Source organism: Flavobacterium lacus (assembly GCF_003268815.1).
In the GTDB taxonomy this organism is placed as follows: Bacteria; Bacteroidota; Bacteroidia; order Flavobacteriales; family Flavobacteriaceae; genus Flavobacterium; species Flavobacterium lacus.
In genome coordinates this window covers 1-57,671 of the sequence record NZ_QLSV01000011.1, presented here as the reverse complement: position 1 = coordinate 57,671, position 57,671 = coordinate 1, and the positions used below count along the sequence as shown (strand labels likewise).

Annotated in this window: 48 protein-coding genes, 3 tRNA genes and 1 riboswitch (1 of these 52 running past the window's edge); of the genes, 18 read left to right on the top strand and 33 right to left on the bottom strand. The window is 34.8% G+C overall.

What is annotated here, in order from left to right; genetic code table 11:
* Positions 1–432, bottom strand: the 5' portion of a protein-coding gene (locus B0I10_RS11380) for an RNA polymerase sigma factor (protein ID WP_112086634.1). Its footprint begins 78 nt before the window's first position; only the first 432 of its 510 coding nucleotides appear in the window; the start codon lies at positions 430–432; its stop codon lies beyond the left edge, outside the window.
* A 117-nt stretch (positions 433–549) separates the two neighbouring features.
* Between B0I10_RS11380 and B0I10_RS11375 the strand changes: the two genes are divergently transcribed.
* The gene (locus B0I10_RS11375) at positions 550–2,007 is read left to right on the top strand and encodes a S41 family peptidase (RefSeq protein ID WP_112086698.1); all 1,458 of its coding nucleotides are present in this window, start codon (positions 550–552) and stop codon (positions 2,005–2,007) included.
* 50 nt (positions 2,008–2,057) lie between these two features.
* Here the strand turns inward: B0I10_RS11375 and B0I10_RS11370 are convergent, their stop codons facing one another.
* Entirely contained in the window at positions 2,058–3,134 is a 1,077-nt protein-coding gene (locus B0I10_RS11370) for a YncE family protein (protein ID WP_112086633.1), read from the bottom strand.
* 4 nt (positions 3,135–3,138) lie between these two features.
* On the bottom strand, positions 3,139–4,968 hold the full coding sequence (locus tag B0I10_RS11365; protein WP_112086632.1) for a TonB-dependent receptor: 1,830 nt from the start codon (positions 4,966–4,968) through the stop codon (positions 3,139–3,141).
* A 32-nt stretch (positions 4,969–5,000) separates the two neighbouring features.
* A riboswitch (cobalamin riboswitch) is annotated at positions 5,001–5,252 on the bottom strand.
* Between the two features lie 403 nt (positions 5,253–5,655).
* Between B0I10_RS11365 and B0I10_RS11360 the strand changes: the two genes are divergently transcribed.
* The 8 genes from B0I10_RS11360 (at position 5,656) to B0I10_RS11325 (ending at position 15,341) form a co-directional block, all read left to right on the top strand.
* On the top strand, positions 5,656–6,786 hold the full coding sequence (locus B0I10_RS11360) for an ABC transporter substrate-binding protein (RefSeq protein ID WP_112086631.1): 1,131 nt from the start codon (positions 5,656–5,658) through the stop codon (positions 6,784–6,786).
* A gap of 111 nt (positions 6,787–6,897) precedes the next feature.
* Positions 6,898–7,881: an iron ABC transporter permease gene (locus B0I10_RS11355; RefSeq protein ID WP_245942988.1), complete on the top strand. Its 984-nt coding sequence runs from the start codon at positions 6,898–6,900 to the stop codon at positions 7,879–7,881.
* Between the two features lie 47 nt (positions 7,882–7,928).
* The gene (locus B0I10_RS11350) at positions 7,929–8,699 is read left to right on the top strand and encodes an ABC transporter ATP-binding protein (protein ID WP_112086629.1); all 771 of its coding nucleotides are present in this window, start codon (positions 7,929–7,931) and stop codon (positions 8,697–8,699) included.
* Positions 8,700–8,780: 81 nt separating this feature from the next.
* A complete protein-coding gene (locus tag B0I10_RS11345) occupies positions 8,781–9,023 on the top strand; it encodes a hypothetical protein (protein ID WP_112086628.1) in 243 nt (80 codons plus the stop codon).
* A 71-nt stretch (positions 9,024–9,094) separates the two neighbouring features.
* The gene (gene rmuC, locus B0I10_RS11340) at positions 9,095–10,459 is read left to right on the top strand and encodes a DNA recombination protein RmuC (RefSeq protein WP_112086627.1); all 1,365 of its coding nucleotides are present in this window, start codon (positions 9,095–9,097) and stop codon (positions 10,457–10,459) included.
* A gap of 118 nt (positions 10,460–10,577) precedes the next feature.
* Positions 10,578–11,993, top strand: coding sequence for an Ig-like domain-containing protein (locus tag B0I10_RS11335; protein WP_112086626.1), 1,416 nt, complete (start codon positions 10,578–10,580; stop codon positions 11,991–11,993).
* A gap of 29 nt (positions 11,994–12,022) precedes the next feature.
* Positions 12,023–14,077, top strand: a complete 2,055-nt coding sequence (locus B0I10_RS11330; protein ID WP_112086625.1) for an FG-GAP-like repeat-containing protein — start codon at positions 12,023–12,025, stop codon at positions 14,075–14,077.
* Positions 14,078–14,165: 88 nt separating this feature from the next.
* The gene (locus B0I10_RS11325) at positions 14,166–15,341 is read left to right on the top strand and encodes a GlmU family protein (RefSeq protein WP_112086624.1); all 1,176 of its coding nucleotides are present in this window, start codon (positions 14,166–14,168) and stop codon (positions 15,339–15,341) included.
* Positions 15,342–15,444: 103 nt separating this feature from the next.
* On the opposite strand, the gene B0I10_RS11320 is transcribed toward B0I10_RS11325, so the two are convergent.
* From B0I10_RS11320 to B0I10_RS11310, 3 genes are all read right to left on the bottom strand, one after another.
* On the bottom strand, positions 15,445–15,747 hold the full coding sequence (locus B0I10_RS11320; RefSeq protein ID WP_146740349.1) for a hypothetical protein: 303 nt from the start codon (positions 15,745–15,747) through the stop codon (positions 15,445–15,447).
* 108 nt (positions 15,748–15,855) lie between these two features.
* Positions 15,856–17,454: an ABC transporter substrate-binding protein gene (locus tag B0I10_RS11315; RefSeq protein ID WP_112086622.1), complete on the bottom strand. Its 1,599-nt coding sequence runs from the start codon at positions 17,452–17,454 to the stop codon at positions 15,856–15,858.
* A 97-nt stretch (positions 17,455–17,551) separates the two neighbouring features.
* Positions 17,552–18,061: a pyridoxamine 5'-phosphate oxidase family protein gene (locus tag B0I10_RS11310; protein ID WP_112086621.1), complete on the bottom strand. Its 510-nt coding sequence runs from the start codon at positions 18,059–18,061 to the stop codon at positions 17,552–17,554.
* 211 nt (positions 18,062–18,272) lie between these two features.
* On the opposite strand from B0I10_RS11310, the gene mtaB reads away from it, so the two are divergent.
* Positions 18,273–19,607 carry a tRNA (N(6)-L-threonylcarbamoyladenosine(37)-C(2))-methylthiotransferase MtaB gene (mtaB, locus tag B0I10_RS11305; RefSeq protein ID WP_112086620.1) on the top strand — a complete coding sequence of 445 codons (1,335 nt, stop codon included), beginning with the start codon at positions 18,273–18,275 and terminating at the stop codon, positions 19,605–19,607.
* A 6-nt stretch (positions 19,608–19,613) separates the two neighbouring features.
* Here mtaB and B0I10_RS11300 read toward each other — a convergent pair whose 3' ends face one another.
* Both B0I10_RS11300 and B0I10_RS11295 read right to left on the bottom strand, forming a co-directional pair.
* Positions 19,614–20,240: a class I SAM-dependent methyltransferase gene (locus tag B0I10_RS11300; RefSeq protein ID WP_112086619.1), complete on the bottom strand. Its 627-nt coding sequence runs from the start codon at positions 20,238–20,240 to the stop codon at positions 19,614–19,616.
* Complete coding sequence (locus B0I10_RS11295) at positions 20,237–20,518, bottom strand: GNAT family N-acetyltransferase (protein ID WP_112086618.1); 282 nt, start codon at positions 20,516–20,518, stop codon at positions 20,237–20,239. Before B0I10_RS11295 ends, B0I10_RS11300 begins: the two co-directional genes overlap by 4 nt.
* 175 nt (positions 20,519–20,693) lie before the next feature.
* On the opposite strand from B0I10_RS11295, the gene B0I10_RS11290 reads away from it, so the two are divergent.
* From B0I10_RS11290 to B0I10_RS11280, 3 genes are read left to right on the top strand one after another with little or no spacing between them, the layout of a single operon-like run.
* A complete protein-coding gene (locus B0I10_RS11290; protein ID WP_112086617.1) occupies positions 20,694–21,356 on the top strand; it encodes an alpha/beta fold hydrolase in 663 nt (220 codons plus the stop codon).
* A gap of 50 nt (positions 21,357–21,406) precedes the next feature.
* Entirely contained in the window at positions 21,407–22,294 is an 888-nt protein-coding gene (locus tag B0I10_RS11285) for a lytic transglycosylase domain-containing protein (RefSeq protein WP_112086697.1), read from the top strand.
* A 12-nt stretch (positions 22,295–22,306) separates the two neighbouring features.
* A complete protein-coding gene (locus tag B0I10_RS11280) occupies positions 22,307–22,672 on the top strand; it encodes a sulfite exporter TauE/SafE family protein (protein WP_112086696.1) in 366 nt (121 codons plus the stop codon).
* Here B0I10_RS11280 and B0I10_RS11275 read toward each other — a convergent pair whose 3' ends face one another.
* The 12 genes from B0I10_RS11275 to B0I10_RS11220 all read right to left on the bottom strand — a co-directional run bounded on the left by B0I10_RS11275 (position 22,673) and on the right by B0I10_RS11220 (position 42,690).
* A complete protein-coding gene (locus tag B0I10_RS11275; RefSeq protein WP_112086616.1) occupies positions 22,673–23,374 on the bottom strand; it encodes a TlpA family protein disulfide reductase in 702 nt (233 codons plus the stop codon).
* Between the two features lie 121 nt (positions 23,375–23,495).
* Positions 23,496–25,193: a family 16 glycosylhydrolase gene (locus B0I10_RS11270; RefSeq protein ID WP_245942987.1), complete on the bottom strand. Its 1,698-nt coding sequence runs from the start codon at positions 25,191–25,193 to the stop codon at positions 23,496–23,498.
* A gap of 174 nt (positions 25,194–25,367) precedes the next feature.
* Positions 25,368–26,303, bottom strand: coding sequence for a glycoside hydrolase family 17 protein (locus tag B0I10_RS11265; protein WP_112086614.1), 936 nt, complete (start codon positions 26,301–26,303; stop codon positions 25,368–25,370).
* An 18-nt stretch (positions 26,304–26,321) separates the two neighbouring features.
* Positions 26,322–27,905 carry an MFS transporter gene (locus B0I10_RS11260; RefSeq protein WP_112086613.1) on the bottom strand — a complete coding sequence of 528 codons (1,584 nt, stop codon included), beginning with the start codon at positions 27,903–27,905 and terminating at the stop codon, positions 26,322–26,324.
* 10 nt (positions 27,906–27,915) lie between these two features.
* On the bottom strand, positions 27,916–29,331 hold the full coding sequence (locus tag B0I10_RS11255) for a glycoside hydrolase family 30 protein (protein WP_112086612.1): 1,416 nt from the start codon (positions 29,329–29,331) through the stop codon (positions 27,916–27,918).
* A 91-nt stretch (positions 29,332–29,422) separates the two neighbouring features.
* Entirely contained in the window at positions 29,423–30,715 is a 1,293-nt protein-coding gene (locus B0I10_RS11250) for a glycosyl hydrolase family 17 protein (protein WP_112086611.1), read from the bottom strand.
* 2 nt (positions 30,716–30,717) lie between these two features.
* Complete coding sequence (locus tag B0I10_RS11245) at positions 30,718–34,122, bottom strand: hypothetical protein (protein ID WP_245942986.1); 3,405 nt, start codon at positions 34,120–34,122, stop codon at positions 30,718–30,720.
* A 79-nt stretch (positions 34,123–34,201) separates the two neighbouring features.
* Positions 34,202–35,017 carry a glycoside hydrolase family 16 protein gene (locus tag B0I10_RS11240; protein ID WP_112086609.1) on the bottom strand — a complete coding sequence of 272 codons (816 nt, stop codon included), beginning with the start codon at positions 35,015–35,017 and terminating at the stop codon, positions 34,202–34,204.
* A 35-nt stretch (positions 35,018–35,052) separates the two neighbouring features.
* Positions 35,053–36,468, bottom strand: coding sequence for an Ig-like domain-containing protein (locus B0I10_RS11235; protein ID WP_112086695.1), 1,416 nt, complete (start codon positions 36,466–36,468; stop codon positions 35,053–35,055).
* 19 nt (positions 36,469–36,487) lie between these two features.
* Positions 36,488–39,613 carry a glycoside hydrolase 5 family protein gene (locus B0I10_RS11230; RefSeq protein WP_112086608.1) on the bottom strand — a complete coding sequence of 1,042 codons (3,126 nt, stop codon included), beginning with the start codon at positions 39,611–39,613 and terminating at the stop codon, positions 36,488–36,490.
* Between the two features lie 744 nt (positions 39,614–40,357).
* Positions 40,358–41,743: a T9SS type A sorting domain-containing protein gene (locus B0I10_RS11225; RefSeq protein WP_112086607.1), complete on the bottom strand. Its 1,386-nt coding sequence runs from the start codon at positions 41,741–41,743 to the stop codon at positions 40,358–40,360.
* A 431-nt stretch (positions 41,744–42,174) separates the two neighbouring features.
* The gene (locus B0I10_RS11220) at positions 42,175–42,690 is read right to left on the bottom strand and encodes a DUF2892 domain-containing protein (protein ID WP_112086606.1); all 516 of its coding nucleotides are present in this window, start codon (positions 42,688–42,690) and stop codon (positions 42,175–42,177) included.
* A 159-nt stretch (positions 42,691–42,849) separates the two neighbouring features.
* Between B0I10_RS11220 and rpmH the strand changes: the two genes are divergently transcribed.
* From rpmH to B0I10_RS11200, 4 genes are all read left to right on the top strand, one after another.
* A complete protein-coding gene (gene rpmH, locus B0I10_RS11215; protein ID WP_026710894.1) occupies positions 42,850–43,011 on the top strand; it encodes a 50S ribosomal protein L34 in 162 nt (53 codons plus the stop codon).
* Between the two features lie 102 nt (positions 43,012–43,113).
* Positions 43,114–45,966 carry a carbamoyl-phosphate synthase large subunit gene (carB, locus tag B0I10_RS11210; protein WP_112086605.1) on the top strand — a complete coding sequence of 951 codons (2,853 nt, stop codon included), beginning with the start codon at positions 43,114–43,116 and terminating at the stop codon, positions 45,964–45,966.
* Between the two features lie 65 nt (positions 45,967–46,031).
* Positions 46,032–46,544 (top strand): ankyrin repeat domain-containing protein, encoded by a 513-nt coding sequence (locus tag B0I10_RS11205; protein WP_112086604.1) that lies wholly within the window; start codon positions 46,032–46,034, stop codon positions 46,542–46,544.
* Between the two features lie 6 nt (positions 46,545–46,550).
* Entirely contained in the window at positions 46,551–47,327 is a 777-nt protein-coding gene (locus B0I10_RS11200) for a T9SS type A sorting domain-containing protein (protein WP_112086603.1), read from the top strand.
* A 53-nt stretch (positions 47,328–47,380) separates the two neighbouring features.
* Here B0I10_RS11200 and B0I10_RS11195 read toward each other — a convergent pair whose 3' ends face one another.
* The 7 genes from B0I10_RS11195 to B0I10_RS11165 form a co-directional block, all read right to left on the bottom strand.
* A complete protein-coding gene (locus tag B0I10_RS11195) occupies positions 47,381–47,830 on the bottom strand; it encodes a sterol desaturase family protein (protein WP_181456943.1) in 450 nt (149 codons plus the stop codon).
* Positions 47,831–47,832: 2 nt separating this feature from the next.
* Complete coding sequence (locus B0I10_RS11190) at positions 47,833–48,672, bottom strand: phytoene/squalene synthase family protein (RefSeq protein WP_112086602.1); 840 nt, start codon at positions 48,670–48,672, stop codon at positions 47,833–47,835.
* An 11-nt stretch (positions 48,673–48,683) separates the two neighbouring features.
* Positions 48,684–50,153, bottom strand: a complete 1,470-nt coding sequence (locus B0I10_RS11185; RefSeq protein WP_112086601.1) for a phytoene desaturase family protein — start codon at positions 50,151–50,153, stop codon at positions 48,684–48,686.
* 15 nt (positions 50,154–50,168) lie between these two features.
* Positions 50,169–51,065, bottom strand: a complete 897-nt coding sequence (locus B0I10_RS11180) for a MerR family transcriptional regulator (protein ID WP_112086600.1) — start codon at positions 51,063–51,065, stop codon at positions 50,169–50,171.
* 181 nt (positions 51,066–51,246) lie between these two features.
* Positions 51,247–51,328: transfer RNA gene (locus B0I10_RS11175), tRNA-Leu, on the bottom strand.
* A 37-nt stretch (positions 51,329–51,365) separates the two neighbouring features.
* Positions 51,366–51,438, bottom strand: a tRNA-Lys gene (locus B0I10_RS11170).
* 25 nt (positions 51,439–51,463) lie between these two features.
* Positions 51,464–51,536 (bottom strand) — tRNA-Lys (locus B0I10_RS11165).
* A 125-nt stretch (positions 51,537–51,661) separates the two neighbouring features.
* Between B0I10_RS11165 and B0I10_RS11160 the strand changes: the two genes are divergently transcribed.
* On the top strand, positions 51,662–52,183 hold the full coding sequence (locus B0I10_RS11160) for a shikimate kinase (RefSeq protein ID WP_112086599.1): 522 nt from the start codon (positions 51,662–51,664) through the stop codon (positions 52,181–52,183).
* Here B0I10_RS11160 and B0I10_RS11155 read toward each other — a convergent pair.
* The 6 genes from B0I10_RS11155 to thrS form a co-directional block, all read right to left on the bottom strand.
* The gene (locus B0I10_RS11155; protein ID WP_112086598.1) at positions 52,172–52,672 is read right to left on the bottom strand and encodes a phosphoribosyltransferase domain-containing protein; all 501 of its coding nucleotides are present in this window, start codon (positions 52,670–52,672) and stop codon (positions 52,172–52,174) included. The genes B0I10_RS11160 and B0I10_RS11155 overlap by 12 nt on opposite strands.
* A gap of 119 nt (positions 52,673–52,791) precedes the next feature.
* Positions 52,792–53,364, bottom strand: coding sequence for a hypothetical protein (locus B0I10_RS11150; RefSeq protein ID WP_112086597.1), 573 nt, complete (start codon positions 53,362–53,364; stop codon positions 52,792–52,794).
* Between the two features lie 110 nt (positions 53,365–53,474).
* Entirely contained in the window at positions 53,475–53,819 is a 345-nt protein-coding gene (gene rplT / locus B0I10_RS11145) for a 50S ribosomal protein L20 (RefSeq protein WP_112086596.1), read from the bottom strand.
* Positions 53,820–53,990: 171 nt separating this feature from the next.
* Positions 53,991–54,188, bottom strand: coding sequence for a 50S ribosomal protein L35 (gene rpmI, locus B0I10_RS11140; protein ID WP_091398482.1), 198 nt, complete (start codon positions 54,186–54,188; stop codon positions 53,991–53,993).
* Positions 54,189–54,306: 118 nt separating this feature from the next.
* Positions 54,307–54,855: a translation initiation factor IF-3 gene (infC, locus tag B0I10_RS11135; protein WP_262510653.1), complete on the bottom strand. Its 549-nt coding sequence runs from the start codon at positions 54,853–54,855 to the stop codon at positions 54,307–54,309.
* Positions 54,856–54,878: 23 nt separating this feature from the next.
* Positions 54,879–56,825, bottom strand: coding sequence for a threonine--tRNA ligase (gene thrS / locus B0I10_RS11130; RefSeq protein ID WP_112086594.1), 1,947 nt, complete (start codon positions 56,823–56,825; stop codon positions 54,879–54,881).
* Between the last annotated feature and the right edge of the window lie 846 nt (positions 56,826–57,671).

The following is a 57,671-nucleotide window of genomic DNA, read 5'->3' as shown; positions in this document are numbered from 1 at the left end:
CGCTGTTTCATTCATATCAAGTATTTTGGCAATTTCTTCGAATTCGTATTGCTCGATGTCACGCATTTGAATGATTAATTTTTGTTGTTCAGGCAATTCGTTAATCATTTTTTCCACCCAATTTAAACTATCTTGATCTTCGATTTTTTGGTCTACTCGAGTTTCATTACTTGCAAAATTAGTATGCACAATTTTTAAATTCGAAGCTCTTTTCGACTTTAGTTGATCCAAACAATAATTTTTGGTCATTGTCATCGCAAATGCTTCTACACTAGCATAATTTTCTAAACCGTTTTTTTTGTCCCACAATTTTACCAAAATATCTTGAGTGGCATCTTGTGCTTCTTCGTTACTCACTAACAAACGCTTAGCAAGCCGAAAGACTTTATCTTTAAAAGGAGCAATGAGATGGATGAACTCATTCTGATTCATTGGTTAGACTTTCAGTTAGGTTATAAAATCAAGACGATTCATCATCTTTTTTGTTACAAAGAAATCAATAATAAAACTAAAGTTACTAAATTTACGTTTTTAAAGATAAAACCTGCTATGAAAAAAATTTTAAAATTTGGTATGATGATATGCTTCACCGCATTAATTTTTCAATCGTGTGAAGATTATGATGACAATCCTGTTCCTTCTGCTCTAGAAGTCAAAGATTTCGTTTGGAAAGGATTAAATTTATATTATTTGTGGCAAGCAGACCAACCAAAATTAGCGGATGATTTATTTGAAACACAAAGAGATTTGAATATTTTTTTGGATGAGTATGAAAGTCCCGAAGCTTTGTTCGCCGATTTAAAAGTGGCACCAGCAATTGATCGATTTAGTGTAATATTCAGCGATTACACCGTGTTAGAAAATGCGTTGCAAGGTGGATTTAGAACGAATGGTATAGAATTCAGCTTACGTTTTAAAGATGAAACACAAACGGATATTTTTGGTTATGTGCGGTATGTTTTACCCAATACGAGTGCTGCTAACCAAGGGATTACACGTGGAATGATTTTTTATTCCATCAATAATATTCCTTTATCCGTATCAAATGAATCCATTTGGCGTGCCGCTTTTAGAGAAGATACTTATACATTACAATTTGCGGATTATGATGGTGGAACTATTACGCCAAACGGAATTTCGTTAAGTTTCACCAAAGTTCAATACACCGAAAACCCTGTTTATATAACCAATGTGATTGAAGTGGAAGATAAACGAATTGGCTATTTAATGTACAACGGATTTTTCTCCAATTTTGAAACCCAACTCAACCAAGCTTTTGGTGAATTGAAAGCGTCAAATGTCACGCACTTGGTACTGGATTTACGTTATAATTCAGGTGGGTCGGTAGATACTGCCACCCGATTAGCGAGTATGATTACCGGTCAGTTTAACGGACAAGTGTTTGCCAGACAAGTTTGGAACCAAAAAGTGATGAATTTCTTTAATCAAACAAATCCAGAACAATTAATAAATCGTTTCACGAATCAAATTGCAAATGGGAATACACTCAATAGCTTAAATTTAAACAAAGTATATGTTTTAACAACAGGTTTGACCGCTTCTGCCAGTGAATTAATAATTAACAGTTTGAAACCCTATATCGATGTGGTTCAAATTGGCACCACCACTGTTGGCAAAAATGATGGGTCCATTACTTTATATGATTCGCCCACGTTTGGTTCAAATAACAGAAATCCAAATCATCGCTACGCCATGCAACCGTTGGTATTGAAAATAGCCGATAAAAACGGGAATGGAGAATATCAAGCCGGAATAGATCCCGCTCTAGAGCAATTTGAAAATGTAGCCAATTTAGGTGTTTTAGGCGACCAAAACGAACCTTATTTCAATACAGCTATCAACGATATTTTAGCTAACGGAAGAGTTGGCAATCGATACATTGAATCCAAAGATTTATATGTGGAAGACAGCAAATCGCTGCGCATACTAAGCAACGAAATGTATGTTGAAAAAATTCCGGAAGGATTATTCAGAATGTTACATTAAAAAAAAGGATGTTCGCCATGAACATCCTTTTTTTTTAATTTTTTTAAAAATTAATCATTAAAATAAAATCCTGCCGGAATAACACCAACAGTTTCTTGTTGCAATAAATCACCTGTTAACGAATACACATACACTTTTCCGTTTGAATTATAATCAACGGCATCACCCACATAAATTTTATTGTTTTCAACAGCAAAGCTATATACTCCATAAACACCTTGTGCCGTTGTGCTGAAAAGTGGAGTAGAGGGCAAGCTTGTAGCTGTTAGAGATGCTTTATAAACAGCAGAATCAATAGTATAATATAGTTGTCCGCTTTCTTCAACTAAATTAGACGGATGTTCAGCATCTTCAAAATCAAACGTACTGATGACGGTATTGTTGGTTAAATTGATTTTTGTCAACGTACCAATTGTTTCATCATTAGTCCAAGATGGTTTTCCTCCTGCCAACACATATAACGTGTTATTTTCAATAAACAATGAATTAGGAACATCCCCTACCGGAATTGCAGCCGTAACGGTATTGCTTGCTGAGCTAATCACAGAAACAGTTTCTCCGTAACCAAATCCGCCTTGGTGAGCAACATACAGGTTCCCGTTTTTTTCGATGATGCGTTCCGGTCCTTCTGTAACAGGAATTGTTGTTGAAATTGTATAATTTGTCAAATTCAAAACGGCTATATAATCATCTTCTTCATTTCCGCCGTCTCCCCAATTAGTTACATATCCTTTCCCGTTTGCGAAGGCAATGTATCTTGGGTTATTTAAACCGGTTGAAAAAGTTGTAATGTGTTCTAAAGTATAGCGATTTATCACTTGAATCGAATTCGATAAATTCAACACCACAAACGCTTTATCTTGATAAAAACCAATATCTTGGCCTGTATCGCCTAACGTAACCGTTGGATTAACCACGGCGAAAGCATTGTTTTGAAAGACACCAAAATCATCAGACAAATAGGAAATCGAGCTATTTCCACCGCCAAAATTTCCTTGATTTAAAATCAACACACCATTTTCATAATCCCCTAATGGCAAATTGATAATTGCATCGTCATCATCGCTACAAGAAGTAAAGAATAGACCAGCGGTCAAAGCTAAAAGTAAAAGTTTTTTGAAGTTCATTTTATTATAAATTTAAAGTTAGATACACTTGAAAATGTCTTCCCGGCATCGGACGAGAAGCAACGTTTTGATAATTTGTGTTTTCGAGATTCAAAACCTGAAAACCGAGTCGATAGGTAGTTGTTTTTCCAAAATCATAGTCGGCTCCAATATTTGAATAGTTGTAGGAATCCAAACGATAGAAATTATCTGAAGAAGTAAACACTTCGCCATTCAACAGCGTTTGAAAATAGGCTGTGAGTTTTTGATAAGAATAGGAAACAGAACCGTTTGCTTTATGAATAGGAACATAAATCAATTGCTTTTCTAAATCATCTCGCTTTGAAATCGTGTACGCATACGAAGCATTCAAAGCAAAATGATGATTCCCAAAATTCAATTTATTTTCCAGTACTGCTTCCAAACCATAAATGGTCACCTTGTCGGTGTTTTGCGGTTGCCAAAGTCCGGATGAGTTGGGAATCCACCGCAACATATCACGCAATTTACTGTAAAAACCAATGAAAGACAGTTTAGTATTTTGATAGTTGAATTCCTGACCAATTTCAGCTTGAATGGCGTGTTCAGGCTTTAAATCAGGATTGCCGCTTCCTTGCCAATACAAATCATTGTAAGTTGGAATACGGTAATTTTTAGAAGCATTTAATTTGATTGTATAAAAGTCTGTCACATTCAATCGCGTTCCAGCCGAAAAAAGTAAGGGACTCTCATAACGATCTGAAATTTCATTTCGAACCCCTAATTCATAATCAAATTTATCAGTTAGTTGATGTTTCCAAATAATGCTACCGCTACCAATTGTTCGTTTTTTTGGTAAAATATCCGAACCTTCGCCATCGTTTCGACTAACTTCAAAAACAGCCAAAATTTCTTTTTTTTCTGTAATTTTATAACTCGTTTCATACCTTCCTAGAAAGGTTTTTACCTTTCCAAACGTATAAAAATCAGCATCTTTGTTTTCAAAATAACGATATGATTCGGTTAAATAGGCCAATTTAACTTTAGTAGTCAATCGATTGTTGAAATTCACCCATTCCAACATATTTCGCGAATTAAAATCTTGGTATTTATTTTTAGAAAGCACGGTTATGGTGCCCGAAAAATACCGTTCACTATCAAACCAATGGCTATAAAATTTCAAAAAATTGTTTTCATTGATTTTATATCCTGATGAAAAATTTAGACTTTGATTATAAAAATTACCATTTTCATTTTTCTGCTTTCTACCAATGTATTCATAATCATTATCCGAACTATTTCTTGAACTACTCGCTTGATACGCCCATTTTTCCGAACCGCCTTCCAAGCCATAATTCAAACCAAGCGAATTAAAGCTACCATAATTGGCTCTCAGTTGATGTTTAGTTTTAGCATTAAATGCCAACAAATTCGTCAAATGAATACTTCCGCCAACTGCTCCGCTGCCATACAAAACGCTTCCACCACCGGAACGAATGCCAATCGAGTTAAAGTCTGCTGCATTGATTGTATTAAAATCCGTCTGTCCGTTTAGTTGCGAATTGATATTGATGCCATTCCAAATCACTGCTGTTTGCTGAGCCGTAGTTCCGCGAAACGAAGGCGACGAAACCATTCCGGCACCGTTTTCTTTAAAATATATAGGAGAATTAAAAAGGAGTAAATTAGTAAACGAACCCCTGTTCTTCTGCAACACGCTATCATTCAAAACCCGGATTTGTTGCGCATTCGAGAACTTTTGCAACTTTGCGTCAGAAACTACGACTTCGTTGAGTTGCACCATCGAATCGTTCTGCCCCAAAACCAATTGAAACAGCAATAAAGCCACACCGCAAAAGAGAAATTTCCAAGTCATAGTCATCAAAAACCTTTCTTCCCGAAGGTTCGATAATTGTTAAGCACTTGGCAGGTCTCCTGGCTTGCGTCTTGTTGTTGAACCTTCCCGGAGTGTAATTTCCAGTGGTATAATAAAGAATAACAACAAGCTTAATAGCTCACAGTTGCGGGAACAGCTCAGGATTTAAATTGAAGTAACTCATTTTCTGCTGACTGAAAACTGCTACTGTCTACTTTTTAACCTGATTCCCTTTTAATGCTCGGCCTAAAAACGGCGTTGCAACCAAAATACGAAGCAAAAGTAAACATTTTAAAGTAAACAATTCATAATTTTTTTCAGAAGCTATTCCGGCTTTTCGTTCCAAGTCCTCACAAAAAAACTATTTTTCTAAACCAAAAAGGAGCTCCCTTTGGTCGCTCTTTTTCGCTAAGAAAAATTAGTTTTTTTAGTTCCGGGCTTTCCACTGCAATCCGGGCTAGGGGAGCGTGCTTTACAGAAAATAAATTTAATTATTGTCATTTTTCTTATTCATCTTCATCCACAACCAAATAAATCCCACCACAAAGTGAAGTATAATAATACCGGCAACGATATACATAAACGTATTTGAATCTCGCATTTTATTTTTTGTGTAAAGTTAGAACGTCAACACCCTACGAAAGATAACATTTGTTACAAAGCACTACCTTTGCTAAAAATCTTTCGATGAAAAAAAATGTTTTGCTTTTTATTTTCGCTTTTTTATTTAGTGCATGTCAACAAAAGCAAGTGCCTCAGACCAAAAATAATTATTCAGCCAATTATATTCGTTACGCCGCCGGACTTTCCATTCAAAAGCACACCGATTATTCCATCGTAACCGTTTCCAATCCGTGGCCAACAGCTGATAAAAACTACACCTATATTTTACACAAACAATCAGCTAAAATCCCCGATAGCCTACAAAAATTTGTTGCCATTCAAGTTCCGATACAATCCATCGTAGTCACTTCTACCACGCACATTCCCGCTTTGGAATTATTAGAAGTAGAAAATAAATTAGTTGGTTTTCCCAATACAAATTACGTTTCTTCCGAAAAAACCAGGACGTTAATCGAAACCGGCAAAGTTCGCGAAATCGGAACTAATCAAAGCTTAAACACCGAGGTTTTACTCGATATGCAACCCGATGTAATCATCGGTTTTGGTGTAGATGGCGAAAAGAAAACCTATGACAATTTGCAACAAAATGGTTTAAAAATCCTTTACAACGGTGATTGGACAGAACAGCATCCACTTGGTCGTTCCGAATGGATTCAACTTTTTGGTGTTTTATTCGGATTAGAAGAAAAAGCAGATTCAGTTTTCAAAACCATCGAAAAAGACTATTTAGAAGCCATCGATTTAGCCAAAAAAGCGACTTCAAAACCCACTATTTTGAGTGGAGCCATTTACCAAGATCAGTGGTATTTGCCACAAGGAAAAAGTTGGGCAGCTCAATTTTTGGATAATGCCGGTGGTAATTATCTTTGGGCAGCATCCAAAGGAACCGGCAGTTTATCACTTTCCTTTGAAACCGTTTTAGAAAAAGCACAAAATGCTGATTTTTGGATTGGTCCAGGGCAATTCACTTCCTTTGAAGAACTCGAAAAAGCGAATCCAAACTACAAACATTTTAAAGCGGTTCAAAATAAAAATGTGTATTCGTTTAGTTCCAAAAAAGGTAAAACCGGTGGCGTAATTTATTATGAATTAGCTTCCAATCGTCCGGATTTGGTTTTGAAAGATTTAATCAAAATCCTTCATCCGGAATTAGTACCGAAGTATGAATTATACTTTTTTGAAAAATTGAAGTAGTTTATCAATCACATTTTAATTATTGTCTTAGTATATTTACGCCACACTTAATGTTCCTTAATGACTTAATGGTTTAAAAAATTGCCAACTCAAAAAAATAAAATACTATTCTTGTTTTTAAGTTTCGTTTTAATCGGAACATTTCTCCTCAATCTTAGTTTAGGTTCAGTTTCTATTCCAACAAGTGAAATTTTTACTTCTTTTATTGGAAACGAAATCAAAAGTTCTTGGGAAATTATTTTATGGAATTTCCGTTTGCCAAAAGCCTTCACCGCTATTTTAGTCGGAATGGGCTTGTCGATTTCGGGATTATTAATGCAGACCTTATTCAGAAATCCATTAGCAGGACCGTATGTGCTTGGATTAAGTTCGGGTTCAAGTTTGGGTGTAGCTTTTGTGATTATGGGAGCCGGTTTTTTACCTTCTTTTTTAGTTTCCGATTACGGAATTGTTTTGGCTTCTTCCATCGGAAGTTTTTTAGTTTTAATGGCGGTCTTAATCGTTTCGCAGAAATTGCGTGATACGATGGCCATTTTAATTGTCGGATTGATGTTTGGCAGTTTTACGAGTGCCATTGTGAGTGTGTTGAGTTATTTCAGCACCGCTCAGGAACTGCAAAAATTCACCTTTTGGTCCATGGGAAGTTTGGCTAATTTATCATGGAATTCAATCGCAATCTTAGCCACATGTTGCGGATTGGGATTGGTGTTAAGCATTTTTAGCATCAAGCCTTTGAATGCACTGTTATTAGGAGAAAATTATGCCAAAAGCTTAGGTTTAAATTTCAAGAAAACGCGTTTAATCATTATCTTCGCTACCAGTATTTTAGCCGGAAGCATCACCGCCTTTGCCGGGCCAATCGCTTTTGTAGGATTGGCTGTTCCGCATTTAGCCAAGTTACTTTTTCAAACCAGTAATCATTTTATTCTATTTTGGAGTACGTTATTAATCGGAGCGATTTTGATGTTGGTTTGCGACAGCATTGCTCAACTTCCCGGGAGCGATTATACCTTACCCATCAACGCCATAACTTCGATGGTTGGAGCACCGGTTGTGGTTTGGTTATTAGTTAGAAAACGAAAAATAATGATTTAAAGAAACCTTAGTACCTTAGCATCTCAGCACCTTAGCACCTTCAAAAAATGATTCTCCAAACGCAACAACTCAGCATCGGCTACACTTCCAAAGGAACCACCAAAACGGTAGCCTCTGACGTCGCAGTTAGTTTGGAATCGGGAAAATTAATCGGTTTAGTAGGAGCCAACGGCATCGGAAAATCAACGTTATTGCGAACAATTACCGGCATACAAAAACCACTTTCGGGAACCGTTTTAGTAAACCAAAAACCAATTGAATCGTTTGAACCTTTGGCTTTAGCTCAACAAATCAGTGTGGTGTTGACAGAAAAATTACCACCAAGCAATTTAACCGTTTATGAATTAATTGCTCTGGGAAGACAACCTTATACCAATTGGCTTGGGAAATTATCAAATGAAGATAAAATACAAATCGATCAGGCAATCGAGTTGACAGAAATCAATCATTTAATGAATCAAAAACATTATGAAATTAGTGATGGTCAATTGCAAAAAGTTTTAATTGCACGAGCGTTGGCTCAAGACACGCCGTTGATTGTGCTGGATGAGCCTACCACGCATTTGGATTTATTGCATAAAGTTTCGCTATTTAAACTCTTGAAAAAGTTAACGACAGAAACTCAAAAATGCATTTTGTTTTCTACCCACGATATCGATTTAGCGATTCAGTTGAGTGATGAAATGATTGTGATGGATGGAAAAACGGTCATTCAAGATCAACCTTGCAATTTAATTTCAACGGGTGTTTTTTCTACCTTATTTAAAAACGAACATATTCAATTTGATGCTTCCAAAGGCAAGTTTGTAATCATTTAAAACGTAACGATTTTTTTACATTCATTTTAGTAACAAATTAGTTTGTCAACTACTAATTAGTAAACTTAAAATGAAATAGTTATGGATGCTAAATTTTACAAATTTTTATACGGTGGTTTTGTTCTTTTCGGATTGTATTATGCTATTTTTTCAAAAAATTTTGGTGATGCTGCAATGATGTTAGGGATTGCGTTGGCTTTTGACCCATTTAATAAACAACAAGCATTTAATGAACGACCCATTTGGCAGAAAGCTTGGTTGATTGTTCATTTAGTTTTAGTTTTTACTTTTTTTGGAGTTTCTTTATTTAAAATAGTCCGCTAGATTTTTTCTTTTTTGATTTGTGTTCGTGTTTTTCTTTTGCGTATTTTTACTCTTCAAAAAATCATCGCCACATGTCAGACATTATTCTTTTTACCATCGTATTTATTCTTGCGTTAGCCATCGGAATTTATATTGGAAAACTATTGTTTACCGCTCAATCCAAATCAGAAAAATCCAGTTTGGAAGAACGCGTGAATGGACTTTTATTACAAATTGAGCAACTGAAAATACGTTTTCAGGAAGAGCAAAATCAATTTTCAAAAAATTTAGAATTAGAACGAAAAGATAAAGAAGAAATTCGCCGAGAAAAAGATTCTTTATCGATGCAATTGACCAAAAAAGAAGCCGATTTTGAAAATCTTTGGCAACGCAACAAAGAGCAAAAACAAGAAGTAGAAGAATTGCAGGAAAAATTTACTAAAGAGTTTGAAAATTTAGCCAATAAAATTCTGGAAGAAAAAACGGTAAAATTCACTGAACAAAATAAAGAGAATTTAAAAAATATTTTATCCCCTTTACAGGAAAAAATTCAGCATTTTGAGAAGAAAGTGGAAGATACGCACAAGGAAAGTATCGATTATCACGCCGCTCTCCGTCAGCAAATTGTAGGGTTGAAAGAAATGAATGAGCAAATGAGCAAGGAAACACTCAATTTGACAAAAGCGTTGAAAGGCGATAGCAAAATGCAAGGCAATTGGGGCGAATTAATTTTGGAACGAGTTTTGGAAAAATCAGGTTTAGAAAAAGGGAGAGAGTACGAAGTGCAGCAAAGTTTTACTACTGAAGAAGGTAGCCGTGTTTTTCCGGATGTGGTGATTAATCTTCCGGATGGAAAGAAAATGATTGTGGATTCAAAAGTTTCGCTTACTGCTTATGAACGTTATGCTAATGAAGAAGATGATGTGCAAAGAGCGGTTTTTTTAAAAGAACACATTACTTCCATCAAACGCCATGTGGAACAATTAAGTGAAAAGAATTACCACGATTTGTATCAAATGGAAAGTCCGGATTTTGTATTGCTTTTTATCCCGATTGAATCCGCTTTTGCCATTGCTTTGAATGAGGATAATTCGTTGTATAACAAAGCCTTTGAAAGAAATATCATCATTGTTACACCGACAACTTTGTTAGCTACGTTGCGAACGATTGATAGTATGTGGACCAATCAAAAACAACAAGAAAATGCCTTGGAAATTGCCCGTCAAGCCGGAGCTTTATATGATAAATTTGAAGGATTTGTTTCCGATTTAATCAAAATCGGCAAAAAAATGGACGAAGCAAAAGTGGAATATGGCAATGCCATGGGAAAATTGGTAGAAGGGAAAGGAAACCTAGTGGGCAGTGTAGAGCGTTTACGAAAAATGGGAGCTAAAGCCAAAAAAGCACTTCCTGAAAACATATTAAAACGAGCCGAAGAGTCGCACGAAGAATTGTAGGTTATTATAATGAATATATCGATTAAAATGGTTAATTAACGATAAATTCAAACTTATTGGACTAAAAACTTGTTCATTAGATAAATAATATGTTATTTTGAAATAAAAATTATACTATATGAAAAAGTATTACACTTTTTTACCTTTTGCATTTTCATTTGTTTTGTTGAGTTATTTCGTCGTCTCTTGTTCAGATGATGATAAATATACACCTGTTGATGATTTACCGATTGCTACGAATGATGTTTTGACGTACACGGCAGGTATGCCAGTTGACATCAACGTGCTTGAAAATGATACAACCGGAGATGAAGTTGATCCTGCCACTGTCAGTTTAGTCGATGGTGTAGATACTGATTCGAATGGGACATTGGACAGAAAAGAAGTATTCGGAGAAGGTGTTTGGAGTGTTAACAGCGAGGGAGTTGTGAATTTTAGTCCCGTTCTTACTTTTTTAGGAAATCCAACCATTGTCTCTTACACAGTAATGGATTTTCAAGGGAATTCTTCAAATGCAGCAACCATAGCCTTAACGGTAGTTTCCGGTGTAGTAGTTGATTTGTCTCAAGTACCCTATGCTAAATTATCCGATTACAATTTTTTTGTGGGTTTAATGAAAGACCAAAATCCTACCTTGGGTGTTTTGCCCTATGAGCCAGCAAGTTCTTTATTTACAGACTATGCTTTAAAAAAGCGATTTGTTTGGATGCCAGAAGGAACCCTAGCGACTTATAATGGAGATGGAAATGTTCTAGAATTGCCGACTGGAGCCGTAATCATCAAAAACTTTTATTACAATAACGTTCAACCCTCAAATACCACTCGAATTATTGAATCGAGATTAATGATCCGTAAGACAACGGGTTGGATATTTGCTGAATATGTCTGGAATGCCGAACAAACAGAGGCTTTTCTAAGCATGAATGGCAGTAATACGTCAGTTACCTGGTTAGATGAAAACAATATTCAACGCAGCACTAATTACCGAATTCCATCAGAAGGAGAGTGTTTTGTATGTCACAAATCTAATGAGGTTGCTATTCCAATCGGAATCAAACCACAAAATATTAACGTACCTTACAATTATGTTACCGGTTCTCAAAACCAATTGGCAAAATGGATTCAAATGGGGTATCTTGAAAATACTATACCTTCAAACATTTTAACGACTGTAAATTACAAAGACGAAACACAGTCTTTGGATTTACGTGCACGTTCTTATGTAGATATCAATTGTGCTCATTGTCATCAGAGTAATAGTCATTGCGATTATCGACCCATGCGTTTTGCTTTTAGTGAATCAGCAGACTTAGTGAATATGGGTGTTTGCGTAGATACGCAAGACATGGCAGGATTTCCTTCTGCATTAGGAAGAATTGTAACTCCCGGAAATATCAATCGTTCTATGTTACATCACCGAGTGGGCTCAACCGATACGGCTGTAATGATGCCATTAGTCGGTAGAACATTGGTACACGAAGAAGGCTTACAATTGATAGAGGCATGGATAAACTCACTTGACCCTTGTGAATAATCATAAACAAATTAAATTAATTAACCATTATGAAGAAAATTACTTTTATTTTATTTTTACTATCCGGAATTTTTTCTGCGGTAGCTCAGTCAACTTGTGCCGAGCCAACTGTGTTGAATGGAGCCGGACTTTATCAAGTAGAGGAAATCCTTGGCACTGATGTTGCGTCTCCAATATGCGCAAATAATGGTGTGGTAACTAATAGTCCAAAATCGGAGTGGTTTAGTTATACCCCAAGTGAAGATTTTACGGTAACTATTACAACAGATATTGATGAAAATACGCCTAGAGTTGATACTCGCTTTCACGTATATACAGGAAGTTGTGGAAGTTTGACTTGCTTTGCCGGCGATGATGACAGTGGTGTAGGCAGTAATAACTATTCTTCTGTAGATACATTTATAGTAACAGCCAATACAACTTATTTGATCGCATTTGATAATAAATGGACGTCTAACGGCTTTACATTTCAATTATTAGAAACACCTTACGAAACACCACCAGGAAATCCAGTTACCTTTAGTAACATGAATGTTAGTAGCATTAACAGTCAATATAACATTTGCGTTGTAGACATGAATGGTGATTTTTTAGATGACATTGTAGGAGTAAGTTCTAGTAATATTCGTATCCATACTCAAAATGCGAATGGCACTTTTACCATGACCGATTACCCAACAACACCGGCAGAAAATATGCCGAGTTGGAGTTTAGCAGCCGGTGATTATAATCGCGATGGTATAAATGATTTAATGTATGGCGGTGGAAGTGGTGTAACTTTTATGAAATCAAATGAATCAGGAACTGGTTTTGATCAAGTTAGTTTTGAACCGTATGTTTTTTGCCAAAGAACAAATTTCATCGACTTAAATAACGACGGGCATTTAGATGCTTTTTCTTGTCATGATGTTCAACCTAATGTTTATTTTTTAAATGACGGAACCGGTGAATTTGATTTTTACCAATCCAATGTTACTCCAGGTGCAATTTCCTTAGGTATTTTCCCTTCTGGTGGAAATTATGGTTCTATTTGGATTGATTATGATAATGATGGAGACCAGGATTTATTTATCGCAAAATGTAGAGGTGGATCTAGTGGTGCTAAGTTTAATGAGCTTCACAGAAACAATGGAGACGGAACTTTTACGGACGTATCAGTAGAATCTAATCTTCGTGACCCACTTCAAACTTGGTCAGCTGCTTGGGCAGACTTTGATAACGATGGCGATATGGATGTTATTGTTGGTGCAAGCTCCTTTACTGATGGCGGACATAAATTCATGCGAAATAATGGTGACGGAACTTTTACAGACATTACTGAAGGTTCCGGTTGGGATACTAATACAAGTACAAGTATAGAACATATTGCACATGACTTTAACAACGATGGTTTTGTTGACGTAATGGGTGGAGGAAGTAAAATTATGTATAATCTAGGTGATGGTACTTTTACTGCTGCATCAACGGGTTTTGGAGTTAGTGCTGTGGGTGATTTAAACAATGATGGTTTTTTGGATTTTCAAACGGGAAATACCTTGCGTTTAAACAATGGAAATTCAAACAATTGGATTAAATTGACTTTACAGGGAGTAGAAAGTAACCGAAACGGAATTGGTGCCCGAATCGAAATTTACGGTGCATGGGGAAAACAAATTCGCGATGCAAGAAGTGGAGAAGGTTTTGAGTACATGAGTACTCTTAATATCCATTTTGGTATTGGAGAGGCTACTGCCATTGATCAAGTAATCGTACGTTGGCCATCGGGTGTTATTGATACTTTTGATAATGTAGAAATTAATCAGACTTTAGCTGTTGTTGAAGGTGGTACTTTAAGTGTTGGCGACAATGCATTTACAAGTTTTTCTGTTTATCCAAATCCTGCAAAAGATGTTGTAACTATAAAATCTTCAGCTACTTCACAAGTAGTTTCTGCAGAGATTTATGATATTAACGGAAAGAAAGTATTAGCTTCACCAGTTGTAAATGATACTTTTTCAATTCAATCCCTTTCAACAGGAACGTATATTCTTTTAGCAAAAGACAGCGAAGGAACACTTTCAACCCACAAGTTGATTAAACAATAAAAATACCTAGCCAAACTAAATTTTGAAAAAGCCCTCCTTTGTGAGGGCTTTTTTATAACTTTGAATTTCAAAAAATAATACAAACAACATGAACTATATACTTTTTGACGGACCGGTTCGCAAGGCACTTTTACCCTTTACATTCACCCGTCCGGTAGCAGACCTGCGTATCGGAATTTTAACCATTCGCGAAAAATGGGAGAAATATTTAGGATACACCACCACAACGATTACCGAAGACTATTTATCAGAAAAATATCCAATGGTGGAAATGGAAGAGAATATTCTAATCAATGCGTCCTTTCTTCCCAACGAAGTATTGGTGGAGATGATTAAAAGTTTGGAAAAAAATCAAGCCATTTTTAAAGGCGAAGAAGTGGTTGCTTTTTATACGAATGATACGCAAGAAGAAGTAGATTTTGATACCTATGAAATCATCGATTACAACGAAGAGGGTTTACGCATTGAACATACATGGGATATTTTTTCCAAAAATGATGCCGCCATCCGAGAAGATTTTGAGCTCTTAACCGAAGGAAGAACGTCGCAACCCATTCCAAAAAGTGTGAATGTCATCAATCCCGAAAATATTTTTATTGAAAAAGGAGCCAAGCTTGAATTTGTTACTTTAAACGCATCCACCGGCCCAATTTATATTGGCTACAATTCTGAAATCATGGAAGGTTCTGTGATTCGCGGTCCATTTGCATTATGCGAAGAAGCACAGGTAAAATTAGCCACCAAAGTCTATGGAGCAACCACCGTTGGACCACATTGTCGAATTGGTGGTGAAGTCAACAACTCTGTTCTTTTTGGCTATTCCAACAAAGGTCACGATGGATTTTTAGGAAATGCTGTGTTGGGCGAATGGTGTAACATTGGAGCCGATTCAAACAATTCCAACTTAAAAAACAACTACGAAGAAGTAAAATTATGGAGCTACGAAACCGAAGGTTTTGAAAAAACCGGCTTGCAGTTTTGCGGACTCATGATGGGCGATCATAGCAAATGCGGCATCAACACCATGTTTAACACCGGAACTGTCGTAGGCGTTTCTACCAATATTTTTGGTAGCGGATTTCCACGAAATTTTGTGCCGAGTTTTAGTTGGGGTGGAGCAGCGGGATTTTCTACTTACATCACCAAAAAAGCGTTTGAAACCGCTCGAATCGTCATGTCTCGCCGTCATGTGGAATTTACAGAAGAAGATGCAAGGATTTTGGAACATGTGTTTGAGGAGACGAAGAAGTGGAGGAAGGAGTGATTTATTTGTAGTTTCTCGCAAAGACGCCAAGTTTTTTTGCGTCTTTGCGAGAAATAATTTTAACGTTCTTCGTGTAAACCTTAGCGAGATTTGCGGTTAAAAATCATTTTACTTTAAAGAAGAATCCTTCAATCCATTTCCAATTATGATTGAAAATATAAATAACGATAGAAAGTACAATCAAAAATAAAACGATTTTAATAATTAGTTTTTTCTGTTCAACTTTTCGTTCCGCCTGCATTTTTTCACGAATAGATTCCAATAATTCAGGTGTCGCTTGCACATGATTCACAAACTCAGACGTTTCATTGGAAGTGTTTTCCAAACGTTTTAATTTGTCAATTCGATTGCGTTTGTTGTTTCTCAAACTGATTAAAGCGTGCAACATTGAACCTTCTCCGGGCATAATCTCTTTTTGAATTATTTTATAATTTTCTCGCAAAGACGCAAAGTCGCAAAGTTTTTCTCTGCGACTTTGCGTCTTTGCGAGAAAATTACTTTTGCGAGCTTAGGTTTAAAGTTTTCTAACTCTCTTTAAAGATAATAAATTCAACGGATTAATCCCCAAACCTTCCACATTTTTTCGTGTAAACCGTGCCACTTTATCATAAAAAAGCAAAATAACCGGAGCTTCTTCAATAATGATTTGATCCATTTGCTGATACAATTCAAATCGCTTGGCATCATCGGTTTCTAAAAAGGCTTTTTCATACAACGCATCAAATTTGGCATTTGAGAAATGCGTGTAATTTGGTCCGTTCGGAGCAAAGTTTTTACTGTAAAAAAGCGACAAATAATTCTCTGCATCAGGATAATCGGCAATCCAACTCGCTCTAAAAAATGTCACTTTTCCGGTCGCAATCGCTTGGCGTAATGTCGACGGTGGGTTGACATCAATTTCAACGTCCAAACCAATTTTTTGCCATTCGCGTTGTAAAAACTCACCAATATCAATGTAAGTGGCATTCGTACTTAAAACGATTTTGGGTTTTTTAATGCCTGTTTCTTTGACGAATTCGGCTACCAACGATTTAGCTTTTTCAGGTTCAAAATCATAGCCTTCTTGGTTATTAAAACTCGGCATTCCGCTTGGAATGATTCCGCTTGTTGCCGGTATTCCCATGTTATTTCGAAGATACGTAATCATCTTAGCTCGATCAAAACCATAATTTAAGGCTTTACGAATACGTTTATCCAAAATCGTTTGATCCGAACCATCCATTCGAAAACCTAAATATTCGGTGTTTAGGTAGGAACCGCTAATCAAATTTACATCATCTGCATATTTTGGTTGTAATTCGCCTTTTTGCGTGAGAATTTCATCTTTATAGGAGGGATCCAAACCGGAAACAAAATCAATTTTACCTTGAATGAATTCTAAAAAACCACTTTGCTTATCAGGTAAAAAAGTAATGGCAACGGCTTCTAAATAAGGCAATTGCTTTCCGTTTTCATCTTTTTCAAAATAAATCGGGTTTCGTCGCAACACCAATTTTACATTTTCTTCCCAAAATTTAAATTGAAAAGGGCCGGTTCCGATGGGTTTGGTTCGGAAATCATAATTCGGACTTTCAATAATTTCTTTTGGAACAACCGACGCATATTTCATCGATAATAATCCTAAAAAAGCCGGAAAAGATTTGGTTAATTTTATTTCAAAAATAGTATCGTTGATGGCTTGAAAATTTTCTACATTTTGTAAAATCCATCCGCCGGGCGAAGCATTTTTTTCGTCTTTTAAACGATTCAAACTGTATTCAAAATCAGTTGCTTTTACGGTTCGGGTAGAATCGTTCCCAAACAAATGATGCTTGTGAAAATACACATCGTTCCGAAGTACAAATTGATAGGTTTTGCCATCTTTGGAAATCGTCCAACGTTTGGCAATATCGGGTTGAATGTGCAAACTGTCATCCAGTTGAACCAATCCGTTAAACAATTGATTACACGCCCAAATGATGTTTTGCGATTTCGAAAATGCAGGATCTAACGTGGCAATGTTCGCACTTTCATTATACCTGAAAACATCTTTTACATTTTTGTTCTTCTTGGAATCTGTACATCCAAAAGTTAATAGTAGGAACAAAAAAAGGATAAATCTTGTAATCTTCATCTTGTAATTATAATCTCGATTACAAATATATAGATTAGCAAGTCGATTACTTTAGGAATGATAAACAAAAATATTAACTTCCGAGATTTCTTTTTACTTATACAGTTATTTTTCTTTCTACTCCATCTGAGTTATCCGATTTTTGACCGCTAACAATCGCTCCAAAAAAGTGTAGCATTGAAATAAATCTTCCGGATTTTGTGTCCCAATAGTAAACTTCAGAAGGTTGCACTCTAATTATACTAACGTTTGGATCCTCTTTCCCATCAAACCACACATTTGCAAAAACTGACCATTTTTCGTCTATCATTGATTTATCGTCATATATGTATGCATTTCCTAAAATAGATAAATACTCATAATCCCCATTGTTCATAAAATAGAGTTGAACCTGATTATCTTGTAGTATTTCCATATTTTTATTGCTTTCCTTACTACTAATAAACCATAGATTTCCTTCTTCATCACATTCCTGCAAACTCATTGGTCTTGCGTTAAACGGTAAATTTCCTTTCAAATTGGTAATAAACATACAGTTTCGGGCTTTCTCAGCTAATTCTTTAAGCTTAGCAGTTCCTTCTTCATTAAATAAATTTTCTTTAGACATAGTTATAGGTTTTTAAACGATTTTTTAATTTTTTAGGTTACTTTCAAAATTCCATCATTTTTGTGCATTTTGCATTACATTATTTTGAGAAATTGTTATATAATTAATAATTGCGACTAAATCGGTTTTGAAAAAACCAGTGTATTTTAAAATTGTTTGTAAATTTGCGGCGTTCAATCTTTGACAACGATTTCATTAATGGACGCTAGCTATGAAAAATAATAAAAAAGTCGCTTTTTACACGCTTGGCTGTAAACTGAATTTTTCAGAAACCTCTACAATTGCTCGAAATTTTCAACAAGAAGGTTTTGAACGGGTTGATTTTGAAGAAGTTGCTGATATTTATGTAATTAACACGTGTTCAGTAACGGAAAATGCTGATAAACAATTCAAACAAATTGTCAAAAAAGCGTTGAAGAATAACGAGAAAGCATTTGTGGCTGCTGTTGGATGTTATGCTCAATTAAAACCCGAAGAACTGGCCGCTGTTGATGGTGTGGATTTGGTTTTAGGTGCGACCGAAAAATTCAAAATAACTGATTATCTCAATGATTTGACCAAAAACGATTTGGGCGAAGTGCATTCTTGTGAAATTGAAGAAGCCAATTTTTACGTAGGAAGTTATTCGATTGGCGACCGAACGCGTGCCTTTTTGAAAGTACAAGACGGTTGTGATTATAAATGTACGTATTGCACCATTCCGTTGGCTCGTGGGATTTCACGCAGTGATGAATTGCAAAATGTGTTGAATAATGCCAAAGAAATTTCGCAACAAGGCATCAAAGAAATTGTGTTAACCGGTGTGAATATTGGTGATTACGGTAAAGGTGAATTTGGCAACAAAAAACACGAACATACTTTTTTAGAATTGGTTCAAGCGTTGGATGAAGTAGAAGGCATTGAGCGTTTGCGAATTTCTTCTATCGAACCCAATTTATTGAAGAACGAAACGATTGATTTTGTATCGAAAAGCCGAACGTTTGTGCCGCATTTTCACATTCCGTTGCAATCGGGAAGTAATGACATTTTAAAGAAAATGAAACGCCGGTATTTGCGTGAATTGTATGTGGATCGCGTGAACAAAATTCGCGAAGTCATGCCGGATGCGTGCATTGGTGTGGATGTAATTGTAGGTTTTCCTGGTGAAACAGACGAACATTTTTTAGAAACCTATCATTTTTTGAATGATTTGGACATTTCTTATTTGCATGTTTTTACCTATTCTGAAAGAGATAATACCGAAGCAGCTGAAATGGAAAATGTAATTCCGGCCAATGTTCGCTCCAAAAGAAGTAAAATGCTTCGCGGATTATCCGTAAAGAAACGAAGAGCTTTTTATGAAAGTCAACTCGGAACTACAAGAACTGTTTTGTTTGAAGCCGAAAACAAAGAAGGGTATATTCACGGTTTTACAGAAAATTATGTGAAAATAAAAACGCCTTGGAATCCTGAATTAGTGAATACTTTACAAGAAATTAAACTGACCAAGATTGATGAGGATGGTTCGGTTAGGATGGAATTTGTGAGGGATTTTGTTTCTATCTAAATTGATTTACCTCTCAAAAACCGTCATTCTCCCATTAATATAAAATTTAGAAAACCCTATATTTTTACTAATCCAATCCATTGTTTTAGGATGATAAAAGAAAACATGTGTAAGATCATTTTTATAATACCACGAATCAAAATTATTTTTTTCCGAAAAGAAATCGGTTTTGCAGTATAATTTTCCGCCGGGTAAAAGCAAATTATATAATTTTTTGAATTCTTTGTACGGATGATGAAAGTGCTCAATCACTTCGCAGCAAGCGATATAATTGTATTTTTCCTTTAAAACCTCTGGATTGTTTGCAAAAAACGGATCATATTCTGCAATGGAGAATCCTTCATCGCGAAGCATTTTGGTAATGACCGGTCCGGTTCCAGAACCAAAATCTAATCCTTTGTGTTTGGGAGTAAAATCTTTCTTAATTTCATCAACAATTGGCGAAACAAATTGTTGATAACCAGCGTCGTTTACGTCGTTGTTATGAAATTCGTAGTGCTTTTGTTCTTCGGTTTCAGCAATATAATTCTTCGGATTTAAAAATACGGCAAAGCAGTTGCCGCAAAAATTGAATTCGCGTTTTTTATCGGTATAAAAATGATTTGCTTCGCTCGTACATAAAGGACATTTCATAATTTAATGCCAGGGGGTAATAACTCTTTATAAACCGGATTTTTTCTGAAAAAATGAGCTAATTTTGGATTGGTTGGAACAACTTTAAATTTTCTTTCAACGGCAATTGCCAACACAGCTTTAATAAAATCATTAATAATTTCTAACTCTAAATCATCAGGATGATTCAATTTTGTTAAAAACAATTTTCGCTCTTGCATAGCATATTCCATTACCAATAAACCGAAATCGGTTTGGGTTTCAAATTGTCTTAGTAATTGATTGTCTTTTATTTCCATACTTTTGTTGGGTTAGGAAAAGTGAAATTTCTTTCGTGCAAAGGTACGGATATTTAAAATTTTTTCTTTCAAAAAGAATGTTAATGTCTGCCAATGCTAAAATTATCACTAAATTAACAACCTATTCAAGGCAGTTTCATCGTAAAGTTTTAATTTTAGTACGTAAATTAGTGTGATGGATAAAATTCCTGTTTATTTCATGCCCGGATTAGCCGCAAGCACGTCAATTTTTGAACGTATCGAATTACCGGAGGATCAATTTGAAATATTTTTGTTGGAATGGATCATTCCATATCCAAAAGAATCTCTTACTGCTTATGTAACGCGATTATCGAAAAATATTCAGCATAAAAATCCGGTATTGATTGGTGTTTCTTTTGGTGGTGTAATTGTGCAGGAAATGGCTATGATAATTCCTGTTCAAAAAACAATTATTATTTCGAGTGTAAAATCGAATAAGGAATTTCCCAGACGATTAAAGATTGCAAAATCGACCAAAGTGTATAAATTATTACCCACCGGTTTAGTGCAAAATGTTGAAGCCTTGACAAAGTTTGCTTACGGTGATGCGGTTAAGCAACGGTTAAAATTATATGACCGTTATTTATGTGTGCGTGACAAGTGCTATTTAGATTGGGCGATTGAAACAATTATTCTTTGGGATAGAACTGAACCTGACTCAACGATAGTTCACATTCACGGTGATGCAGATGATGTTTTTCCGATAAAATACATCAAGAATTCTATCGTTGTAAAGGGTGGAACACATATTATGATCTTAAATAAATTTAAATGGTTCAACGAAAATTTACCAAAAATTATTTTAAATACTAGTTGAGTTGGACTGATTTTTGTAGTTTTACAATTAACAAATAAAAAATGTTAGGTATGAAAAGGATAAGAAATATAGTAATTGCTGCAGTTTTGATTGGTTTGAGCGGACTATTTGTTTACTCAACGTCTAAGAAAATTGTTGTTACAGAAAAAAGAGAAGTAGTAGCACTTCCTATGGAAATTGATTTTGCAGGTGAAAAAACGCCTTTACATATAGCTGATGTCCGTGAGCGATTGGATAGAGAAATGATTATCAATACGAATTTACATTCTACCACAACATTAATTTTAAAAAGAGCGAACCGTGCGTTTCCGGTGATTGAACCGATATTGAAAAAATATGGTATTCCGGATGATTTTAAATATTTAGCTGTTATTGAAAGCGGCTTAGCCAATGTGGTTTCGCCGGCGGGAGCACGCGGTGTTTGGCAATTTATGCCTGAAACTGCAAAAGAGAAAGGTATGGAAGTCAATGATTTTGTGGACGAACGTTATCATTTGGAAAAATCAACTGAAGCTGCTTGTCGCTATCTTTTAGACGCAAAAAATAAATTTGGGAATTGGACTTTAGCTGCTGCTGCGTATAATGGCGGAATGGGTGGCGTAAATAAGCAATTAACTAATCAACAAGTGGCGGATTATTATGATGTTTTACTGACAGAAGAAACTTCTCGGTATGTTTTTAGAATTTTAGCTTTGAAAGAAATTATGCAAAATCCGGCTAAGTATGGTTTTGAAATTCCTAACGAACAATTGTATCACCCCATTGAAGTAAAAAAAATTCAAGTTGATTCAACAATTTCGGATTTAGCAGTTTTTGCAAAGAGTCAAGGAGTGAATTATAAGATTTTAAAAATTCATAATCCTTGGTTGCGAGATAAGAAACTTGAAAATAAAGGAAAGAGAACGTACACTTTAGAAATTCCTATCGAAGGATATTAATTACTTATGAAAATGACAATATCAACTTTGATTATACTATTGTTCATCGGGCTTTTGGCTGGTATTTTAAGTGGATTAATTGGCATTGGTGGAGGAATAATTATGATTCCTTTGTTGTTACTTTTAGGATTAACACAACATCAATCTCAAGGAACCAGTTTAGCCGTACTTTCTGTACCCGTCACCGCTTTGGCTGCTTTTAATTATTACAAGGAAGGCTATGTGGATTGGAAATATGCTGCCGTAATCGCTATCTTTTTTGTGATTGGTGGTTATATTGGAAGCAAATTTGCTGTACAGCTTGATGAAAAAATTCTCAAAAAAATCTTTGGTGTTATTCTCTTGCTTGTAGCCGGAAAACTCATTTTAGGAAAATAATCAGTTGGTTACTAACAATTCTTTTTTATTTTGCTTCAATTGTATTAACTCCGAAAGGCGATCACTAAAAATCGAATAATTCATTTCTACTGCTTTTTTTGTTGGTGTTTTTAGAGGAGTAGAGGCAGACCCTCTTTTAATGTTGACAACTTGGAGGTGTTCATCAATCATATAGCAGGTTGGAAAACCCAATGTTTCCCGCATGCTTTCTACAATTTCATTGTCATTTTTATAATTTTTGTGTGCATAGCCGATTTCAATGCTACTGTTGAATTTTTTTGCAAATTTTCCAGCTTCTTTTTTCTTTCCAAAAACAATAACGATAAATTCTATTGCTTTATTTTCCTTAGCGAGTTTATTTAAGGCGGGGATTTCACCTTTTCCGGGGATGCACCAAGCCGCGTAGGTAACCAAGAAGATTGGTTTTTTCACCTTACTCATTTTGAGCTTTCGGTTATTAATTCTTTTTAATGTGTAGTCATTAAATTTAGATCCAATGAGTTGATTCTGAACTAAACTATCAAATAAAAACTGACCTCTTTCAAAATCACCAATCCGATAGGCCTCACTACTTTGATTTTTATATTTAACAAAGTTTGTTCGAATTGCCTCTGTAAAAGATTTTGAAGGTTCCTGAATCGATTGACTCAGTACACTTAAGTTTGACGTAACAAATACTACTATGAGAATAATTATTTTCACATTTTAAGTACTTTGATTCAAACAAAGCTATTGAATTTTATTAAAAAAACAAAAAAATACTGATTAATAAATAGTTAGCTGGTAAAATAGTAATAATCAAGCTACAAAAAACCGAGTCAATTTATTTTATAATCAATTTTTTGACACTTTTTTTATTTCCTTGGTAAACACTAACTAAATACAATCCTTTTGCTAAACTTTTGATATTAATGGGTTCATTGGTGCTAGAGGAGACTAAAACCAATTTACCATCTAAATGGTGTATTTCTACTTTATCCATGGCAATAGCTGAGTTCAAATACAAATAATCAGTGGCTGGATTTTGAAAAGTAAACAATTGTGCTTCAGTTGAAGAATCAATTGAGAGGGAACAATCTTGTCCGACTACATAAGTAATATAGCTTGTAACCGATAACCCACCTGAATAGGCAAATTTAACAGCATAGCTAATTGTGGTACCCATGGTTTGTCCGGTAATGGTATAGGTATATCTATTTCCTGGTAGCGTGGTCATTTGGTACTCTGTAAATGGCGTTTGTCTTCGCAAAAAGGCAACTACACCCACTTTGTCTGTGTCTAACAATTCAAAAGTGATTTTTACATCGTTTCCTATGGTTTCAAATTCATAGGAATAGCCTACAGAAAAAGCCCCTTCTTGAGCTTCTGTACCTGTTCCTGAACATCCGATAACTCCTGTGGTGGTTGCACTCAAAAGAACCGGATTGTTGATGTATTGATTTCCTGCAACATCACTTGCTGAAACAGAAAAATTATAGGTTGTCAAAGGCATTAAATTTGGAATGATTACTGATTTTTCTTCGCCTGATGGGTTTGCTGTAGAAATGTTTTGACCGTTATAATTGATAGAATAAACTACATTGTCTGAATTGTCATTTGCATTTAGCAACAATTCAATAGTAGAACTGGTTACAGTTCCTACTGTTGCAGTAAAATTTGTAGGCGGTTCGTTGTCAAGTAATGTGTTTTGATAGACTCTCACATAATCTATTTCCATGGAAGCTTGCGTAAAACCAGATGGAATGTTACCTGCAACTCCACCCATAGCAATGTTTAATAGTAGATATTGTTCTGCATCAAACGGCCATGTATTTGCGTTTTTAACGGCAGGATTATAGGTGTAAAAAGCAACACCATCTAAAAGAAACGTTATTTGAAAAGGTGACCAATTCACGGAATACACATGAAAAGCATTACCTAAATTAGAAGCAATTGTTCCGCCATGATTGATCGTGTTTCCAAATGAAGACGGCGTGTGAATAGCACTTTGTATGAAACCAGCAGGTTGTGATGGTGTAATGCCATGTTCCATGATATCAATTTCGCCGCAAGCAGGCCAATTGGTGGTTCCGAACTCTGAATTAAAAAAACCTCCATTCTCGTTTACATTTTTACCTAGCATCCATAAGGCAGGCCAAGTTCCTTGATTGGTTGGTATTTTTGCACGGATATCGACACGACCATAAAGAAATGCAAATTTAGAATTTAAACGTGCCGAAGTATATTGTTTGGTTACGCCTTGATTGGTATAAGGTTCTTTTTTTGCGACAATGTTTAAAAAGCCGTTATTTACAAATGAATTTGTAATAAGGTTAGTATAATGTTGCACTTCGCCATTAAACCAACTTCCTCCGTTGGGTAGTTGAGTTTGATGGTGCCATTTGGATGAATTGATTGCACCATTATTATCAAATTCATCAGACCACACTAAATTATTGTACACAATATCAACTTGTGCTTTACTGGATTGAGTGGTCATAAAGTAGGATAAAAAAAGAATAAAGATGGCGAATTTTTTCATGATCATTGGGCAAATTTTTCTAGCGTTTTTTTGAATTTTAAAAGGTTAAACCTTTAACTTGATTTTTATTTTTTTGGTTAAAAAAGTAAGCCATCTAAGTTATTTTGCTTCTTAAGAAGTTAAGTACTAAAATGATTTTTACTTTTTTTTAACCAATTTGTATGCTGAGATAACTTATTTTTCAGTTTGGTATTTCAGTTGTTCATTTTTATCCCATAACCCCCAGTAAGCACCAACTTCACCCTCCGGGCCAACTTTCCAAGCTTCATCAAATGAGGAGAAATAGAAAATTTCAATATTGTTTTGTTTTGACCAATTTTGCGTATCAATAAAATATTTCATGGCATTTTCATGAGAAGCCACAGCACCTTTGAGGGAACCACCTTGACTTGGCCAACCGGTTTCGGTGATAATTACACGTTTTCCGTTTCCGGCATTTTTTGCCGATTCAAACATGCTTTTCATGTGGTTAAAGGAATATTCAATCGGGCAACCTTCCCAATAAGGGTAGCAGTTGGTTAAAATTACGTCACAAGCCGCTGTAATTCTTGGACGATGTGAAAATTCATAATAGGCATCAACATAACCAACGGGAATAGTTGGAAGAGCTTCTTTTACGCGATTGATATATTCTAGCAATTGATCTTCGGTTAAGTCGTTTCGATACATTACTTCATTTCCAACGGCAGCAATATCTACACAACCTTCTTTTGCTAAGGTTATTAATCCTTCAATTTCTTTTTCATTAAGCTCTAAATCATTACTTAGCCAAGCACCCACTAAGGTCTTCATGCCATTTTGATGGGCAATTCTTGGAATATGTTCATTGCCTTCGATACAAGAAAAGGAGCGAACCCATTTGGCATATGGTTTTAAGATTTGAATTCTTCTGTTCACTTGTTCGCCATAAATGATATCACCTGGTTTTTGATCGTTTTCATACATGCTGAAACAAATGCCATGCATCCCTTTTTCTAACGTTTTTTGCCAGAGGTTTACTAAACTCTCAGGTGTATAATCTGAAATTTGAATTTCATGCTGAAAGTGTTCACTTTCGCTGTAATTTTTATTTTCGTCTAACGAAAAATAATGACCTTCTCTAAATGACATAGTTCGTTGTTTTTGCTATTATAATTCACCTCTTCGGGCTACCAATTCGTCTTTGATTTCTCTGGCACGTTTTTCATTCAAATTATATTTCCACATAATGATTATGGCAATTCCGGCAGTAAGTGATGGAATGATAATGTCTGCTAAACGCAAATTATGCATAGTTTCTGCAGTTTGAGTGGCAGCAGCACCATCAAATCCGATTAACTTTAAAACCAAACCACTTATTACTAAGGCTAGTCCCTGACCTAATTTTACCATCCACCAATAAATAGCTCCAAAAGTTCCTTCTTTTCTTGGCATTCCATTTTCAAGTTCATCCAAATCACAAACATCGGCTGTCATGCTCATCATTAAAGTGAATAGGCTACCCAACCCAAAAGCTAACAATGGAATTGGCAGAAAAATTAGCCAAGGCACTCCTAGCGTCGTATTAACACTAAACCAAGACATGTTTAATTGTTCCAAAGTTGGACCAATAGCATTGAAAAAAGCTTGTAAACCATTTGCCATACTTTGAGCAAAAGCTGTTTGGTTAAATGATTCATTCAAATTGGTATCAAATCCCCACCATTTAAGTAAATAACCAACTATGGAGATAAAGGAAGCAATAATAAACGCATTTTTTTTACCCCATTTGTTTGCAATTCGGGTTATGATTGGAATGACCATAAATGCGGTTAATACTGCACTAATCGTTGCAAACCAAGCTGGCCAAGTTCCGGCACCTTCATAACTTCCATTATACATATAAAACACAATAATAAAAACACTAAAAGAGGCCACAATTTGAAATCCATTAAACACTAAAAAAGTAGCCGCACAAAGTTTCATAAAAGGCTTGTTTCTGGAGACTTGTTTAATGCCATGAAACAAATCTTTAAAACTAGAGCCAATGGTTTTAAAAGATATTTTCTTTCTGTTTTCCATGTGAGCAGAATCAATACCTTTACAAAATATGGCTGGTAAAACTCCCAATACCATACAAATAACGCCCACATAAATAGCCAACTGATTTACACCTTCCACTTGCGTTTCATACATTTTTGGGTTGGCAATGATCACCCAAAACCAGGGCACAATCATCCAGGCAAACTGACCAATAGTATTGGCAAATCCCATCAAACGAGTTCGCTCATTATAATCGCTGGTCATTTCATATCCTAAACCCACAAGAGGTGTTGCGAAAATGGTATTACCCGTTAAGAAAATTAGTGAAAAGATTAAAAAATACCAGAAATTATACATTTGAGAATTTTCCGGACTCATTTGCCATAATAAAATATAGAATATCCCGCTCAAGATAGCTCCGATGAAAATATAAGGTCTTCGTCGTCCCCATTTGGATTTAGTATTGTCTGAAACAAACCCCATGATAGGATCAGTAATAGCGTCATAGAGTCGAGGTAAACCGCCTAAAATTCCTGCTAACAAAGGATCCATTCCAAAAGCAGTCAACAGGAAAAAACTAAATACACCCAATGCACCCGGTAATAAATTGAGTACTAAATGACCTGCTCCAAAGGCTGATTTTTGTATAAAAGGGACTTTATTTCTACCGTTTGAAGTTTTATAATCTGTAATAGGAGTTGGATTATCCATAATTTATTCGTTAAGGTTTAATAACCACAGTTTGCAAAGCTTTTGCACTAATGGAGCTATTTTTTTTCTGGTTATTAAAATTTAATTCGATTGTTAGTTCTTTGTCAGTTGGATTGAAAATGGCAATTGCAATAGAACCATCCGGGTTCTTTACAGCAGTTGTCATTAATTCGTCATTACTTATTGTACATCCAATTTTTACAGCTCCGGGTCGCATGAATTTGCTAAAATGAGCCATTACATAATATAAAGGAGTAAAATACACCTCGTCTTTTTCAGGATCTACAATAACCGGAGCAACACACCAGTTTTTAAACCAGTTTGGGCCTCCTTGACGGTCTAACACCATATTCCAATCAATCCAACCATCCACCCAATTGTTTAGGCAACCAATGATGTCAGTGGCATACCGATTTACGGGAGCGTATTTTGGATGTAAATATTTTTCTTTTTCACTTGCCCAATCCCAACCCCAATCGGTGGCTTCTTTTTTCCAATACCACGCATCGTCTTGCCAATGTGGAATTTCAGAATCTACACAACCTTCGGTTTCAATTAGGTATTTATTGGGTGCTTTTTTATGAGCATATTGCAACGCATCCGGAAAGAAATCATAGGTACTTTCATACCAATGAATAGCGGTTCCTGCAAAATATTTTGATGTTTCTTCGTTTTTATACATGGCATCTACCCATTCCGGTAAACCTGCTCTGTTTTGGTCGTAGCCGAAAATTTTCACATCCTTCCAACCGTCTTTTTCTAGTTTTGGTCCGAGATGATTTTGCACAAACAATGTCATTTCCTCAGGTGAAAAATGAGTACTTTCCCAATTGTTTCCGTTTCCGTGTGGTTCGTTGATGACGGTAACTCCCCAAATATCGATACCTTCTTTTTTGTAAGCATCCAAATATTTTGAAAAATATAAGGCAAAGGCATCATTAAATTCAGGTAATAATTTTCCGCCAACATAAGCTTTGTTATCTTTCATCCAAGGCGGACAAGTCCAAGGAGAAGAAATGATATTAAAACCCTCTTTAGAAGTTGCTTTTGCCTCTAAAATCATTGGAATTAAATCATCTTTATCGTCTTCGATGGTGAAATGCTCCATCAACAAATCATTTTCCACTTTGGCATAGGTGTAGTTACTTAAAGAAAAATCGCACGAAGCAATATGGGTTCGGGTTAAAGAATAATTAGCTCCGTTTTCACTAAAATAGGCATCGAGTATTTTTTTGCGATTATTTTTACTCAATCGATTGAGTAAGTAGGCCGAAGCTTCAGTAAAAGATCCCCCAAAACCTGTGATAGTTTGAAACTTTTCTTCCGGATTAATTGTAATTTTTATGATGTCATTATTTTCAGAAAATTGGGTTATTTCTTTTAGTTTATTACCATTCTCAGAAGTTTCGTAAACCTTTATCTCCATCTCTTTTTCTTTTTGACAACTACAAAAACACAATGCGATCAGAATTGACAGCAATGAAACAAATGCATATTTACTATTATTTGATACCATATTATTTTAAAATACCGGGAAGTTGAACCTCTTTTAGTAATCGTTCTTTGTTTCCATTATATGTTTTTTGGATGGTATTTCCATCTCTTTTTAAATCTTTAAATAAGCCCTTATCAACCAAATCCCAAACAGCATATTTAGCATTTCCTTCTACAGTAAATAAACCAAAATGATTTTCGGAACCAGCTGCATTTCCTGCATCTTTCCATGGTTCGTCAAATGCTTCAAAATAGAAACAAGCTATTTTTTGTTTCGTTGTCCATTCCCTCATTTTACGATAAAAGACACCAGCTTTGTATTCATCTACCGCTTTTGAGTCATTATTTCCATACAATTCATTAGAGTATGTAGCCCAACCCGTTTCACCAATATGAATAGGTTTGTTGACACCTAAACTTTTCGTGTATTTTTTTACTGCATCATATTGACTTTTTGCATATTCAACAGAACGATCCATCATTAAATCTATTTTCTTATCGATAGGAAATTGCATTTCACTTTCTTTAATTCCCCAAAAAACAGGATTGTAATGCGTATCATGCATGGGATACGTATGCATCGAGATGTAATCCACAGCATGAATTAATTTATTTAAATCTTCTGTATGATATTCATCACCGCCACCGCCCCAAGAAGCAAAATTATCCGAACAAGTAATCCATAAATCTTTTGATAATTTATCCTTTTTCTTTAAATCTTGCAAGTGATTTACCCATTTTAAGATTACGGAAGGTTGCACATAGTAAGCTGTTGCCCATTTTACCATAGCTTCGTTTCCTACTGCTATAACTTTAATGATTTCAGGATATTTTTGAGCCAATTCTACTGCGTGAGCAATTTCGGCAGCATTACGTTCACTTTCTTCGTTATGATTAGGTTCAAAGCCAGTCCAAGCGTTTTTGCAATCAATCCATGCACCAAGCATAACATACATTTCAAATTTTTGATCCTCCTTGTTGAGTTCATCAATTGCTTTGAGTATGTTGACTGCTTCAGGAAGATGAACGTTATAAGTTCTGATGGTTTTTATGCCCATTGCAGAAAGAATTTTTAAATCTTCTTTCAATTGTGTAATGGTGGGTTGAACTCTTCTGCTGTTGGTGCGATAGCCACCATACGAAATGGCTAAATAGTCTGGATTTCCTAATATGTCTTTTGCAGTCACTTCTTCGGGTTTTGTATTAAGTTCTTTAGCATCTGATTTATCTTTGCATGAAATTCCAAAACATAACGTTAAACCTAAAAATAGTATTCTTAAGATTTTTATCGTTTTTATGTTTGGAATTGGTTTCATTTTTACCTTAAATCACTTTCTAAAAGATGTACTTCAATATGATTAATAGTTCCAATTCTTCCAAAAATCTGTTGGCTTGTTGCTTTATCTAACATCAAGCTTTGTGCTCTGGTGTTGTTGCCGTCTTTATAATGTACTTCAATCGATTTTTGAGTAGCGATTTTATAGATTACTGGAATTTGACAATAGGTAAATGCTAATGTGTTTTCAGGTAATTCTAATGATTTATGTTGGAAATCGACAGTAACATAATCAAATGATTTTGTTTCTTTTAAGAATTCATCTTTGCGCAACAAACACGGATTAAATTCCAAACATCCATCTTTTACAAAAATTCCAAGTTCACCAAAACGACTTAAAATATCTTCTTTCACTTGACCTGTCATTCCTGGTTGTTGTGCTCCTTTTCCTGCTGGTGTATGTGAATAAGCATCGGTAGGAAAGGCTCCATATAAAGCTGGAGATTTATGAACACCAATTCCTTCGTTGATTTCGTAATAGTGTTCTAAAAGTCTGCCAATTACTTCCGGTGATTCTTTTTCTTCTACTGCTTTTATACAACATTCTAAAACCGCTAATTGCAGTTTTGAAACCATGTGCCAATAAATAGAGCCCAAACCTTCATAACCATAGAATGTTCCTGAACGACCTGTAAAGGCTTTGTGATTAAAAACATCTTCAAAAATGGTTTCTACCGTTTTCGCTTCTTTGGCAACTAAAGCTTTGTATTCGTTATGTTGACTTAACGCTGCTAAAGCTGTTTTTAAAACACCTGCGTTATTGAAATTTCCGTTGAAATGATAATCACCTAAACTGTCTTTTTCAAGAATTTGTTTGTTGTTTTTAGCGACCAATAAAGTCAGTAATTCTGACTTTGAAACCGCTTCTTTTGATATGGTATTTTTATCTAAAAATTTTGGAAGTTGTTTATTTGGATATAATAAATAACTGTATTGATCCGGTCTGAAAAGTTTACTGTTTTTCAATCCATCTAAAACGGCTAAATTTTCTTTTGAAGTCAAATATCCTGAACTCAAAACAGCTACTTGACCTTCTAGCATTTCACTTAAATAGGAAATAGAAACTTGATCATTTTCAACAGACATTAAATTATACGCATGATATAAATTGTCTTGTCGCTGATTGGCTTTGATGGAATGTTCGATAAATTCTAAACTTACTTTCGTGAAGTTTTTTAAACCTTGCATGGAGTGGGTGCGTTTTTTGCCCCAAAATCCACTGTTGTAAATTTGGTAACGATAATCAGATGCTGCTTTTCCCAACTTATCTAAAATTGCTTTTCGAGCTGTATCATCTATACTTCCTGAAAGTAAATGCCTGTTTTCTAGTAACGTTTCTCTAATTTGATGATAAAATTCCACCATTTCATTAGAAATCTTAATATTTTCTAATGTTGAATTTTCTAATAATTGGTCAAAGAATTTTAAGAATCTCCTCAAATAATAAAGTGTAACCATTGAAACTCCGTTACCCACCAAAGCGTTGTTTGCATCGTTCCATTCCGGTCGTTGTGTGTTTAACCAAATTCCGGCTTCTGGAATGAAATTGGACATTTTAGCTAAAACTGTTGCTAATATTTTCTCAATAAAATTGACGTGATAAATTTCTTTATCGTTACTATTTAATAAAGCACCGTCTGCTCCAATTATTTTTTTTCTTTGATTGATTACTTTTTCCCATTCATGGTTATAACCAATGGTATCTTTTGGATTTTTTAGAATATCCTCATACGATTTAATCGTATAAGGAACGGCCGCGTAAACAAAGCATTCATTATCAAAATAGGATTGTAGTTTACCCGGTTGATGTTTTTCGATAAATTCTAAAAACTTCAATAAATAGATGATTTGATGGTCACCCCAATAGCCAATATATGACCAAGGATTGTCTTCTTCGATAGTTTCCCAATCAAATCCATCTTTTGTAACGCGATACGGATTATATCCATCAAAAGTAGAAGCGTTAAGAAACTTATGAATCATACTATCGATGAAATTAGGAAACGAATGGGCTAAAGCTTCCCAATTCTGAAAAATATCTCTCCAGTTTCCTTCGTAATCTAGTATTTTTGAACCATCGATTTCACTTTGTGTATTGATGGAGAATTTATTCCATGGTCGACTAGGATCACCGTGTCTTCTACTGAATTTTAGCGGTAAATATTCTAAACATAAACGTTCAAAATCCACATCCTTTTGTTTAGAAGCAAAATCATTTAATTGTTCTAAAGTGAACGTTTCAGCTAATTGATTTAGGTTTATTTTTTCAAAAACAACTTGATTTGCTTTTTTGATATAACTACTAAAATCAGCTTTTTCGATTTGGTAATTGTAATCAAAAATTCCACCACGCATGATATTGAAAAGTGTGTTTGAGAAATGTCTAGTATCTCTTAAATTATCAGCGGTAGCTTGTAAAGCGTCAGAAGAAGCGTTTAACTCGATTAGTTTTTTGGTACCTAATTCAATGTCGTTTAAAATTTCTTCGACTATATTTTTATTATTAACAATGTTTTCTGTAATGGCAATGATATCAGCATGATCTTGATTTACATTCGCCACTATCATCCATTCTTTTTGAGTATTTGCTTCTAAAGTAATTTCTGTGTTTAAAAAGTAAGCTCCTTTTTCACCTTTAATATCGTCTTCTGCAAGTACACTATTGCCATTTCGAAAATTGTTGACCTGAAGAGAAGACACCAAATGCCGTGCATTATTCAATCCTAAAGACCAAACAATATTAGCTTTTAAGGCTTCACTTGGTTCTGCTTTGTCCACAATTATGGCACTTAACGCAAAAATTCCTAAACCGCTTTTCTTGTGCAATTCACTTCTTTTATAAGCATCTACTAAATTACTGGTTGAACTTTGTAAATCTGAAGATACACCATAAGGCATGATGTTCTGGATTCCATCTAAAAGGGATACTTTAACTGTATTATCAGCCTTATTTATAAGTTCCGATCTTCTAATAAAACCAAATTGATTACTAGAATTCCATTGGTAACGATACGTCAGATTTAAGTCTTCGTTAGTTTCTTCAAAAATGATTTTATTACCATAATAATTTTTATATAAATTTCTGGTAATTTTGAATTTATTAGTAAATCGTTCAGAAAAAGGTTCCCAAATGACAATTTCATTGTTGTGCAGGATTTGAAAAATAGATTTACTGCCAGTTATATCCGCTGATTCTGTAATTTTGTCATCAGTATAGTAAGGAAATAGTGCAAATTCAGCATTTTTTCGACCGGCTGTTAATCCGCCATTACTAGAAATAAACATCCAATGATTAGAATCACTCACGATGCTCATGAAAAAAGGTCTCATGGCATCGGAGTTTTCTATTTTATAATACTTTTCGCCTTTAATGGCGATCATTTCCATAGAAATTGATTTTTTTGTGTTTAATTCTTCAAAATTCATTATTTATCGGCTTTGGCTACTATTTTTAATTGTTATTTTTTTATTCGTAAACTCTGATATAATCCACTAACATGGTTTGTGGAAAAGAGGTATCTGTATTCGGTGAACCCGGTAGATTTCCTCCAACAGCTATGTTAAGAATAAGGTAAAATGGTTGATCAAACACCCACTCACCGTTGACATCAGCAGGGGTAATTTGGTTGTATAAAACATTATCTACATAATAGTTGATATAGTTTTCACCCCATTCGATACCAAAAATGTGAAAATCGTTATCAAATCTATCGTTTGGAAGAGTATATGTTTTTCCAATAGATTCTCCTCCTGAGTAACCTGGTCCGTGCACGGTTCCAAATACTTTTGTAGGTTGATTACCAAGGTATTCCATGATGTCAATTTCTCCACATTGTGGCCAACTTACTTCGTCTATATTTGCACCAAGCATCCAGAAGGCAGGCCATAAACCTTTTCCCCAAGGCAGTTTAATTCTTGCCTCAATTCGGCCGTATTTTTGTTCAAATTTGCCTTTGGTTAAAATTCTTGCAGACGTGTACGAAGAACCTAAAAATAATTCACGACGAGCTGTTATTTTTAACATTCCGTCTTCCACGACTATGTTTTCCGGTCTGTCAGTATAGTATTGCAACTCATTATTTCCCCAACCATTGTTTCCTGTACCTATGTCGAAACTCCACAAATTTGAGTTTGGAGCACCATTGGTATCAAACTCTTCTTGCATTACAAGATTAGTTTTAGTAATTACTTTTTGGGTTTCGTCTACAGAACAAGCCATGATCAGCAGTAACGAGCCGGCAAAAAGGAAGTTTCTTTTATAAGATATATGTTTAAATTTCATTTTTTATTTTTTTATGATGTACTTAAAAAATTGAATTAATTATAAAAATAGATGTTATCAGCATAAAGAACAGAACCATCACCGCCTTCGAGGATAATTTGTGCTAAATTAGAACGACTGGCTAAATTTGGCATGGCAGAAAATGGGATATCAATCGAAATCCAGTTTTGAGAAACCAATGTTGGAGCAGTAAATGTGGTTGAATGTCTTGTATCATCACCACCTCCAAAAGCACCATCAGCACCAAAATCAACCACAAGTACTCTTAATTGTCTTCCGGCAGCTATTGGACCCGGAATAAACACATCTAAGTGAATGTGTGTCATAGCCGTAGCGTTCACAGTTGGGCTACTAAATTCAATACCTACAAAATTAAAAATAGTATAATTTAATATATTATCACCATTTACAGTAAAGTCGTTGGAAACAGTGGTTTGCCAAGGTTGCCAATATCCATTGTAATAATTTACAGGCACATTTGTGTATGCATCTGAAAATATTGAAATGACATTTGCTTGATTTTGTTGTGGTGTTGGTGCATGAACAAAAGTTCCAACACAGTTAATTGTTAAACTTCCGGTTGCTTCAACTCCATTAATCGTGGCAGTAATAACTGTAGTACCCGGACCCACTGAAGTAATCATACCCGCGGAATCTACCGTTGCGACGGCAGGGTTAGAGGATGTATATTCTAAATAAGCTGTACTCAAATTTACAACTTGGTTTGTTCCGTTCGGCATACTAAACGTTGAAATTATTCCTTCAACATTTGAGTTTACCCCAACAAATGTGGTTTCAGACACGTTATTTCCGTTCATGATCGAAGCTTGTCCATGTGCAATGGTGCCTAATTTCTCAAATTTCAAATCGTCAATCCAGAAGGTATACCCAAAATTATTAGTGCCTTGTGAGCCAGCAGCATACCTGAACATTCCTCTTTCTTGTAGTAATTTGGAAGCATCCGGAATCGGAATGATAATTTTTGACCAATTTGTTCCGATGCTTACGTTGGTAATGGTTGCCATGTATTTATTTTCAAAGAAATCTTCACCAAAACCTAGCTCTGCAATTACGACACCTTGTGAAGCTTTAATGTAAAAAGTTAGGGCATCATAATCTGTCAAATTACGTCCCGCTCCATCAACTCTAAAGATTGCCCCGGCGTATGATCCTTCCGGATCATTTGCATTTGGTACATCAAATCGCATCGAGGCATTACTGTTGTAGCCTTGTGTATTGTCAACTGACCATGCTGTAGGTTTTGACCCACCATAAGGGAAATAAAAATCGGTTCCCATTCCAACAAAGTCATCGGTAAATATTGCTGCCGTTCTTGAAAAACTGGCATTTACCGCTTCATCAGACAAATCTCTCTCACAACTGAGGTTGATTGTCAAAACCATTCCTAAAAGGAACGTTTTTCTTAAATAATTAATTTTTCTATTTTTCATTTTTTTCAATTTTTTAAAATTATTTTCCAATATTTATGTGAATGTAGGTTCTAATTTCCCATTCGGAGCCGTTTCCAAATCCAACCGGACTAAGAACTGGGACAGCAGGGAAAGTGTTTTCCGGAACAAATGTTGGGGAATATCTTGGTGAAAATTGATCAAGTGAACGCCAAATTCCCATGATTCCAATTCTTGTATCCGGTAAAATAAACCAATTAGGTTTTCCAACAGACGTTGAGATATCGATTGCACTTTGTAAAGGATACGTTAAGTTAAAATCTCTGTGGTAATCAAATGGACCCCAATCGTTTAATTTTAATGAAGTAACTACTTTTACTTTTCTATAAATCGCTCTTAAATCATACCCCATTCTGTTAATCGTTCTTTCAGAATCACCATTGGCTTGTCCGTTTCCAAAATAGATATTCGCGATTAGACCAAAATCAGCCGTTAATTTTGATACAATTCGAGTGTTTGATTCCCATAAATCTTGAGCAGGAGCTGATCTTTCGAATGCAAAAGAAGTACGATTTGCTAAAAATCCGATGGCAGCATCTTGTGTTGTTGGTAAATGACGGTAAACAAACCCTGTGCTGAAGGCAAATTTTGCATCTTCTACCATATCGTTGTTCCACTCGTACATCCAAGTTCCAGGAGTAGGGTCATAAGTAAGCAGAAGTTCACCACCAACGGTTTCTCTATTTGCTCTAACAATAAATGGGTCATCTAAAATATTTCTTAATCTTCCCGGCGCATCTACACCGTTTGGCATGGCTTCTACTAATGGTTTTTGCCATAAAAAGTTAGGAGCAATTTGCAAGTTGGAATTTACATTATAGGTCAAACCTGCTAAAAAGTTCATTTGATTTCCACTTCCACTATCTTTTAATCGCCATCCTGTAAAGGTTTGCGTTGCGTCAGCACCACCATTGGCGACTAAACCTTGGATAGCTCCTTGTGTGTATGCGTTAAATTTTCCTTTAGAAAAGGTAAGTTTAGCTTTTCCTCCCCAATTGTCTTTCGTATTGACTTTGTCAAGTTTTACAACGTCACCGTCCATCATTTGGAATTCTCTACCATTTAATGGTTGTCCTCCCCAAATACCCCCTAATTCAATGCCTAAGCTTCCTACTTTTGTTTGCAAATAAATTGTTGCTCTTCGCGTTTTTGGAATTGGAAACGCTATGGATGACACCGACTGCGAAACTTCTGCTTGGTTAATATCTTCATGATAAACAGTTGCAAAATTAAATTTTCCAATTTTTCTGGCATATTTTAATAAATAGGCTGGGTTAGCTCCCCACCACAATTGTGGACCAAAAGCTGCTTTTAGGCCATCAAGGCTTCTTTTTCCGTCTATTTCAAACCCTAAGGTTTCACCATTATAAATATCTAAGTTTGGTCCATAGTTCGCTTCAGGATAAAGGCCAAAGAAATCGCCTTCGTAACCCCAATGGTAGTGACCGGTTCTGTAAAAACCTCTTAAATCAAAATCTTTGGCGTTCCAACTGTATGAAGCATTATAAATTTGCACTCTGTTAATGTCGTTAGTTAGAACAGCTCCATCCGGTGTTTCAACCAATTGAGCTCGACCTCTATTTTCATAGAAAATTTCATTAATTGGATTTTCGGCCACACGACCTAAAATATTCACATTTATATTTGCTTTCATATTAGCAGAGGGATTTCCTTCTACACCTACAAAATAGGATTCCATGTGGTCGAAACCTAGCTTATTTGGATATATATTTGTATTCGGATCATCCGATTCAGGCGTTGTAATGAGGCTTCCACCTGTATTGAAAGTTGTAAATTCAGCTCTTACATTACTTATTCTTAACACTTGCGTATCATTGCCACCCATGGCTGCTTTGTCGCCTCTTGCTCTCAATGCCGCGTCCATAATTTCTGCCTCGGCAAAGTGTTTATCTACACTTGTTGGTGTAACATCCTGAGCATATGGATTAAACTTATGCAAATCTTTTAATAAATAATATGCTGCTCGAGGATACAATTGATATAAACCTTTTTCGTTACTTGGACCTTTGGCACAAATTCCAAACCATTCTTCATTCATGTTATTTTGGCCTTCAATAAAATCTTTTTGATAACCACCATTTGACCACGAAGCGTTTGTGTCATGTATGTCTAAATTTTTAGTTTGTCCGAATTTCCACCAACCATCACTAAATTGAAAAGTATAACCCCCTAGTGAATTTCCGGCTTTTCCTAAGCCTGCTGCATTTTCATAGATTTCTTTCCAATTACCTTTCAAATAGAAAGCTTGTGATTTTTGGTCCTCTTGATTAGTGATTACATTAAAAGCATCTGCTCCAAATTCTGTAAAAAGCACTGGTTTTCCGTATTCTTTTTTAACGCGATCAAACAGATCGCCAAAAGAAACACCTCTATAAACGTTTGTTCCAAAAATATCTACATCTTTACATTCTTCCGCAATGATATCTAAGAAGAGCAAATCACCATTACATAAAGCAACGGGATGATTGGAATCAATGGCTTTCATTGCAACCGCTGCTTCATTAAATAATTTGTACATTTCTCTTGCTCTGATAGTTGATTTTCTATCTTGAATTGGAATATTTTCTGTTTCGGCACCATCCCAAAAAAGACCATAATTGTTTTCATTTCCTAACAAAAACAATAAAAGGCCTTTTGTGTCTTTGTAATCGGTAGCTAGTTGTGTCACCTCATCAAGAAGTAATTTTCTTGTTTTTGCATTGCTGTACTCTGTATTAGGCGTCCAAACACCATCTAAAGTAAGACCGTATCTTCCAAAAGAGTGATTCAACATTGTATAGATACCATAATTAGTATATATGTATTCTATCCATTTTTTTGGAATTCCTGTATAAACACGAATAGAGTTTACGCCCATGTTCTTTAGAAGCCCCATTTCTTCATCCAAAGCCTCTTGAATTAGATTATCGGGTTGATTCCATAAGCTGTAGGTGTAATTAGTACCAATTGGGAAATAATCCCAATTCATTCCATTGACCATAAAATCTTTTCCATTGACTTTTAATTTCATTTGTGAATTATTCGTGTCAACGTATACTTTTTCGGTTTGTGAAAAAATAGTTTGAGAATAACACCAGAAAAGAAGTAATAAAGTTATTTTTTTCATTTGGTTTGTTTAATTAAAAAAGATTAAATAAATATATAAAAAGTTGTTAGATAATTTTTTGATTCTATAAAAATAGTAATGAAATATTACATTATTAATAAATTAACCTCAACAAAAAACATACAAACCGATTATACGTTACTGGTATGAGCTAATTTCAAAAAGATAATTATCTTAATTTGGTTTTAAGCAACGTAAAAAACTATGTTTTTTTTGAGACTTAAACTTGATTTTTTTTAAAAAATAGTCGGCAAAGTAGATTTAAACACCTTATTATTAGCCTATAATCGATTGGTTTGTTGCTTTAGCAATTGATTTTTTTACTACTACGTTCCTCATATGCTAGAATAAATTTTATTTCAATTTTATAAATGTTTTTTTTAAAAAATTTTTAGTTTTTGAGTAACTCAAACGTTGATGTTGAGGTTTTGTATAGTTAATTTGGTTTATTTGTTGTGTTTTTTAAGACAATGGTGTTTTATAAATTAGAGGTTTTTCTACAAATTTTGGACAATATTCGTTAATAAAAGTTTCAATTGTTTTACTTTAATGTTGCCTAATTATGAAAGTTATGATGTCCGCAGTAAAATTTCGATGTTGTTTTATAATACAATTCCATATAATTCTTAAAATTTTACTATTTAAACTTATAAAGTTGAATCAATAGAAAACATCTTAGTTATTTATTGGATTAAAAAAAAATGGCTGCCATTTTCAGGCAGCCATTTAGAATAAAACTTTTATTTATTGTTTAACCAATCTTGAAGAGGAAACAATACCATTAACCGTTGCTTTTACAACATAAACACCGTTGCTTAACGTTGAAATATCCATAGTAGTTTCTTGCTCGTTTAGGTTTTTAGAGATAACTTCTTGACCTAATAGATTGTAAACCGTAACATTGCTAATCAAATCTTGAGCCTCTATTGTGAAATTAGAAGTGGCAGGATTAGGATACATTTTTATTTTAGCAGTTTCAAAACTCGAAACACCTAATGTGTTTTTGTGTAAATACAGATTGTCATAATATACTGTTCCTAAATCTGAAGTAATAACAAATTGTGCAAAGTCAGAAACATTAGGACATGCATTTCCTGGAGGTGTATTAATACAGTTGAAGCTAGAAAACGGGATGTCTATTGAAATCCACTCTCCTTCTGAACCACTTGGCATTACGTTGGCGTTTGTAGCGGTATATTCGAAAGCATTCGTTTCACCAGTTGTACTATTCCAGTTAGAAAATTTAAAACTAAAAACTCTATCTTGAGTAGGAGTGGCTGTCCAAATATCGATATGAAAACGTGTAAACCCAGTTGCATCGAATCTACCGGCTAAGAAAGCAATTCCTTCACAACCTAAACCTACAATTTTGTTTGTATTATTACCTTCAATTTGCACTAAACTCGTTGAGCCAGGACACCAAGAAGTATTATATGTGTTGTCATCACCACCTGAATAACCCATAACGGCTACAGGTGTATACACATCACTAAACAATGATTTAACATCAGCTGCCGGTCTGTTTGGTGGCGTTGGAGCCGCAGTAGCAGGAGCTGGATCAACAGGTGGTGTTCCAAGTGGTCCTCTGATATTGTCTACATAAAAAGTTCTAGCTGGTGTTGGTATTGTCGGATTGAAAAACGCAACTGCACCGGGAGCCCAATACGTATGTATTACAAAACCACTGTAGACACCAGTTGCTGGAGCAGGTGCACCGTCTAATGATGTATTAAAAGTAAAAGAAACCGTTTGCCATGTACTTCCACCAGTGTGCGAAGCAGAAGCCGCAACTTGAGCTGGTCCGGTAGCTCCACCTGTTACTTTTACTAAAAAAGTTATTGGCGTATCTGAAAATACATCCATCGTCATTGTTTGAGTTGCTGTTAAGTTTACCAAAGATGATAAAGTAAGATTTATTCCTTGCCACGGCTGACCTGCAGGATTTCCAACAATTTTTAATACTTGAGTTGTGTTTGTCCCAGTGCCGGCTTCAACAACAGGTGCTGGTCCATCACCGAAAGGACCTCCATTTACGCCGCCACTTTCTCCAGTTTCAAAACCTAATAGTAGGTCTTGTGAAAATCCTAGCGAAAAAGTCAAAAGGACTAATAATAAAGTAATTTTTTTCATAATACTTGTTTTTTTGAGTTAATATTTAATTATTCCAAATTTAAGTATTATTTAAATAGATATTTCACACTTTTATATATTTTAACTATACATCCTATATTATTTTAAAAAAAAATTAAATGAATCAACTTTAGTCAATGTTTATTTGTATCAACGATACTTTTACAGCTTAGTTTTTTTTAAATTTTAAAGGCCTTGTATGGTTAATGTATAGGTGTTTTTGGCTTTTTTATGCACTACAACGTTTTCTGTTTATGAGATTAATTGTTTATTTGCCTTAAGATGTTGAGTTATGTTTTAAATTCATTAATAGTACATTTGTTAATCAAGTACTATTTTTTCTAAAAGTTTTTATAGATAATAGTTCAAAAATAAAAATCGATTCATAGCAAACTATAAATCGATTTTTTTATGACACAACTATTAGTTTGTTATATTTTCTTCAATTGCTGTTTCATCATGGTAATCTGTTCCTTCAACATTTTTTGTTTGTCGAGCTTGTTGGCTTCATTCAATAAATTAGTTGCTTCAATTTTTCTTCTTCTCGACATGGCAATACCCGCCAAATTTAATTTTGCAACAGCTAAGTCCATATCCATTGAAAGTCCTAGTTCAATTGCTTTTTTAAAGAATTTTTCTGCTTGATTCAAATTTGTTTGCGAAACCATCAATCCATGAAGGTAATTATAATACCCTTGTTGTTTTTTTACTAAAGCTGTTTCAGGATTTTTTATTTTATCTAACCATTTTTTTGCACCAACAAAATCTTGTTTTCTTAATTTTAGGAAGGCTAAAAGGATAAATTCATTTTTAAAGTATAAAAAAATTGGAAACACAATAAGTAGTAGGAGAAAAATTCCGTTCCCGATATTGTTTTCTGTAAACTGCCAAATTCCTAAAGCTACTAATACGGCTGCAAATACTATTTTGATATTTTTGTGAAACATAATGATGACTTTGTTTTTTGTGTTTGCAAAGGTAATAAAACGAAATGAAAATATTTTTATAAAACTGCTTGTGAGAAAAAAAAGTCTTTGTATATTTGCACTCGGTTTTTAGGAAACCTAACACAATAAAATTATACACGATTTTAAAGATACAAAACAATGAGTAAGAGAACGTTTCAACCATCGAAAAGAAAAAGAAGAAATAAACACGGGTTTATGGATAGAATGGCTACTGCAAATGGTAGAAAAGTCCTTGCTCGAAGAAGAGCCAAAGGAAGACACAAATTGACTGTTTCCTGCGAACCAAGACACAAAAAATAATGATTAGTATTAATCATAATAAAGGCGTTACTTTTTTTAGTAACGCCTTTTTTTTATAACTTGTCAACTCAAACAACAACTAAACTAGTATAACACAACAATATGCCTAAAGATCATTCAATAAAATCGGTATTAATCATTGGCTCTGGCCCAATTGTTATTGGTCAAGCTTGTGAATTTGATTACGCTGGTTCACAATCAGCCCGTTCAATCAGAGAAGAAGGAATTGAAGTTATTTTAATCAACTCCAATCCTGCAACCATCATGACCGATCCATCCATGGCGGATCATGTTTATTTATTGCCATTAACCACCAAATCGATCATTGAAATCCTAAAAAAACATCCAAATATTGATGCTGTTCTTCCCACTATGGGAGGACAAACGGCATTAAATTTATGTTTAGAAGCCGATGAAAAAGGAATTTGGGCCGATTTTAATGTAAGATTAATTGGCGTTGATATTAATGCAATCAATATTACCGAAGACAGAGAACAATTTAAACAATTATTACAACGCATTGGCGTAGGTGCTGCACCAGCGAAAATTGCCACTTCTTTTTTAAAAGGTAAAGAAATTGCTCAGGAATTTGGTTTTCCGTTAGTCATACGTCCCTCTTTTACTTTAGGTGGTTCCGGAGCTGCATTCGTGCATCACAAAGATGAATTTGATGAATTGTTAACTAGAGGTCTTGAAGCTTCACCCATACATGAAGTGTTAATTGATAAGGCTTTATTGGGTTGGAAAGAATATGAATTAGAATTACTTCGCGATCAAAATGATAATGTTGTGATTATCTGTTCTATCGAAAATATGGACCCAATGGGAATTCATACCGGCGATAGTATTACCGTTGCTCCGGCAATGACTTTATCGGATAACACTTTTCAAAAAATGAGAGATATGGCGATTTTGATGATGCGAAGCATTGGAAATTTTGCAGGTGGTTGTAATGTTCAATTTGCCGTGTCACCTGATGAAAAGGAAGATATTGTGGCGATTGAAATTAATCCAAGGGTTTCCCGTTCGTCTGCATTAGCATCAAAAGCGACAGGCTATCCCATTGCAAAAATTGCCTCTAAATTGGCTTTGGGGTACCATTTAGATGAACTTCAAAACCAAATTACCAAATCAACTTCGGCACTTTTTGAACCGACTTTAGATTATGTTATTGTAAAAATTCCACGTTGGAACTTTGATAAATTTGAAGGAGCAGACCGAACGTTAGGACTTCAAATGAAATCAGTAGGGGAAGTAATGGGAATTGGCCGCTCGTTTCAAGAAGCTCTTCATAAAGCGACTCAATCGCTTGAAATTAAACGAAATGGGTTAGGGGCAGACGGAAAAGGATATAAAAACTACGAACAGATTATTGAAAAATTAACGTACGCCAGTTGGGACCGTGTTTTCGTTATTTACGATGCCATTCAAATGGGAATTCCATTGAGTAGAATTCATGAAATCACAAAAATTGATATGTGGTTTTTAAAACAATATGAAGAACTACATTTGTTGGAAAAAGAAATTTCAAACTATTCCATCGAAACCTTACCAAAAGAATTACTCTTAGAAGCTAAACAAAAAGGTTTTGCTGACCGACAAATTGCTCACATGATTCGTTGTTTAGAGAGTCAGGTGTATACGAAAAGAGTAGAATTATCAATCAATCGTGTTTATAAATTAGTAGACACGTGTGCAGCCGAATTTAAAGCACAAACACCCTATTACTATTCTACTTTTGAAGCCGAAATTGAGACGGCTACAGGTGAAAAATATGTGCATAACGAAAGTGTTGTGACAGATAAAAAGAAAGTCATTGTTCTTGGTTCTGGCCCAAATCGAATTGGCCAAGGAATCGAATTTGATTATTCATGTGTTCATGGTGTTTTGGCAGCCAAAGAATGTGGTTATGAAACAATTATGATTAATTGTAATCCGGAAACGGTTTCGACCGATTTTGATATCGCTGATAAATTATATTTTGAACCCGTTTTCTGGGAACATATATATGATATCATTAGACACGAAAAACCGGAAGGTGTCATTGTACAATTAGGTGGACAAACGGCTTTAAAATTAGCGGAAAAATTAGATCGGTACGGAGTAAAAATCATCGGAACCAGTTTTGATGCCTTAGATTTAGCCGAAGATAGAGGTCGTTTTTCTGAACTTTTATCAGAACTAAAAATCCCTTTCCCGCAATTTGGTGTGGCAGAAAATGCCGATCAAGCTTCTGCTTTAGCCGATGTGTTAGATTTTCCGTTATTGGTTAGACCTTCTTATGTTTTAGGCGGACAAGGAATGAAAATTGTCATCAATAAACAAGAATTAGAAGAACATGTAATTGATTTATTAAAAAATATTCCGGGGAACAAATTGCTTCTGGATCATTATTTAGATGGAGCCATTGAAGCCGAAGCCGATGCTATTTGTGATGGAGAAAATGTTTACATCATAGGAATAATGGAGCACATCGAACCTTGCGGGGTGCATTCTGGTGATAGTAATGCTACTTTGCCACCATTTAATTTAGGTGAATTTGTGATGCAACAGATTAAAGATCATACCAAAAAAATAGCTTTAGCTTTAAAAACGGTTGGATTAATTAATATTCAATTTGCCATTAAAGATGACACAGTTTACATTATCGAAGCAAATCCAAGAGCATCTCGTACTGTGCCATTTATTGCCAAAGCGTATGGCGAACCCTATGTAAACTATGCTACAAAAGTAATGTTAGGCGAAAATAAAGTAACCGATTTCACTTTTAACCCGCAATTAAAAGGATATGCCATCAAACAACCCGTTTTTTCGTTTGGTAAGTTTCATGGTGTAAATAAAAAATTAGGTCCGGAAATGAAATCAACGGGAGAAAGTATTTTGTTTATTGACGATTTAAAAGATGATCAATTCTATGAATTGTATTCCAGACGCAAAATGTATTTGAGTAGATAATTGCTTAAATAATATGCCTCGTCTTATTTTAATTAATTCTGTATATTTGTTATTATTTGATTAAAATGAAAATATTTTATCTCGTACTATTTTTACTGTCAAATACTCATGTTTTCTCACAAGAAGATGCTTTTTCGTTCGTTAGAACCAGAGATTTTGATAGACTTTCGGTTTTGTTAAAAGCTCAACCATCTCTAATTGATGCGCCAAATGAAGAAGGGTTTACTATGCTTATTTTAGCTACTTACAGAGGATATGAGGAAATTGTTGATTTTTTATTGAATGAGGGAGCAAATGTAAATTATAATTCAGAAATGGGTACAGCTTTAACGGCAGCTGTGTTTAGAGGTAACATTGATTTATCAATCAAACTTTTAAATAGTAAGGCAAATCCCAATTTAACGGACTTGAGGGGTGTTTCACCGCTCATGTATGCAACTCAATTCAAAAATAAAGAGCTAATCAACCTTTTATTAAAATATAATTCAGATAAAAGTTTAGTGGATAACAGCGGTAAAACAGCATTTGAGTATGCAGTTATCTCGAAGGATGAAGAAGTAATTAATATCTTAAAGTAATTAACTATGTTAAAAAATACATTGTTTTTATTGTTCACTTTCGTGTCATCATTGGCACAAGAAAAGACTACAGGTGTTCTTAATTTAAGTAACGATTTTTCGACTTCGTTGCTGTTAAATAATGCTACATCAACAGCTACATTAACCTTATCCGGGCCAAATGATAGGTGGTTTTCGTTGCAATTTGGTTCATTTGAAAGTGGGATGCAAAATGGCACCGATGTTGTGTATTGGAATAATTCGATACTTGTAGATGCCGTTCACAATGGTGTTAATTTTGCTCCAACACCCGATCCGGTTAACAACTGGGTTCTAGTGTCCAATCAAAATAACACACCTACTAACGGGATTAGAACGCTGGTTTATACAAGGGCTTTTGATACAGGTGATTCAAACGATTATGTATTTGATTTCAACAACAATGTTATTGATTTTGCTTGGGCAAAATCGAGTTCTCCTAATTTTACAATGAATTATCACGGGGTCTTAAATAGAGATGTTGTCTTGAGTACATCGCTCAATTTGCTTGGAATTGATGATGCGTTTATTACGGATGTAAAATTATTTCCGAATCCTTCAGACGGAATTATAACCATAAAAACAAATGCGAACATTCAACGAGTGAATGTTTACTCCCAAACTGGAGCACATTTAAAAACGTTTTCTATCGATTATACCAAAGAAGTAACTTTGAATGTAACTGATTTACAGTCTGGTATTTACTTTTTTGAAATTGAAAATGAGAGCGGTAAAAATTGGAAAAAAGTACAGTTAACTTTTTAATTAGTGTATTAAATTCAAAAATCTTACTGCATTTCGTGTGAGAAACGAACAGTTTATTTCTTAAAATATTTCCAAGGCACTACCAACATGCCGAAACATTCACCATGCTCTTTCCCGGTGTGTTTATGATGCATTTTGTGAGCTCTTCTTACTGCTTTTGCATATAGATTATTCGCATTTCTAAAAAGCTTGAAGCGTTGATGAATAAAAATATCATGCACAAAAAAATAGGCTAATCCATAAGCAAAAATTCCAATTCCAATCGCCAAACCAAGTTCTAAAATTTTATATTTCCAAAGTAGAAAGAAACTAATACTGACCACAGCGTAGAAAATAAAAAATGTGTCATTTCGCTCAAACCACGAATCGTGATCTTTTTTGTGGTGATCGGAATGCAAATTCCATAAAAAGCCGTGCATTACATATTTGTGTGTAAACCAAGCCAAAAATTCCATCATGGAAAAGGTTAAAAAGAACACTAAAATGTGAATCCAGATAGTCATAATTATATTGTTTTTAATCGGTAATTTATGTAACATTTTGCCAACAATCCCACTTTTTGATAATCAGGAACTCGTATACGTGTGTTCTTGATTGCAAACGATGGTGTTTTTTTAAGTTTAGACAGTAATTTTTTGTAGTAAACATAAGCTGTGTACACACCAAATTTCGCTTCTAAGGGCAATTTTCGAATTCCTTCAAATCCGGCTTCAAAATCGGCTTCTATTTCTGCAATAATGATTTGTTTTGAATTTTCATCCAATTTATTTAAATCTGTATTTGGAAAATAGGTTCTATTTAATTCTTCAAAGTCGGCTTTCAAATCCCTCAAAAAGTTAACCTTTTGAAAAGCTGATCCCAACCGCATAGCACTTTCTTTTAGTTCGTCAAATTTGGCATCATTGCCATTCACAAATACTTTCAAGCACATTAAACCTACCACATCAGCAGATCCGTAGATATACTCATGATATTCTTCCGGGGTTTTATAATTAGTTTTGTGTAAGTCCAATTTCATACTTTTCATAAAAGCGTCTATCAAATCTTTCGGAATCGCATATTGATTCACCGTGTGTTGAAAAGAATTTAAAATTGGGTTTAAACTGATTTTGTCCTGTAGAGCATTTTCTAAATCAGTTTCAAATAAATCAAACAACTTTCCCTTATTGTAATCATGAAATGAATCGACAATCTCATCGGCAAAGCGAACAAACCCATAAATATTATATATATCTTGTCTAATGGTAGGAGACAGCATTTTCACTGCAGTTGAAAATGAAGTACTGTATGTTTTGGTAACATTCCTACTACATTCGTAAGAAATAGTATCAAAAATTGATTTCATTGCAAGAATCTTTAACTTTTAGTTGAATTTTTTTGGATTAATTCTGAAACCAATTTTCCTGAAATTAAGGAAGGCGGAACTCCGGGCCCGGGAACGGTAAGTTGACCGGTAAAAAATAGGTTCTCGACTTTTTTACTTTTCAATTTTGGTCGCAAAAAAGCAGTTTGAAATAGGGTGTTTGCCATTCCATATGCATTTCCTTTGTATGAATTATAGTCCTTTATAAAATCATTCACACAATATGAATCCTTAAAGATAACACTTTTTTTGATAGATTGTTCGGTTAACTTTTCAAATCGTTCAATTATGATGTTAAAATATTTTTCTCTGATTTCTTCAGTATCTTCAATTCCGGGTGCAAGGGGTATCAAAAATATACCAGCTTCTTGACCTTCCGGTGCAGCGGAGTCGTCTGTTTTGGATGGAAAACTTGCATAAAAAAGCGGTTCTTCTGGCCAACTTGGTTTATCGTAAATAGATTCCGCATGCTTTTCAAATGACACATCAAAAAATAAAGTATGATGTTCTACATTTTGTATAATTTTATTAAAACCTACATAAAATAAAAGTGAGGAAGGAGCAAATGTTTTTTTCTCCCAATAGGACTCTGAGTAAGCTCTGTGCTCAGCATCTAGTAAAGTTTCAGAGTGGTGGTAATCGGCGCCACTAAGCACCACTTCACAAAATTGTTCTTGACCATTTACTCGTATACCAACTGCCTTTTTTTGTTTTACAATTATTTTTTCAACATTCGCATTGGTTTGAATTTTTACACCTAATTCAATAGCCAACGCTTCCATGGCCAGGATTACACTATACATTCCGTTTTTCGGATGCCACGTTCCCAAACCAAAATCAGCAAAATTCATAAAACTATAGAAGGCTGGCGTGTCTTGCGGTTTGGCTCCTAAAAATAAAACCGGAAATTCTAGAATTTGTACTAACTTTTGATTTTTAAAGCGTTTTCTTACCTCTTTACTTATGTTTGAAAAAAACTGTCCCACTTTTAAAGCGGTTTCCGTTGTAATCAACTCAAGTGGTGAAACGCCTGGCCTGTAAACAAGATCTTTTATGGCAATGTCGTAATTGCTTTTGGCTTCAGACATGAATTTTTCTAGAACTGCTCCGCTTCCTGACTCAATATTTTCAAATGTTTTAACAATATCTGGCAAATTGTCAGCAATGGTCACGAAATCACGAATTCCAAAATAGACTTGGTAAGCAGGAGAAAGTTTTATTAAATCGTAATAGTCAGAGGGTTTTTTATCAAAATCATTAAAAAAACGTTCAAAAACATCGGGCATCCAATACCAAGTAGGACCAATATCAAAGGTAAAGCCTTCTTTTTTGAGTTGTCTGGCTCTGCCACCAATAGTTGAATTTTTTTCAAATACAGTAACTTGATTACCTGATTTTGCTAAATAACAAGCTGCCGCAAGAGCCGAAAAGCCTGAACCAATAATAAATATATTTTTACTCATTTTTTCTAAAAAAAATTATAGGTTGTTCGAAATTTCTAAAATAGAATTAAAGACTCTAACATTTTTAAAAAGATCGGGTTTTATGTATTCAGTTATTCGGCCAATTGTCCAAAGTTCTGATTGACCATCCTCCAATATTTCTTCTTCGATTTGTTTTAAATAGTTGTTAATTTCATCTTTGTTAGGCTCAACTGTCATATAAGATACATAGGTTACTTTATCAAAATATTTCTTTATATCTCTTAGGCTTTCAATCGGCACGCTTTCACCTAAATAAATTGTTTTGTAGCCATTTAGTATAATTTCATAATTTAAATACATTAAACCTAATTCGTGAATTTCATTCGACGGAAGATAAAGAACAAAAACCCGGTCATCCTTCGTGGGTTCTAAAACTTGTATTTTTTCGGTATTAACCAAAAGTTTTTGTTTTATTAAATAACTAATGAAATGTTCATGAGCTGGTGATATGGTTTCAGATTGCCAAAGCAAACCAATTTCATTCATAAGGGGTATGAATATTTCGAAAAAAATCTCTCTGAAAGATTTTTCAGAAAGTAAATTACTGTAAGTGTTAAAAAAAAGGGTTTGGTCAAAATTCATCATTGCCATCTTAAAAGCATTAATGGCGTGATGTTTTACACTTTTTTCATTAACAATTTCTCTCACAAGAATGGTTAACTTGTCAGGAGTTAGTTTTGATATTTTCGATATTTTATAGCCGTGATTATGCAACAATGTTATATTTAATAACCTTTGAAGTGCAGGTAAATCATAGTAACGAATGTTAGTGTCTGTACGCATAGGTTCAAGAACATTATATCTTTTTTCCCAAATCCTAATTGTATGAGCCTTAATCCCTGATAAATTTTCAAGGTCTTTTATGCTAAAAACATTTTTTACATTGTTCATCTTTTTGTTGTTTTGCTTAAACAAAAGTAGTGAATTATGATAGAAAATAATTCTTTTTACGTTTATTTTTTATTTTTTATTGAATATCGACTATAATACTTACAATATCTCCTTTTTTAAAATGAAAAATCCTAAAAACACATTGTTTTTATAAAAACAATCAGTTTTTAGGATTTTAAAGTGACCACGATCAGATTCGAACTGACACGTCTTGCGACACCACCCCCTCAAGATGGCGAGTCTACCAATTTCTCCACGTGGCCAAAAAAGTAAAGACGTTGCACGCAACGTCTTTTGAAGTGACCCGACTGGGGCTCGAACCCAGGACCCCATCATTAAAAGTGATGTGCTCTACCAACTGAGCTATCGAGTCAATTGCATCTTGAAATAAAAAATTGTGACCCGACTGGGGCTCGAACCCAGGACCCCATCATTAAAAGTGATGTGCTCTACCAACTGAGCTATCGAGTCAAATGCAATTTCTTGAATGCGGGTGCAAATATACGGTCTTATTATTAATTTTTCAAAGCAAATTTGTCTTAAATTTGCTTTTTTAATTTATTCTTTCTTAACGCCTTATTATACAAGGATTTATTATGCAAAAAAAAATTATTCTACTTGGATACATGGGATCGGGAAAGACCATAATTGCTTCTAAGCTATCAAATGTTTTGCGAAAAACACATTTTGATTTAGATGTTTTGATTGAAAATGAACAAAATTTATCAATTAGTTCTATCTTTAAAACCAAAGGAGAACTTTACTTTAGGAAACTTGAACATGAAGTTTTTAAAAAAATTATTCATTCAAATGATGAATTTATTTTAAGTCTGGGAGGAGGCACACCCTGCTATGCCAATAATCATCTTTTTTTACAAAATGAAGATGTCATATCGATTTATTTAAAAACTTCCATAGAAGAGCTTTATAGGCGTTTGAGCAAAAACAAATCAGGTAGGCCAATCATTGCAGAAATGAGCGAGGAAGAGTTAAAAGAATTTATCGCCAAGCATTTGTTCGATCGAAGTTTTTATTACCATCAAGCAAAACATATTATTTCTACTGATGGAAAATCAATTGAAGAGGTGGTGGAAGAAATTAAAAAATTAGTTGCTTAAATAAGCAAAACTGTTTTCTTTTTCAAAAACCACTTGCACGTGTTCTTGTAAGGATGTGGAAAGTGAAATCCCCTTAAAATCAACTTTCACCGGATATTTTTTGTGATTTCTGTCAACTAAAACAGCCGTTTTGAATTTTTTTAACGGAACATCTAAGAAGTGCTTCACACCATAAACCAATGTTGTGCCTGAGTTTAAAACATCATCAACCAAAATTATACCTTTGTTTTTATAATTTTCTTTCGAAAGGGAAGTAGTTATTGGTTTAAAAGGATTATGTTTGTCAATATAAACTTCGCACAATGCAATCTTTATTGTTGAGATTTTGCTCAATTCTACCGCTAATTTTTCTGCAAAAATATACCCATTTTTGGCAATTCCGGCAAGAATAATTTCTTCTTCATCCACAAATGTTTCGTAGATTTGATAAGCAATTCGTTTAATTTTATGCTCAATTTCCTGATGTGAAAGAATAGTAATTTGCGGCATGGGTTTTTATTTTTATCAAAGATAGAAAGTTTAAGTATATCCTAAAAACATTTTTACCAGTGAAATTTCGATATCCAAATTAATTATTTTTCTTGAATTTAAAAGTAAAGCACCATTATTTAAACGTTTTCAGACTCGCTAGTTATTATTTTTGATGATTTATAGAATAGCTCTCGATTGAGCGAAATACTGTAAGCTAAGCTTATAAAAATGCACCAAGAAATCAAATAGGCAGGAAATTTTTCTACACCAAATTGAAGATATTCATTTTTAGAAAAAACAAACATCACAATTACAACTAGTGTGTGGCATAGACTGATTGCCCAAAAACTAAATTTAAAATCGATTACTTTAAACAAAAACGAGTAGAAGTAAAATAGCAACAATGCTGCTAAATAACCACCAATTGTTATCAATGCTACGCCTTCTATCTCTGAACTATCGCCATTGGAAATGTTTTGAATCCACTCATCAAAAAAGTAAATTACAATAGCTAATCCCAGAAAAACCAAATAGCTTTGGCCAACACTTAAAACAATGCCCAAAGCTTTGTTTAGTTTGAGTTTGTCAGTATTTGCTAAACTTACTGAAAGTGCAAAAATGAGTGGTAAGAAAAACAACGCCTTTTCTACCGAAGGAACAAGTAACATCGTGATAATTACCAAAACAGAGCCTAAAGTTACTCGTAACATACGTTGAGATTTTAAAGAGAATAATATCCTATAAAGATAATAAAAAAAGAGCTGCCTTTTCAGACAACTCTTTTCTATATAAGTAAGTTAAAATCGGATTGTTAAAACGTTTATTTTACTTTATTCAAAATTGCTTTAAAAGCTTCCGGATGATTCATTGCTAAATCAGCAAGCACTTTACGGTTCAATTCGATACCGTTAGATTTCACTTTTCCGATAAATTGAGAATAACTCATTCCTTCCAAACGAGCACCAGCGTTAATACGCATGATCCATAACGAACGGAAGTTTCTTTTGTTCTGTCTTCTGTCACGGTAAGCATAAACCATGGCTTTTTCAACCGCGTTTTTAGCAACCGTCCAAACGTTTTTACGTCTACCAAAGAAACCTTTGGCTTGCTTTAATACTTTTTTTCTTCGTGCTCTTTTAGCAACCGAATTTACTGATCTTGGCATAATTTTCTTGTTTTTTTGTAGCAGGCGTCCCGAATTTAATCAAGGGAACTTATCGGCCATACTCCAAGGTTATTAAATAATTTTTAACCTAAAGAATTTAATTATTTTAGGATTCAAGTTTAAGGTCCTAATACTAAAGTCTTAATACTTAATACTCAAATCTTAATACAATTATATAATCCTTAATTGTTGTTTAATGCTTTTCTCATCGGTTTTGTGAACCAAAGTCGAATGAGTTAAAGCTAATTTACGCTTTTTAGATTTTTTAGTCAAAATGTGACTTTTAAAAGCGTGCTTTCTCTTGATTTTTCCAGAGCCAGTTACTTTGAATCGCTTCTTAGCACTGGATTTTGTTTTCATTTTAGGCATAATTTCCCAAATTTATTTGTGATTCAACTTACTTACTTATTTTTTAGTTTCTCAGTGGCTAAGGCACTAATTAACTGAGTTTAATCTCAGCAACTCAGAACCTCAGTTGCTCAGCAACTTACTTCTTCTTCTTCGGAGCGAGATACATAATCATTCGCTTTCCTTCCAATACAGGCAAAGCTTCCACTTTTCCTAAATCTTCTAAATCTTGAGCCAAACGTAACAAAAGAATTTGACCTTGTTCTTTATAAATAATCGAACGTCCTTTAAAGAATACAAAAGCTTTTAATTTAGCTCCTTCTTTTAAGAATTTCTCAGCATTTTTCTTTTTAAACTCATAGTCATGCTCATCCGTTTGAGGACCGAAACGAATTTCTTTCACTACAATTTGAGTCGATTTGGCTTTGAGCATTTTATCTCTTTTCTTTTGCTCGTAAATAAATTTACCGTAGTCCATTAATTTACAAACCGGCGGCTCTGCATTGGGAGAAATTTCTACCAAATCCACCTCAAATTCTTCCGCTAAACGTAAAGCTTCAGAAATTTTGTAAACCCCTGGCTCGATGTTTTCACCGACCAATCGCACTTCGGGAACACGAATTAAATTGTTAATTCTGTGTGCTGCCTTTTTTTCTACTCTGGGTTGATATCCCCTGTTGTTTCTAATTGCTATGACTTTTAATTTTTAAGTTAAACTACAAATGGTTTTAATGTCTTGCTTATTTCTTCGTTTACAAGTCGAGCAAATTCGTCAACTGTAACCGTGATATTTCCTTTTCCTTCTTGGCCGTGTCTTCTTACAGAAATCGTGCCGTTCTTCTCTTCTTCGTCACCAACAATGATCATAAACGGAATTTTCTTCACTTCCGCATCCCTTATTTTCTTGCCAATTGTCTCATTGCGGTTGTCAATCAGGCCGCGAATTTCGTGATTTTCTAGCAAAGTTAAAACTTTTTCGGCATAATTTTCATATTTCTCACTTAAAGACAAGATTATAGCTTGCTCTGGCATCAACCATAGTGGGAAATTTCCTGCTGTATGTTCCAATAAAATGGCAATAAATCGCTCCATCGAACCAAACGGTGCTCGGTGAATCATAACTGGACGATGCATTTCATTGTCCGCTCCTTTGTAACTCAATTCAAAACGTTCGGGTAAATTATAATCTACTTGAATGGTTCCCAATTGCCATTGTCTTCCCAAAGCATCTTTGACCATAAAGTCTAATTTCGGACCGTAAAAAGCGGCTTCACCATATTCTACAACCGTGTTTAAACCTTTGTCCCGAGCAGCATTGATGATAGCATTTTCTGCTTTTTCCCAATTTTCATCGCTACCAATATATTTTTCTCGGTTCTCTTGATCTCTCAACGAAATCTGAGCCGTAAAATTCTCAAATCCTAACGAACTGAAAACATACAAAACCAAATCAATTACTTTTTTAAACTCGCTGTCCAATTGATCCGGTGTACAAAAAATGTGTGCATCATCTTGCGTAAATCCGCGAACTCGTGTCAATCCATGCAATTCACCACTTTGTTCGTAACGATAAACCGTTCCAAATTCAGCATAACGCTTCGGTAAATCTTTATAACTCCACGGTCTTGTGTTATAAATTTCACAGTGATGCGGACAATTCATTGGCTTCAACAAAAACTCTTCACCCTCTGCTGGCGTGTGAATCGGCTGAAAACTATCCGCACCATATTTCGCATAATGTCCGGAAGTGACATATAACTCTTTCTGACCAATATGAGGCGTAACCACTTGCTCGTAACCCGCTTTCTTCTGAGCTTTTTTCAAAAATTGCTCCAAACGATCACGCAAAGCAGCACCTTTTGGTAACCATAACGGCAAACCTTGACCCACTTTTTGCGAAAAAGCAAATAAATCCAACTCTTTTCCTAATTTTCTGTGATCTCTGCGTTTGGCTTCTTCCAATAATTCCAAATATTCTGTCAATTCCTTTTGCTTCGGAAACGAAATACCATAAACGCGAGTCAACTGCTTGTTCTTCTCATCACCACGCCAATAGGCACCGGCAACACTCATAATTTTCATCGCCTTAATCAATCCCGTATTCGGAATATGACCACCACGACACAAATCAAAAAAGTTAGCGTGATCACAAAACGTAATCGTTCCGTCTTCTAAATTCGAAATTAATTCCGTCTTATATTCATTATTTTTATAAACTTCCAATGCCTCCGCTTTCGAAACCGCACGCATTTTAAACTCGTGCTTTTCTCTCGAAACTTCTAAAATTCTATCTTCAATGGCTTTAAAATCGGCTTCCGTGATTTTCGTATCACCAAAATCTACGTCATAATAAAATCCATTATCAATCGCCGGCCCAAGCGTTAACTTAATTCCCGGATATTGCTCCTCCAAAACTTGAGCCATTACGTGCGAAGTCGAATGCCAAAAAGCCTTTTTGCCTTCTTTGTCATTCCACGTATATAATAGGAGTGAACCATCCGTGGTCAATTCCGTCGTCGTTTCCACAATAGTGTTGTTATATGACGCAGAAATCACATTTCTCGCCAAACCTTCACTAATACTTCTCGCAACATCCATCGGAGTCGAATTCTTCTCAAACTCCTTAACCGAACCGTCAGGTAAACTAATTTTTATCATGCCTAAATTTTTATGGACTGCAAATATATAAGATTACAAAATCCCACACAATATATATAGGTAATATTAAAACAACATTTTTCAGAAGCTATTTCCCGCTTTCCATTCCAAGCTTGTTCGTCTTGTTGTTTTTTTCTTGCCAAAAAAGAGCTTCCGTTGGTCGCTTTTTTTTGCCAAGAAAAAATACAACAATACTTTACAAGGCTTTCCATTGCAATCGGGGCTAGGGGAGCAGTAGTCAGTAAGCATTATCCAGTCATCAGTCGCAGTCTCAGTTTTGTCATTCCGCAAGAAGACGAAGTCGAAATAGGACACGAGCGATAGCGAACTGGCGAAGCAATCTCCCGCCTTGGCGGGCAAAACTTGAAACCTGAAACTTGAAACAAAAAAAAACTTTCTCCATTTCCATCTCACAACCAGCACATTAAAAAAAACTTTCAAAAAGAGTTTAAAAAAGATTTGGAAAGCCCAAAAAGAGTACTACTTTTGCACCCGCATTGAGAGCGACGTTCTGTAGAAAATTGGAGTTAAAAAAAATCTATAAAAAGATTTGGAAGGAGAAGTAAAAGAGTAGTATCTTTGCCCTCCGCAAGCGACAAAACTGGGATTAGGAGAGTAAAAAAAAGAAAATAAATTTTTTTTTCGAAAAGCTTGCCTAATCAAAAAGAAGTTGTACTTTTGCACCCGCTTAGATAGCTAGTCTACGATTTTAATTGTAGGGTTATATAAGAAACTGAAACAAGTTCAGTTTAAAACAAGAAGACACGTTCATAGACATATTGAATTGACAGCACGATTAGACAGTAATGTTTAATCGAAAAAAAAGAGAGAGTAAGGCTAATCGAG

What these genes read in the sequence shown, in the direction of transcription:
- B0I10_RS11375 (WP_112086698.1), top strand. Translation starts at nt 550, where the DNA reads ATGAAAAAAATTTTAAAATTTGGTATGATGATATGCTTCACCGCATTA.
- B0I10_RS11370 (WP_112086633.1), bottom strand. Translation starts at nt 3,134, where the DNA reads ATGAACTTCAAAAAACTTTTACTTTTAGCTTTGACCGCTGGTCTATTC.
- B0I10_RS11365 (WP_112086632.1), bottom strand. Translation starts at nt 4,968, where the DNA reads ATGACTTGGAAATTTCTCTTTTGCGGTGTGGCTTTATTGCTGTTTCAA.
- B0I10_RS11360 (WP_112086631.1), top strand. Translation starts at nt 5,656, where the DNA reads ATGAAAAAAAATGTTTTGCTTTTTATTTTCGCTTTTTTATTTAGTGCA.
- B0I10_RS11350 (WP_112086629.1), top strand. Translation starts at nt 7,929, where the DNA reads ATGATTCTCCAAACGCAACAACTCAGCATCGGCTACACTTCCAAAGGA.
- B0I10_RS11345 (WP_112086628.1), top strand. Translation starts at nt 8,781, where the DNA reads ATGGATGCTAAATTTTACAAATTTTTATACGGTGGTTTTGTTCTTTTC.
- rmuC (WP_112086627.1), top strand. Translation starts at nt 9,095, where the DNA reads ATGTCAGACATTATTCTTTTTACCATCGTATTTATTCTTGCGTTAGCC.
- B0I10_RS11335 (WP_112086626.1), top strand. Translation starts at nt 10,578, where the DNA reads ATGAAAAAGTATTACACTTTTTTACCTTTTGCATTTTCATTTGTTTTG.
- B0I10_RS11330 (WP_112086625.1), top strand. Translation starts at nt 12,023, where the DNA reads ATGAAGAAAATTACTTTTATTTTATTTTTACTATCCGGAATTTTTTCT.
- B0I10_RS11325 (WP_112086624.1), top strand. Translation starts at nt 14,166, where the DNA reads ATGAACTATATACTTTTTGACGGACCGGTTCGCAAGGCACTTTTACCC.
- B0I10_RS11320 (WP_146740349.1), bottom strand. Translation starts at nt 15,747, where the DNA reads ATGCCCGGAGAAGGTTCAATGTTGCACGCTTTAATCAGTTTGAGAAAC.
- B0I10_RS11315 (WP_112086622.1), bottom strand. Translation starts at nt 17,454, where the DNA reads ATGAAGATTACAAGATTTATCCTTTTTTTGTTCCTACTATTAACTTTT.
- B0I10_RS11310 (WP_112086621.1), bottom strand. Translation starts at nt 18,061, where the DNA reads ATGTCTAAAGAAAATTTATTTAATGAAGAAGGAACTGCTAAGCTTAAA.
- mtaB (WP_112086620.1), top strand. Translation starts at nt 18,273, where the DNA reads ATGAAAAATAATAAAAAAGTCGCTTTTTACACGCTTGGCTGTAAACTG.
- B0I10_RS11300 (WP_112086619.1), bottom strand. Translation starts at nt 20,240, where the DNA reads ATGAAATGTCCTTTATGTACGAGCGAAGCAAATCATTTTTATACCGAT.
- B0I10_RS11295 (WP_112086618.1), bottom strand. Translation starts at nt 20,518, where the DNA reads ATGGAAATAAAAGACAATCAATTACTAAGACAATTTGAAACCCAAACC.
- B0I10_RS11290 (WP_112086617.1), top strand. Translation starts at nt 20,694, where the DNA reads ATGGATAAAATTCCTGTTTATTTCATGCCCGGATTAGCCGCAAGCACG.
- B0I10_RS11285 (WP_112086697.1), top strand. Translation starts at nt 21,407, where the DNA reads ATGAAAAGGATAAGAAATATAGTAATTGCTGCAGTTTTGATTGGTTTG.
- B0I10_RS11280 (WP_112086696.1), top strand. Translation starts at nt 22,307, where the DNA reads ATGACAATATCAACTTTGATTATACTATTGTTCATCGGGCTTTTGGCT.
- B0I10_RS11270 (WP_245942987.1), bottom strand. Translation starts at nt 25,193, where the DNA reads ATGAAAAAATTCGCCATCTTTATTCTTTTTTTATCCTACTTTATGACC.
- B0I10_RS11265 (WP_112086614.1), bottom strand. Translation starts at nt 26,303, where the DNA reads ATGTCATTTAGAGAAGGTCATTATTTTTCGTTAGACGAAAATAAAAAT.
- B0I10_RS11260 (WP_112086613.1), bottom strand. Translation starts at nt 27,905, where the DNA reads ATGGATAATCCAACTCCTATTACAGATTATAAAACTTCAAACGGTAGA.
- B0I10_RS11255 (WP_112086612.1), bottom strand. Translation starts at nt 29,331, where the DNA reads ATGGAGATAAAGGTTTACGAAACTTCTGAGAATGGTAATAAACTAAAA.
- B0I10_RS11250 (WP_112086611.1), bottom strand. Translation starts at nt 30,715, where the DNA reads ATGAAACCAATTCCAAACATAAAAACGATAAAAATCTTAAGAATACTA.
- B0I10_RS11245 (WP_245942986.1), bottom strand. Translation starts at nt 34,122, where the DNA reads ATGGAAATGATCGCCATTAAAGGCGAAAAGTATTATAAAATAGAAAAC.
- B0I10_RS11240 (WP_112086609.1), bottom strand. Translation starts at nt 35,017, where the DNA reads ATGAAATTTAAACATATATCTTATAAAAGAAACTTCCTTTTTGCCGGC.
- B0I10_RS11235 (WP_112086695.1), bottom strand. Translation starts at nt 36,468, where the DNA reads ATGAAAAATAGAAAAATTAATTATTTAAGAAAAACGTTCCTTTTAGGA.
- B0I10_RS11230 (WP_112086608.1), bottom strand. Translation starts at nt 39,613, where the DNA reads ATGAAAAAAATAACTTTATTACTTCTTTTCTGGTGTTATTCTCAAACT.
- B0I10_RS11225 (WP_112086607.1), bottom strand. Translation starts at nt 41,743, where the DNA reads ATGAAAAAAATTACTTTATTATTAGTCCTTTTGACTTTTTCGCTAGGA.
- B0I10_RS11220 (WP_112086606.1), bottom strand. Translation starts at nt 42,690, where the DNA reads ATGTTTCACAAAAATATCAAAATAGTATTTGCAGCCGTATTAGTAGCT.
- rpmH (WP_026710894.1), top strand. Translation starts at nt 42,850, where the DNA reads ATGAGTAAGAGAACGTTTCAACCATCGAAAAGAAAAAGAAGAAATAAA.
- carB (WP_112086605.1), top strand. Translation starts at nt 43,114, where the DNA reads ATGCCTAAAGATCATTCAATAAAATCGGTATTAATCATTGGCTCTGGC.
- B0I10_RS11205 (WP_112086604.1), top strand. Translation starts at nt 46,032, where the DNA reads ATGAAAATATTTTATCTCGTACTATTTTTACTGTCAAATACTCATGTT.
- B0I10_RS11200 (WP_112086603.1), top strand. Translation starts at nt 46,551, where the DNA reads ATGTTAAAAAATACATTGTTTTTATTGTTCACTTTCGTGTCATCATTG.
- B0I10_RS11195 (WP_181456943.1), bottom strand. Translation starts at nt 47,830, where the DNA reads ATGACTATCTGGATTCACATTTTAGTGTTCTTTTTAACCTTTTCCATG.
- B0I10_RS11190 (WP_112086602.1), bottom strand. Translation starts at nt 48,672, where the DNA reads ATGAAATCAATTTTTGATACTATTTCTTACGAATGTAGTAGGAATGTT.
- B0I10_RS11185 (WP_112086601.1), bottom strand. Translation starts at nt 50,153, where the DNA reads ATGAGTAAAAATATATTTATTATTGGTTCAGGCTTTTCGGCTCTTGCG.
- B0I10_RS11180 (WP_112086600.1), bottom strand. Translation starts at nt 51,065, where the DNA reads ATGAACAATGTAAAAAATGTTTTTAGCATAAAAGACCTTGAAAATTTA.
- B0I10_RS11160 (WP_112086599.1), top strand. Translation starts at nt 51,662, where the DNA reads ATGCAAAAAAAAATTATTCTACTTGGATACATGGGATCGGGAAAGACC.
- B0I10_RS11155 (WP_112086598.1), bottom strand. Translation starts at nt 52,672, where the DNA reads ATGCCGCAAATTACTATTCTTTCACATCAGGAAATTGAGCATAAAATT.
- B0I10_RS11150 (WP_112086597.1), bottom strand. Translation starts at nt 53,364, where the DNA reads ATGTTACGAGTAACTTTAGGCTCTGTTTTGGTAATTATCACGATGTTA.
- rplT (WP_112086596.1), bottom strand. Translation starts at nt 53,819, where the DNA reads ATGCCAAGATCAGTAAATTCGGTTGCTAAAAGAGCACGAAGAAAAAAA.
- rpmI (WP_091398482.1), bottom strand. Translation starts at nt 54,188, where the DNA reads ATGCCTAAAATGAAAACAAAATCCAGTGCTAAGAAGCGATTCAAAGTA.
- thrS (WP_112086594.1), bottom strand. Translation starts at nt 56,825, where the DNA reads ATGATAAAAATTAGTTTACCTGACGGTTCGGTTAAGGAGTTTGAGAAG.